Here is a 48,331-nt window from a genome sequence, read left to right on the forward strand (position 1 = left end):
GATATGATAGAAAATTATATGGATTATTATAACAATTCAAGATTACAAAGAAAGTTAGGTGTATTAACACCTTTTGAAAAGCATGAAGAATTTTTAAAAGTAGCATAAAAATATCCAGCAAGGAAAATACCTTGCTGGATGATAAATTTAACTTTTATTTATTTTGACAGTCCACTCTACGGGTAGCAGTTCACGCAGCTTATTTGCGTATGCTTGAAAAGCTACGCTTAAATAGGGCGAAGTTCGAAGCCTGGAGAGATTTAATTATATACTTACTTAGAAAATCTAAAAGGAGATGCCGAAGAAAAAATTTTCGACATCTCCCATTATATATTTATTCATTTCTTAATGCTTTAACCGGATCCTCTTTTGCTGCCTTTCTCGATGGAATAATTCCACCTAAAAGTGTAAGCACAATACTTATCATTATAAGTACTATACCTGCCCAAAGAGGAAGAGCCGCATTCATATTAGTCTTACCAGTAACATTGTGTATCACCTGATTTATCGGCACAATCAAAATCAAGCTCACAACAATACCTATAATTCCCGCAAGTGCCCCAATGATAAACGTTTCGGCATTGAACACCTGAGAGATATTTCTCTTAGAAGCACCTATCGCTCTAAGTACACCAATCTCTTTCTTACGCTCAAGCACACTTATATAAGTGATAACTCCTATCATAATTGACGAAACTACAAGCGAAATTGCTACGAACGCAACTAAAATATAACTTATAGAATTTATAATACTTGTAACAGAAGACATCAAACTTCCAACCATATCAGTATATGAAATTACCTTGTCCTCATCTACTTTTTCCATATCTTCGTTGTAATTATCTAAAATATCCACAACCTTTTCCTTTTCCTCAAAATCCTTAGGATATATAGAAATCATAGAAGGATCGTCCATTTCAGCATAACCTAATTTCTTAATATTATTGTCAAAAGTATCCCGCTCTTGATACATACTAGCAGTCATAATTTCCATCATCTCTTCCTCAGACATATTGACATTCATCGCATCTGCAAACACACTCGCATCAAAACTAAACGCATTTGCCATACTCTGACTAAGTTTTCTCATAGATGCGGTGATTTCTCTTTCAATAGTTGCTGAGATAGAACCTGTTGCAGAGCCCATATATTTCTGAAGAACTGCATATATCTGCTGCTCAAGATTATTTTCCTTTGAAATAGTATCTAAATGACTTCCGATAATATTCTTACAATCAGCAGTATTCAAATACTCAAGGAAATATCTTCCTATTTTCATAACATCTGCCACATTATTGTCAGTTATAAACTTCTTATACTTTTCAATAGCAGCCTGTAAAATCTTGTTCATCTGTTCCTGAGTTAGCTTGATTTCTCCGTTTGTTTTGATAGCTTCCTCAACCATCTCAGTTACCATTTTTTCAAGCTCAGGATCTTTAAAATAAGACTCTATAATTCCCTGATACTTAGTAAAGTCCATATCCTTATTTTCCTTTAGATAAATTAAATATCCATTTCCAACATCTTTTATTAGACTATTTATCTGCTCAGGAGTTATTTTTATGTTAATCTGATTTATAATATCAGAAGGTTTTATACTAGGCATATTAATCTGGCTAAATAAGTTGTTTAAGTTGCTGAAATCTGCATTAATCCGATTTGGGCTTATACTAAATGCAGAGGCGAATTTTGAAGTGTCTACATTAAATAATGACTTCATATCAAATGCAGATTTTGAAGTATCTTCAAATCCCTTGCCTGTAAACACATTTGTATCCTTATCTGCTAGCTGCTTTTTAACAATCTGACTTTCAGATGCCTGTTTGATAATATGGTCCTCAAGCTCAGGAGTGTAGTATATCGCTGGCATAAGCATTCCCATACCAGATGAGCCTTTCTTAGGCTGAACAATACCAGTTATTTTAAGAGTTTCCCCTTCTTTAACTAGCTTTTTCATATACTCGTCGTTGTTTCTCTTGTCTTTCCAAACATTGTAGTTTGAATCATATTCGTAGTAATCTGTTGCATTTACTAGTTTAAACTCTTTTCCAAGAACATCTTTGTAAGAGTATCCGCTCTCACCTTCAGGAACGATTACTTCCTCTTCTTTAGCAAATTTATCCACCATATCATCTAATTCCTCAGGATCTCTCAGATTAAGTGCGTATAAATAATAGTCGCTAATTCCACCATCTGCAGTAAGTACTAGCACACATTCGTTGTATTTTGTAGGCCATTTTCCAGCTTTTACTTCATACTGGTTTCTGTAAAGACTCTTGTTTCTAGGCATTTGATAGAATATGTCAGTACTCATCATACTAGAAACCATACTGTTTGAAGATGCTTCAGATCCAAGCCCCATAGAATTAAATGACTTATCTGGATGCACCTGTCTAACTTTTTCTGTGTTAGTGCTGTAAATCTGAGGCACGACATCATAAGAATACTCTACAGCATTTGTATGTTTTGCTATTTTTGATTTATCTGAGTCTAAGAACTTTTTAAAAGATTTTAAGTCATTTGAGCCTACAGTAGAGAACATTCCACTTACCATATTTTCAACCTTCATATCTTTTTTCTCGTCGCTGCCTTTAGACTCAGAAGAAGCCCCAGACATTCCACTCAACATAGATGTGAAATCATACCCTGCCTTTTGAATTTGCAGTGGGTATTCTGATAAGGTCTTTTCTTCAATATCTGCAATGTAGTTGTTTACACCATTTGATAGAGATAATATCAGTGCAATCCCAATTATACCAATAGATCCAGCAAATGCAGTTAAAAATGTCCTTCCCTTTTTAGTCTTTAAGTTGTTGAAACTAAGTGAAAGAGAAGTAAGGAACGACATAGAAGTTTTTCCCATATTTTCGTGAACTGCTTCATCTAAATTTCCATTATCTTCTATTATAAATGGGTTTGTATCTCCACATATTTTTCCGTCTTTTAATGTAACAATTCTTGTAGAATATTCGTAGGCAAGCTCTGGGTTGTGCGTTACCATTACAACCAATCTGTCTTTTGCAACTTCTTTAAGTAAATCCATAACCTGAACACTTGTATCTGAGTCAAGTGCCCCAGTTGGCTCATCTGCAAGAAGTATGTCAGGGTCATTTACAAGTGCTCTAGCAATTGCAACCCTCTGCATCTGACCACCAGAAAGCTGATTAGGCTTTTTATGAATATGGTCTATAAGCCCAACTTTTTCCAAAGCCCGTATAGATTTTTCACGTCTTTCAGATTTTGTTATCCCAGATATTGTAAGTGCTAATTCGACATTTGATAAAATTGTCTGATGTGGAATTAGATTGTAACTCTGGAATACAAATCCTATCGTGTGGTTTCTGTAGGAATCCCAATCTCTGTCTTTGTACTTCCTCGTCGAAATTCCGTTTATAATTAAATCTCCATCGTCGTATCTATCCAAACCACCTATAATATTTAAAAGTGTCGTTTTTCCAGATCCACTTGGTCCTAAAATAGAAACAAACTCGTTATCTCTAAGATTTAGGCTGACATCGTCGAGTGCCTTCTGAACTAAAGGTCCCGTTCTGTATTCTTTGTGTATGTTTTTAACTTGCAGCAAGGTTAATCACTCTCTTTCCTGTAAATTACTGTGAATTAAAATATTGTATATTTAATCGTTTTAAAAATAATATTCATTTTAATATAACACGATTATTTATAATATTATTATATATCCTAAACTAAAAAAAATATATAAAAAAAGCACTTAATTAACAAAATTAAATGCCTTTTTATTACCAATCTATTTATAAATTTACAAATTTTGTCGCAATCTTCTCAGCAAATGTAGAATCGTGTTCGACAAATATTATCGTCGGCTCGTATCTAAGTAGTAGCTCCTCAATCTGAATTCTAGAATATATGTCTATATAATTCAGTGGCTCATCCCAAACATATAGATGAGCTCTCTCAGATAAGCTCTTTGCTATTAGTACTTTCTTTTTCTGCCCTTCACTAAAACTAGAAATATCATTCTCAAATAAATCTCTCGAAAGATCTAGTTTTCTTAGTAGTGATTTAAACAGCGATTCATCTAATCCATTCTCTCTAGCAAATTCGGATAAGCTTCCTTTTAAGAATGATGTATCCTGTGATACGTAAGAGATTTTAAGTCCACTTCCTATAGATAAAAATCCTTCTATACTATATTTATCTATTTTATTAGAATTTTCTATTCCAGCTTTGTAATCTATTTCACCGATTAAGATTTTTAAAAGAGTAGATTTTCCACATCCATTTTTTCCAGACACGCAAACTCTATCTCCCTTTCTTATATCGAATGTCAAATTCTCAAACACATTTTTATCAGAACCAGCGTATTTAAAAGATAGCTTATCTGCTGTTAATAGAACATTTGTTCTATAATCGTCAAATACGAGCTTAATGTTGTCATATTTTTCTATATTGTGAAGCAGCTTGTTTTTTTCTTCAATTGCTTTAAGCTGTCTATTTTCAATACTTTTAGACCTTTTCATCATCTTTTCAGCCTTGTGACCAACATATCCTCTATCTAATTTTCCATCCATTTTACCAATAACTTTTTTACCTTTTTCAGTTTCTTTAGACCAAACATTTGTTCTATATGCGGATTTTTCGAGCCTTTTTATCTCAGATTTTAGCTTTTCGTTCTGTGCTAACTCGAAATTATCCTGCATAATTTTGTTATTCCACCAAGATGAAAAGTTCCCTGCTTGAATTTCTATGTTCGTTTTGTTTATAGAAATGATATGATCACAGCAATTATCCAAAAGTTCTCTATCGTGTGACACCAAAATAAAGCCTTTTTTGGATTTTAAATACTCAGAAATAATCTTTCTAGCATCTATATCAAGATGATTTGTCGGCTCATCTAATAATAGGAACTTATTTTCAGAGATAAACATTGCTGCCAACAGAACTTTTGTTCGCTCACCGTTCGATAAACTTTCAAAAGGTCTGTACAGAACATCATCATCTATCCTAAGCATAGAAAATTCTCTGTAAATATCCCAAATTTCATCTGTTTTGCATACTTCTTCTACTATTTCTATCGTATCTTTTGAAATATCTTCTACTTGATATGGAAAATATCCAAACTCCATATCACACGAAATACTTCCTTTATACTCTAATTTGTTTAATAAGATATTTAAAAATGTAGTCTTTCCTCTACCATTTCTTCCAACAAATCCCAATTTCCAATCAGAATCTATTGTAAAACTTACATCCTCAAATATATTTTGATAACTTCCTGGATATGAGAAAGTTAAATTATTTACTTTTATCATTGTCATAAAATCGCCTCCTTTATTTTGTTGAGGCAATATAAGGTTTAGAATATAACTGATTTACTTCTAATTAACTCTAATCATTTTTAATAAATCTATTTCTTACTTCATTAAATTGCCTCTGTCTATTTTTAAAGCTTTTCCAATCATTTTACATCTGAACCTCCTTATCATGTACAATATATTTTTTATCTTTTATCCAATTAAAATCATCTTTTAGGATAAAAAATAAAGGTGCTCCAAACTCGAAGCACCTTTATTATATATTAAATATCTTCAAATATCAAATTTATGTACTAAAATATCTCAAACTTTGCCTAAATTAAGCCATTTTCTAAACAATAATGATAAATTCCGTCATCTGCTGAAGTACCACAAATCTCGTCTGCAACTTCTTTAACATGGTCAAGCGCATTTCCCATAGCAACACCTGTTCCAACAGTTTGAAGCATTTCAATGTCATTTCCACCATCTCCAAATGCCATAGACTCAGATCTATCAATACCGTAGTATTCTAAAATAGCTTCTATTCCTTTTCCTTTTCCACCATTTGCAGGAATTATATCTACAGCTCTATCCCACCATGCAGTTATTCTAGCATTTTCTACATCTTTTAAAATATCGTCGTACTCGTCCTTTCTTCCACCCATCATCATCTGATAGATTTCGCCTTTTAAAACCTCATCAAAATCATCACTAACTGGAGTCTCTTGCTTAGCAAAACCAAAATAATCAGATAAATCCTTGTCAGTTCCATTTGCAACAACTCTATCTTTACCAGCAATAGAAACAGGTCTATTAATTCTTGTTGCATTTTCAATCATTTTCTCAACGTCTACCTTAGGAATTGGTGTACTAAGAATAACATCACTGCTATTAAAGCAATATGAACCGTTAAAAGTTAAAAACGCATCAAAATCAACTCCATCAAACTTAGGCACACTACCAGGAGCTCTACCAGTAGCAATACAAATCTTCACTCCATTTTCCTTTAACCTAAGAAGTGTCTCCACAGTCTTATCTGAAATAGCCTTTTTCGTCATATCTATCAAAGTACCATCTATGTCGAAAAATATAATCTTTATCTTATTCATAAAAAATCCCTCAAAACTTTCTCTTATTTTAAAAAATACTTTATTATTTAATATAATTTACAACACTAATTGATAATAACACAAAAAAACAAACATGTCTACTTAGAGAAATCACCCCAGTTAAAAGTTAAATAATAAAAAAAGCTATTGCAAAACACAATAGCCATATATAAGTATTTAACTACAAATATATAATTCATAATTATTTACTTTTCATGTCAACAGATTACAATATTGTCGCAATCTCTATTTCAACAACATAAAATTTTGTAGGTCAACACAAATTAATTTGCATCGACAATTCTGCAAGCGACACGCAACTTATAAATGTGTTACATAAAAGTGCGTGTCGCTGAAGCCTGGAGAGCAAATAATTGTGTTGTATGCAAAATTTGTTGTTGAAAAGAATTGCGACACTCCTCTTCTTTATTATTATAATCTGTATCCTTTTTTGTATACCTCACTCATTGGTGTTTTTTCGTAATCCACCTTGCTTCCGTCAAATATATCAAACTCATGAACTTTGCTCTTTGCAGAAACAACAGTCCATTTTCCATCTTTCTTTTTAAGATTTAAATCTATATCAGAAATTCCACCACCTCTAGCAGATGGCTGGGTAACTAGCACGTCCTTACCCGTTTTCTCATTCTTAAACTTATGCTGCTGAATAGTTATATGCGTATGTCCAGCAACTATTGCATCTATTCCTTCTACAGTTCTTGCAATTTCCTTAACTCTATTTCCTGGATGTCTAGGCTTTTTAGGCTCCTCCCCAGAATGAACTGTAAGTATCACAACATCTGGATTTTCATTTTCTTTTATATACTTTGTCCATTTATTTGCTTCTTTCACTAAATCATCTAATCTATACTGATTGTTGTACTGCTCCAAAGAAGCTAAACTATAATCACCTGTGTAAGTTGGTCTTTCTTTACCTTCTTCCCATTTATACGGCTCAGCAACTTCAGGAAGTGTAAGTCCAAGAACAGCTACTTTTATAGTATTTGGCCCTTCTTTTATTTCCTTAACTATGTATGGTTTTACAACGTTTTTATTTGTTTTATTATTGTATAGATTTGCTGAAAGTACTGAAATATTCGCCTTATTAAGCTCATTTACTAAATAATCAAATTCTTCTTGGCTATTTTCTACAAATTCGTGATTACCTAAAGTAACTGAATCAAACTTCATTCTTTCTAAATCTCTTATTAAAGGAGCTTGACCTTCACGAGGTTCTCCAATCTTTTCAACTATCATATCTGGAGCACCATCTCCATCTATATCGCTGTCTGTTTCATTGAATCCATCCCCATCTAGATCTTTTCCGTAAAATCTTACTCGTCCATTTTCATCAAATGTAGGTCTAGTTCCATCAAACCATTCCTGCATTTCGTAAGTTTCTGATCCCCAGAAATCTCCTGAGTCGACAACTAAATCTGCTCCACCATTTTTTCTTTTATCTTCTACATATTTTATCATTGCCCTTGAAGTAGCACCATGTATGTCTGTAGTTGCAAGGACATTTATCGATGCCTCATGTGTCTTCTTGTAGAATACAGAACCACCAGCACCAGCTAGAAGAGCTGCAACCAATCCTATTGCTACGTATTTTTTGTTCATTATATACCTCTTTCTAATCTTATTCTATAATTTAAATCCACTTTCTCTATTATATATTAAATTTGTTTATAATAGAAGTGATTCAAACCTTTCTTTATTTATTCTTTAGACTTATTTTATCAGTTTTTAAGAATAAATTGTCGATTGTTGTATGAACGGTATTTTTTTGTGTATATAATGCAAAAAACTCATATCATTTTGAGTATAATACCAAAATTTTGGTATTCGTATTTCAAAACAATATGAGTTTTATTATTACAAATATATTAATTATGTAAATTTTATATTCATTTCTTTAATAAACTGTTTTAGCTTTTCATCTTCAAAATCATCTATTTCTATCAAAGATTTTAATAAAGATGGCAACAACCAAAACATATATAATGGTAAATTCAGTACACCTGAATTATAATCAAAACCTCTTAAAAATGATTTTATTCTTAACTCAGGACTATATTTTTTATTATAATAATCTAAACTTTTAGTTTTTACAACGGTTCCAGCTTTTACTTCTATAGGTATAATTTTATTATACTGTTGAATAATAAAGTCTACTTCATAGTTTTTTTCCGTCCAATAGAATGTAGTTCCTAATTCTCTCAACTCTTGCATAATAAATTGTTCAGTTAAAGCACCATTATATTCATTAAACAACTTATCAGAAGATAATATCAATCTAGAATCTATATCACTAAGATACGATAATAATCCTATATCCAAACAATAAAGCTTAAATATATCCATCTCAGCATATGCAGATAAAGGAAGTTTTGCAGTTTGAACGGCATTTACTTTTGTAAGCAATGCAGCATCAACTAACCATTGGATCGCTAATTCATAATCTTTTGCTCTAGATCCCTTTTTTACAAGTCCAAATACAAACTTACTGCTATTTTCCTTTGATAATTGTTCAGGAATACTATTCCAAACTTGCCTTATTTTTAAACAAGTTGCATAATCTGAGTATTTTGAGAAATCATTTAAATAACTTTGTACAATTTTATTGTGTTCTTCTTTAACTTTAGAGAAATCCTTTGTATCTATCCACACTTGAACCGGTTTTGGCATCCCTCCTACGTAAAAATATATTCTCAATAGATATTTTAAGTCATCTATATTGGGAATATTGTTCAATTCATCTATTGATAACCCTTCTAAATAATCTATATATCTCTCAAATTTATTAGCTATTATAAACTCTTTAAAAGACATTGGATGTAAATCTAAAAATTCGACTTTACCAACAGGGAATGATGTTCCCGGTTTTAAATGAATTCCCAATAAAGAACCAGCACAGCATATATGATATTCTGGAGCTTTTTCATTAAAGTATTTTAAAGATGTTAAAGCTCGTGGAACTGATTGAATTTCATCAAATATAATCAAAGTTTTTCCAGGAATAATAGGTTTTGATGAATAAATAGATAAATAGTCAATTATTTTTTTAGGGTCTAATGTTTCATCAAAAATATCATACAAATCTTGAGAATCCTCAAAGTTTATATATACATAGTTTTCAAAGTTTTCTTCACCAAATTTTTGCATAACATAAGTTTTTCCAACCTGTCTAGCTCCTTGTATGATTAAAGGAGATCTATCATTATCTGGTTTATTTTTCCATATATTTAATTTTTTCATAATCTCTCTATACAAATCAATCACCTCCATACCTTTATTATATCATATAGAAATAAGGTATTTATTTGTTTTTCTTTAATATTTCTATATCTTGTTTCAATTCTTTGATTTCTTTTTTAAGGAAGTTGATTTCTGTTTCAGATTTTTCAAGCATTATACGCATACTTCTATTCAAAGAGAATATATTGCTCTTCAATAAGTTAATTGCATTTGTGTATTCTGGATAATAATCATTGCCGTAATCTGCAATAGGTATAATAAATCTATCTGTTTCATCAATATACTTAACTAATTTTTCATAAGGAAATGAGTACAATGTCGAGCTATTGTGAAGTCTATCGCTCAATTTTATCAAAAGAGTCTTGCCATTATTCTTAATTCCGTCAAAATATACTTGTAAATCTTTCTCAGATAATCCAGACTCTTTGGTAAGGATTGTGATTATTTCTAAAACTTCAGGAGATAATCCGTACTCTGTAACAAATTCTTCTCCATTATTTTTTAGTTTATCCTGACAATCTTCCAAAACATCGTGGAGAAGTGCAGCTGCTAAAAGAGTATCGTCCTCCATTCCACAAGCAATTAAAGTATTGCACACTTTTAAAGGGTGAATTATGTACGGATCTCCACCCCTTCTGTACTGACCTTCGTGCAATCTCTTCGCCAAAGATAATGCTACTATAGTTTGCTGAAAATGTTTGGCAACCGCATATCCTTTTATAAGCTTATTAGTTAACATAATAATATTATGTTACTTATTTTAGAGAAATAATAAAAAGTGCCTAAAAATCGACCTTTTAAAATCGTTTTTAAGGCACTTGAAATTTCTTCTTCTTGTGTTTGATTGTCGAAAACTCAAATCATCTTAAAACCTAAAATAACGCCTTATATTAGGAATAAGCAATTTTTTAGTTCACAAGATTGATATTTTTATTATTTAAGTAAGAATTCTCTACTTGCTTTGTCTATTTCCTGCTGACTAACTCTTATATACTTCTGAGTAGTTGCAATACTTGTGTGATTAAGCAGCTCTTTTATAAGCTCTATATTTCCGTTGCTCTTTTCATACTGAAGTGTAGCGTACAATTTTCTAAAACTGTGCGTACTGATATTCTCAAGTCCAAGATAATTTGTAATAATCTTTAACTGCTGCTGAACATTTCTTATACCAATATCAAGCAAATTATCATTTAACCTAAGCCCATTCTCTATAGCGTAATCCTTTACAATATCAACAATCTCAGGATTAATCTCTCTGTACTGAAGCTTACCAGTTTTCTTTTCAGTAATCTCTAGCCTACTTCCCTTGAAATTTTTTATCTTCAATCTCTTTATATCAGAAATTCTAAGCCCTAAATTTGTCTCTAAAAAAAGAGCCATCTTTACCTTTGGATTTGGTCTAAAAGTCCTCTTCCTATTCTCATGATCCCTATACTGAAAACCACTATCTAATAAATCCATAATCTGACTATATTCATAAATCTCTAAAGGTCTCATCTTGTCCTCCTCATCCGAAAGATTAACATAACATTATTATGTTAATTATATAAACTACATCAATAAACACACTTCTATAGATATCAAATTTATAAAAGGTTATGCTAAAAAGTTGCTTTTTGGTATAGTTATATATTAACATAAAATGCGCTTTTTATCAAAATAAACTGCGTGTTATTTTTACTCCTCAAAAACTCTCTTTCTGAAACCCAGTATTTCCAACGGTTACAATATAAACTGCGCATTTTATAGATTATACGCAGTTTTTATACTTTCTCAAATTTCGATTTTAAGGACACAAAAACAATTAAAGGATAGTTTATATTAACACATAAAAATAACCTCTTAGAATTGAATCTAAGAGGTTATAATTTTTCTGCTATTTTTTACATTTTATAGTCACTAATTATTAAATTGTGAGTTGTATAAGTTTGCGTAGAATCCATTTTCTTTCATAAGTTCGTTATGGTTTCCACATTCTATTATATTTCCGTCTTTTAACACAAGAATTTTATCTGCATTTTTAATTGTTGATAATCTATGTGCAATTATGAAGCTTGTTCTACCTTCCATTAGGTAGTCCATAGCATCCTGTATATTTTTTTCGGTTTTTGTATCTATTGAGCTAGTAGCTTCGTCAAGTATAAGAACTTTCGGATCTTTTAATATTGCTCTAGCTATTGTTAGAAGCTGTTTTTCACCTTGAGATATATTATCAGCTTCTTCATCTATTACAGTATCGTATCCTTTTGGAAGTGTAGAGATGAATTCATCTGCATTTGCATATTTACAAGCTTGTTCAATTTCTTCATCGGTTGCATCAGGTTTTGAAAATCTTATGTTTTCTCTTATACTACCTGTGAATAACCAAGTATCCTGAAGAACCATTCCTATGTTATCTCTTAAAGTACGTCTATTGATATCTGTTGAATCAACTCCATCTATTGCAATACTTCCACTATTTGGATCATAGAATCTCATAAATAGGTTGACTATTGTAGTCTTACCAGAACCTGTAGGTCCAACGATTGCAACAGTTTCACCTTTTTTAGCTTCTAAAGATACTCCATGAAGGACTTCTTTTTTACCATATCCAAATCTTATATCTTTGAATTCAACATTTCCGTCAAACACCATTTCTTTTACTTCAACGTCTGTTTCTTCTTCATATTCTATGAACTCGTGAATTCTGTCCATTGCAGATAATGCTGACTGAATCTGAGATGATAGCTGTGATACCTGTGTTAGTGGCTCATTTACCTGCCAGATAAATCTAACAAATGCTTGAAGCTGTCCAACAGTTATTATCCCACCTATTGCGTATATTGTTCCTATTACAGAAACAACACCTATCGCAAGGTAAGTAAGTAAAGATAGAAGTGGCGACATTAAATATGATAAGAACTGTGCTTTATAAGCAGTTTCTCTTATATTTTCGTTGATTTTCTCAAATTTCTTTACAGATTCTTCCTGTTTTCCAAAAATAATTATTTCATTATATCCAGAAAAACTTTCTGTTACATTTGCACTAAGTTCTCCAAGTGCACGCTGATGAACATCGAAACTTTCCTGAGAAACTTTTGCTATCTTTTTAATTATGATATAAGAAATCGGAATTATAACTAATACACATAATGTCATAACTAAATTTACTCTAAACATCATAAATATTGCAAGGCAAACCATTAAAACACCACTGATTACGTTCATAAACGTCTGCTGCATTGCATTAGAAATTGCATCTATATCATTTGTTATTCTACTCAGTATATCTCCCTTTGGATGAGAGTCCAGAGTTTTTACAGGAAGTGCGTTGATTTTTTCTATACATGCATTTCTTAAATCTCTCATTGTGTCCTGAATAGAATTTGTTATACAAATCATACTTATCATCTGAGCTGCTGTTTTAACCGCATATATAAATAGAAGGATTATGATAATTTTTATGACATTTTCCATGTGGAAACGAGCTCCTGGAACGCCTTTAGCTATATCCGTTACATCTTTTAGTATGCTGTTTGTTATCATCCCTTCAACGTTTGGAGATGTTACCATTGCGGCACAAGTTACAACAAGCATAACTATCGAAATTATAAACCCACGTCTGTAAGGTTTTAGATATTTCAATAGAGTATTTATAGACTCGAATCTTTTAAACTTCTTCGCCATAATCTATCGCCTCCTCTCCAATCTGTGATTCAGCAATGTTTTTATAAAGAGGGCAGTTTTTCATAAGATCCTCGTGAGTCCCTACTGCTTCTAATTTACCATGATTTAAAACTAAAATCTTATCGGCATCCATAATAGTAGAAATTCTCTGAGCTACTATAAACATAATTGCATTTTTAGTTACAGGTTTTAATGCCTTTCTTAAAGCTGCATCTGTTTTGAAGTCTAGTGCCGAGAATGCATCATCGAAAATGTATATATCTGGTTTTCTTATAACCGCTCTAGCTATAGAAAGTCTTTGTTTCTGACCTCCAGATAAGTTTGCTGCATTTTCTTCTATTACTGAATCTATGCCATCTTCTTTACTAGCTACAAATTCTGTAGCCTGAGCTAAATCAAGAGCTTCAATTATTTCGTCGTCTGTGGCATCAGATTTACCAAAACATACATTACTTCTTATAGTTCCCTTGAATAAGAATGCCTTCTGAGCAACAAAGCCAATTTTTTCTCTCCATCTTTCAACGTCAAAGTCTTTTATATTTGTGTTGTTGTACATAATTTCTCCACTAGTACAATCAAAAAGACGTGGAATTAGTTTAGAAAGAGTACTCTTTCCAGAACCAGTACTTCCGACGATTGCTATTGTCTGTCCTGTTTTTGCATCAAAAGATATGTTGTCTAATATCTTTTTACCTTCTTTTTCATATCCTATATTATTGAATGAAATAGTATTTACATCTTCGTCAACTATTTCAGCTTTAGGATCGTTTACTAAAGAAAGCTCTTTATTAAGAACAGAATTAATTCTCTTTGCACTTACATTTGCTCTTGGGTACATCATAAATACTGTACAGAAGAACATCATAGACATCATTGCGTGGAATAAATAGTCTAGGAAAGCAACCATTCTACCTACTTCTAGTGCATTCTGACTTACAAGATTTGCTCCAAAGTAGAATATCCGGCACACAGCTATATTCATAACTAAGAAGAATACTGGTTGAGTAAGCTGCATTATCATAAATAGGCTCTTAGAGTTTTTAGTGAAGAATTCATTAGTTTCTAAGAATTTTTCCTGTTCAGTGTGCTGTCTGTTGAAAGCTCTGACAACTCTAACACCTGTAAGACTTTCTCTAGATATTCTGTTCATATCGTCAAGTCCTGCCTGCTGTCTTTCAGATATAGGCCCTGTAACCTTAGCAACAAATATGACACCTAGTATTATAAGTGGGATAGTTGCAAATATTACAGAGAATAGCTGAACACTAGATCTGTAAGTAAGGAAAAGACTTGTAATCAACATAACTGGAGTCATAAGTGCTGTTCTTAAAAGCACATTTACGAATAACTGGATTTGGAATGCATCGTTGTTAACTCTAGTTATAAGGCTTGCTATCTTAAATTTGTTGTATTCTTCGTGTGAGAAGTTTTGAATCTTTTCATACATGTCCTTTCTAATATCGTGTGTGATATTAGTAGAAATCTTAGAACAACAGTATCCTAAAAGGATTGTTCCTGATACTCCAAGTATTGAAATCCCAGCCATTTTAAAACCTTCTTTAAATAAGTAGGCTTTGTTTCCAGTAGATACACCGAAGTCTATCATATCTGCTAAGATTGTTGGAATTCCAAGCTCTGTAAGAACAAAACCGAATACAGAAATTATATTAATGCAAACTAGTAGTTTGTATTTTTTCATATAATGTAAGATAAGTCTCATAGCATCATTCCTTTCTTAAAATATTAAATTGTCTAATTATTATGTTATAGTATAATGTTACTTTATAGTCAATAGTAAATTGTGTCAATTAATAATATATTGTAAATAGATATGTGTGAATTGAAATTTCAACATTTGTAAAAATAAATTTTAAATATTGATTATAATTTTAATATGTAGTAGTATAAAAATAACGATAAAAAAAATAAATTTTCCGTATTATTTTTAATAAATTTCAGAAAATATTTTAAAGTGATTATATTAATTCTATAAATAAAAGGAGTTGATTTTGTGAGTAAGGAAAAATTTCTAACTACAGGAGAGTTTGCAGCTCTATGTGATGTTCCTAAGCACGTATTATTCTACTACGATGAGATAGATCTTTTTAAACCAGCATACTGTGATGATAAGGGATATAGATATTATTCGTATTTCCAATACGAAACATTTATGATGATAAACACGCTTAAAACTCTTAAAATGAGCTTAGATGATATAAAGATATACATGGAAAAGAGAAATCCAGATATATTTATGAATTTATTAAACGATAAAGAAAAAGAAATTGATAAAACTATAAAGCATTTAAAAAAACTAAAAAAACATATAGAAGTTCAAAAAATGGTTACACAAACTGGGATAGATTATTCTGATACAAAATATAAGGAAGGAAATATTTTTATCGAGGAATTGGATGAGGTAAATCTTCTTTTGAGTGGAAATCCAAACGATGCTATTAATACGAGCTTTAGTGAATTTGTAATCGAGTACGCAAAATTTTTAAAGAGCAATAATTTATCTGCACACCAAAAGATAGGCACAATGTTCCAAAGTGATTTATTAAGATTGGCTGATTTAGATGTTAGTTCTGAATTTACTTACCTATATACATATACAAATAAGAAGAAGGGGAAAAATATTTATACTAGAAAAAAAGGAAAGTTTTTAGTGGGGATACATATAGGAACATATGAAACTTTGGACGAAACTTATAACGCACTTTTGGATTATGTAGATAAGAATGATATAAAATTAGGAAAGTTTGTATATGAAGAGTATTTACTTACTGATTTATCTGTTTCATCTCCTGAACAGTATGTCACAAAAATAATATTTGAGATACAGAATGATTAATCTTTTGCTTTCAAAAATTTTTCATAAAAATAGGCTGTTACAAAATTCTATAACAGCCTATTTTCTATTTATTTACTTATTTTTTATAAAAACTGGCGACTCTATATCTAACGAATCAAATTCAGCTTGATATACTACCTTATTTTTTCCTATATCGAATACTTTAAGTGTAGATTTGTTCATTCCATCTATACTCATTCCTATAGCATCAGCCTCTCTAAGAAGATTTGTTCTAACGGAAGAGATATAGTAAATCTTTCCATCTAAAAGCATTAATCTAGAATCATCAGAAGTACCACCTATAAATCTATTATTATATGAGTTTTCATCTATAATATTGTCTATTTTTAAATTAAGCTTTTCTTTCTTTTCAAGCTTCATAGTTTCTAAATCATAAGTGATTTTGTACATATGCTTATCCTTTGCATTTGCAGTATATACTATAAACTTATCATTAGTATTTTCATAAAGGAAGATACTATCTATATCTTCAAATCCATCGTTAATTTCAATACCTTTCAAAGGAAGAGGTTTTAAGAATTTATTAGATTTAAAATCATATCTAAGTATAGAATTAGATACTATATCGCCGTCTTGCATATTTGTGTTTCTCATCAATATGTATATATACTTATCGTTTGAATCCCAACTCTGTACAAATAGATTTGGAGATAAATCTACATTTTCTTTAAATGTGTTTAATATCTTGTAGCTGCCTTTATCTAAATCAAGAGAAACTACAGATACAAACTCTTCACTTGATGAAACTAGTGCGTAGAATTTACCATCTTTTTCAATGAAATTAGTTAAACTAGATATGATCTGTGTATCTTCATCTTTTATTGGGATATTTTTATCTACACTAGATTTAGTCTTTTCATCGTATATCTTCACTGGGAAAGAATATTTTCCATCCTCTACTCTATGTGATAAGAAGTAAACTTTATCTCCTACAGATAAATCATAAGTATCGTATAAATTTTTCTTAGTTAAATCTATATAACTTTTAAGTCCCATATCTGAACTTATAAAGTTTCTAGTTAAGAAAAACTTCCCATATTCTATCTTTTTACCATTTTTGCCAAATATAGCAAATCTTGTTCTTCCTGTTATATTTTTCTGAGAGACTAGTGAAATATCTCCCATCTCTTTAATATCCCCTGTCTGAGATATAGGTTCCATAACCTGGCTTGAGCTAATCTCAAAGCCAGCAGTTATAGCAACCATTGCCACGAGAACAGAAGATAGTATTATTTTCCGTCGTTTTGTAATTTTCATCGTTCTGCCCCCCTAAAACTCTAATCTTCTTAAAATATATTTAGATCCAAAATATCCCACTATTATAGAAATAACAGCTAGATATATAACCTCTGTTTCGTACACTAGTACAAAAGACATAAACAGCATTAGCACGAATATCGCAATACTTGTAACAATAGATATGAATTTTGCAAATCCACTTTTGTACATACAAAATCTGTTTATTAAGAATGCAAGTGCTATTAACGATGTATTTGCTGCAACTATTAGTACATCTGTTACGATAAAATTTCTAAAAGTCATCGGCATGTATATATCATTTGCTAAAGTTGAATTCATCATAGCAGCAAATGGATTCACAAATACTCCACCCTTCATAACAAAAGGAGCTACTAAACAAACTAGTATTGTAATTGCTATGTATAGGATTAAGTTCATATAGAACATAGTTACTGCATTTAAGAATTTTGCTATAAATATGTGATCTCTTTCCTGTGGAAGCATCATTATTGTGTATATGCTCTTATGTCCTGATGTGTACTCTCTTACCCATATAAATGCTGCATATATAACACTTACAGCAAGTATTGTAATTCCAAACTTTTGCATATCTAGTATTGTAACGACTGTTGTACCAGTTCCTAAATCTAATCCTGTAGCTGATGCACCTACATATAGATTATTGTATCTTACAATAGATACTATATAAGATGCCAACCAGATTAAACTTTGTACAACAGCTACGATCATATAATCGTGCTTACTTTTTCTAAGCTCATTCCCGAAAAGATACAGTATATTGTTATTCATTATATCCATCTCCTTTCAGTTTTATCTGTGTATTATTTGTGTAGTTTGGTTCTGTATTAGTCACTCTACCTTCAAATCTCACCTTTCCAGAATTTTTATCTAATATTCTAAAAAGTACTGGAGATGATACACCTGCAGCAACCTGCTCATTTGAATTTGTTGTATATTTTTCTTCAATAATATAAGCTACATTTTCTCCGTCTACGTATATATCTTTAATTGGAAAATCGTAATTAGTTGTTTTACTGTTTGTGTTGTATTCTCCATAGTTTTTTATAACCATAGTTTCTAAATCCACATCAAATGAATTTATTAAATACTTGTCTAGCTTTTTTCCTTCCTTATATGATAAAACATTCCGGAAACTAACTGTCCCATTACTTACAGAATAACCAAAGCTATCACCTAATCTAAAATCAGTTCTTTCAACTGCTGAATATCTTTTACTAGCTATATCGTATTTTACAAATACGACTCTTTCTTCTTTTTCGTTTTCAGGATTGAAGTCCTCAGCAAGATATACTAATTTACCATTATCCATAAATGTATCATAGATAGCTATTCCTTCTGAGCTTTGTCCTTTGTAGTTAAATTTGCTTTCAGTAGTTATATTTAAGTTTTCTGGATTTATTTTTAATACCTCAAACTGTGTACTTCCGTCATCCATTTCATAGCTTATAAATGCAAATATATTTCCGTCTTTTCTAAATGCATAGTTTAAAGAAGGATTAAACTCTGCATCCATATTTGGATCTATATTATTTTCAGCTTTACCAGATTTAACATTTCTTTTTAAATTAATCGTAGTTTTTTCATATTTTGTTGAGTCTATATCAGAGATAGATGTTTCATTCTCGCTCTCTAAAGAATTCAAATTCTTTTCAGGTATGTCTTTTTCATTTTTAGCTTTTAGTATAACTAGCTTATTTCCAACTTTTTCTGGAGATTCAAGATCTCCTGGATAAGTCTGGTAAAGTCCTATATATGCTATCATATCGTGAGAATCTTTACCTACTTTTGTTATTACTGCATCCTGTGTTACAGAAGACTGTTTTAAAAGTTTAGCTTTTGAAACTACTCCATTTTTACCTACAGTATATTTTATTTTTGAATATTTTCCGTTTTCACCTTCTAGTTCGGCGTATATTCCATTCATATCCTTTAAACTACCCTTGATTGCCGAAATATTTAAAGCATTGTGTCCATCCTTTGCAAACATAAGCATAAATGCTGCTATAGATGCAATTATTCCGACGGGTATTATTTTTGATTTTAATTTTAATTTCATAATATCCCTCCTTTACACGCTCATTTTTCTATTAGAAAGAAAATATGAAATCGCTGTGCATATTATCGAAACAATAATAGCTATCATAATGTTTGCAACAACCATATTATCAGTTATTCCCATATTTAATAGTATCTGATAAATTTTAGAACTTGCACTTCCTATATTTACACCAAAGATAGCTGCGATAAATACAAATATTCCTAAAACTATAAATCCTAAAGTTTTATTTTTCATACTTGTAATTATTATCATAAGTGTAGATATTACAGTTATTATTAAAAATACATAAAGTATGTTTTCTATTAAGAAGTCTATTGCATTTGAGCATACAAACAATGTATCAGATGCAAATGATAGATCTGCATTGAATGATGTGTCTATAATATTGCACTTTGATGCAAAAGTCATATTAAATATTGTTTTTGATACAAATAATGCTATTGTTTCACAAATCATAACCATATACACAAAGAATAATGAATTTAGCATTTTTGCTGCATAGATTTTCATATTATTCCCTGGTATCATCATATAAGTGTATATATTCTTATGGCTTCCATTCCAATCTTTTAACCATATTGCGCTTGTGTATAAAATAGCTCCAATAACACCTAAAGATAGTAAAAGATGTATAACCATGTTTCCTTCAAGAATCATAGCTCCATAAAATACTCCGCCAATTTGATTTCTATACATTTCTGTTAAGTCGTATGTAGTAGCTGACATATAAATGTAGTATCCGTTAACAGCTATGATAGATACCAATATTGTGGCACAGTATATATAATAGAACTTTAGATTTTTTCTTAGCTCTATATTTGAAAGTGCCAATATTTTACTCATTTTGGTATACCTCCCTCATCTTTTCAAGAATTGATAGGTTTTCTCTTTCTCTAAGTTCTTCCGCATTTAAGCTCATTACTAATTTTCCTTCATCTATGAATATTACATCGTCTACTATGTTTTCTATATCTGATATTTCGTGAGTAGTTATTACAATAGCTTGATTTTCATTCATATATTCTGGTATTAAGCTTATGAATTCTTCTCTTTTAAAGAAGTCTATTCCTGAGAATGGTTCGTCTAGTAATAGATACTCTGGTTTCTGAGCAAATCCTATTATTAACTTAACTCTAGCTATATTCCCTTTTGATAGGTTGTCTATTATATCGTCTTCATTTAATCCAAATATTTTTAGCATTTCTTCTGCCATTTCAGAATCCCAATTTTTGTAGAATACTTCCATAAATTCGAACATTTCTGATATTTTTGTATTTGCGAAATGTATGTTTATATCTGGAACAAATGCAACTTTGTTGTAGCTATTCTGATTAAATTTTTCTCCATCAATAAGTACTTCTCCTGAGTCTGGTTTGATAAGTCCAGCCATTATTTTCATAACTGTTGTTTTACCAACACCGTTTATCCCAAGTAGAGCTGTGACTTTTCCTTTTTCTATATTAAAACTTACATCATCTAGAGCTTTGAATTTTTTGTATTTTATTCCACTTAGTTTTCTAAATGATCTGCTGACATTTTTAACTTCTAACATTTTGTCCTCCTCTTCTGCCATAATCAATAGCCTTTAAAAATAGATTGGCAAAATTTCTATACCGATTTTAGTTATTTTTAGTCGTAAAATCTTTCTATTAGTTTTATTATTTCTTCTTTTTCAACGTTTATTGATTTCATATCCTTGATAAATTTTTCAAGAGATTCGTTCACCATCTCAGCCTTTAAAGATGCTATCACCTCTGGATTTGATGTTATTCTGCTCTGATGGTTTCCAAATGTTGTTATTAATTCCATATCGCCCATCTCCTTATATGCTTTCTGTACTGTGTTAAGATTTACTTTTAAACTTGATGCCATCTCTCTTCTTGATGGTATCTCATCTCCTGGCATTAATTCCCCTATTATTATTCTTCTTTTGATGTTTTTTATTATCTGTAAATATATAGGAGAGCTTGAGTCTATTTCGAAATACATAAATTCTCCTTTCCGAGGTGTACTATTTGTATGGTACACTTCTTGTAAAAAATTTTTTCTCTTTTGGTTAGCGTATTATCTGTATAGTACAGCTAAGGTAAAAATAATTGATAGAAGTACGGCAGCTCCTATCACGATTGTGTGGTGAGATTTTAATTATTTTTATCTCGATGTACTACACAGACAGTACACTTTTTTGAAAATACTTTTGCTATTAACTGTATTATAATGTTAGTACACCTAATCTGTAAAGTAACAATTTTGTTACTTTTATTGAAAAGCTTAAAATATCATCCATTTTGTTAAAAATATATGTTATAATCACTTTTGGAATCACGTAAAGAAAAGGGTGGTTGATAGTTTAAACCTACTTTCTGATGAAAGGAGGTGATAACTATGAAAGATTTTATTATTATCTTGTTAGAGATTGCGATAATACCCGTATTAGACGGCTTATTAATAAATCTAATTTATGATAAAATAAAAAACCGCCCTTCTACTGGCAATAGAAGAGACGGTAAAAAATAAAGTTTTTTATTAAATTACCTTTTCTATATCGACCACTCTTTTGCGTGGTTCTTTTTCTATATTTATTATAACATATCTTTTTAAATTTTGGCATAAAAAAAGAATATATCTTAATCTATGCTCTAATAAAAAAGAGCACCTGAATTAAATCAGATGCTCAGTTGGCAGATTTAAAAGCAAAACTCTCTGCCCTTTAGTTTTTGCTAGAAAAATCCAGCCATCGCCGTACAATTTCGTGTTTACAATGATTGATTTACTGTTTTTCTTTTTATTATTCGTAATTCGTAATGTGTAAATTAATGAAAATTGTAAAATCGAAATCCGTTTTCTGTATAATAAGCTTTTTTCGTCTTTGCACGGCTACTATATTTCAAAAAGTATTTACCTACAATAAATTTATAAACTTCACATAAATGTGTTACTCTAACATAGTGGGACGCTGAAGCCTGGAGCAGATGAGTAGTTATACTCTTTTCCTTATGCATTTTCTAGCTCTACTGATATTTCTACTTCTGTGTTTAGTTTTTCTATTAGCTGAGATAGTTCATTTAATTTATTTTCTAAATCCAAAGACTCTATTTCCTCAGCAAACATTTCAATGTTTGGGTTTCCGTATTCTATAACTCCAAGATTTGGCTCAAGACTAATTCTCGAATCGTGAATCATTACTTCTAAAAGACTTAAATACTGTCTACCCATTTTCGCCTCTATTAATAAATCATTTAATGTCTTTCCTTCATAAACAACCTTATTGTTACCAGCATGTATAGCTTTTTTAAGATTTACAATATCTTTTAATAATATTTTATATTCCTTAAATCTATCTATATTTTTCTCTACCAATTCCTGACTTACAACAGATTCTCCATCTTTTTTTAAAGGAATATCTCTACAAGAGCCGTAAAACTGCTGTTTTAGTTTGGCTTCCTTCTTTTGTAAGTTTGATAGCATAAATATAGCTTGTTGCATAGTTATCTTCTTTATCATATACAACACCTCCGTTTGAAAGAAATTATATCATAACGGAAAATCTTTTACAATAAATGCTTCATAATGGATTATATTTAAACAATAAAAAACTCCTATACTTTTAGGAGTTGGCATACGATTATAGTATAGGAGTCTTAGTTTATATTTGAAATTTTAATTATTAACCTTTTAAAAAATTATTTTTTTGCTCTTGTCGTGTTGATACTGTCGATTTTTAAATCATCGTTGTATCCTTTGTTGACCAATATATTTTTAACTGCTGAGTATAGTTCACAGCAATCTATGTTTACAACTTCTCCATTTTGAAGAGTTACGCTGCAATCACCACATTCCACGTTATCATTGGCGTTGGCAAATGTGAATTTTTCATTTTCATCTATTATTCCGGCTTCCTGAAGTATTTTAATAAATCTATAAACAGTCGCTAAACCAATAGATCTATCCTTTTTTCTAACGTTATAATACACCTCTTTTATCATAAGAGTTTCATTGCTTAAAATAGTATCCAGGATTAATCTTCTTTGAAAAGTTATTCTATGTCCCTTAGACTTTAGTTCCTCTACAATTTGATTTTTTAGCTCTGTTTTGTTATTAAAATCTATTTTTACATTATTTTTAAGCAATTTATTCACTCCCTTTGTTATAATTTATGTTATTGAAAATTTATATTTATATATATTGATATTCGTTATCATATATAAATTATAATCATTTTTCTCAATCCCGTCAATACTACTTGAAAATATTTTAAATGATAAAATAATTATTCATAAATTCTGCATCAAAAAAGGAGATGATTTAATCACATTCATCTCCTAAGTTATCTTTATTTTAATTTAAATTCTATTGTTGTTGGATTGTGGTCTGAGTATTTAAACTGTAAATCGCTTCCCTTTTTAGCGACAACATTTATATTATCAGATACTATAAATCCGTCTATAATAGCTGTGAAATTTACATCTTTATCATAAGGAATTCCAGCAGTTCTGTTTGTGGGTACGTTTTCATCTACCTCAAATCTATATCCCTTTGGATTAAAATTTTCTGGAATGTAATCATACCAATCAGGTCTTTCCTCAGTTTTTGCAAATTTATTTATATCTGTAGTAGGAATTACATGATTCCAATCTCCACCAGCTATTACATAATTCCCTTTTTTGTACTCATCTTCAAGTATTTCTTCTAACATATTAAGCTGCTTTTGTCTATATTCTCCACCTTTGTCGTATGCAGACATGTGTAGATTTATAAGAACAAGCTCTTTATTATTAGTTGTTTTTACTCTATTTACTATCATGCATCTATCTAGTCCAAATAATCTAGCAAGCCAACTCTGATCTGTAGGAAGAGAAATCCTCTCAGCAGTTTCAAATTTATACTTGCTGTATGTACCCTGTCCAGCAGATACCTTACCATGCATATCGCTAAATGGATATATTATGTACGGAACTTTGTAGTTAAATGCAAAGCAGTTTGTATATTCGTCATCTAATCCATGTGCGACAAGTGCTCTTTGGTCGGTCTTTCTACTTCTTGAACTGTTGATATCTATCTCCTGAACAAATGCAAAGTCCGGATCTATTTTGTTTAATTCATCTACAGCTCCATTGATATTTTTCATGACAGTTTCTCTATCTTTAGCCTTAGATTCTGTTCCACCGTCCATGAAGAAATCAAAGTCTTGGCTATATGCTCCGAAGCCAATGTTATATGTTGTTATAGAGTATTTTTTATCTAACTCAACGTTTTCCTTATCAGTCATATGCGCTATTACTAGGTTTTCTTTGTATAGTGGCTGGTAGTCAGACACCGTAAGCCAACCTAAATAAGCGCATAAAAGTATAACTACTGTACAAAATACAGCAGCTATGACCTTTACTATTTTCTTAAAGCTTTTTCTCAATTTTTACCTCTATTATATTATTCGTTTATTAAATCCATAGCAAAATTAAGTGTAGCATGCCCATCGCAAGCACCAAATTTTACCATGTCTAACATTTCTACTTTTGTTTCGCCTGGAGCAAAGGCTTTTATACGATCAAATTCTCCCATAAGCTGTGGGCTTAAAAGAAGTAAATCTATATCATCATTTGAAAGAACTTCCTCTATTTTGTTTCTGTGAATAGCTTCTATATTGCAAGCTATATCTCTGCTTTCTGCTTCTTTTTTCATTCTGTCTACTAGTATATCTGTAGACATTCCACCAGTACATGCAACTACTATTTTCATAAGTTTATTTGTATCCTTCCGTTTTTAATTCTAGTTTAGAAAAATTTAACGTCATAATTCTAATAATAATTTGAATTTATCTAGTATTTTCCATAAAAAATACACGAACTATTATCAGATTTAATTGTCTTATAATATATATTATAAACTCAATAAATAATCTGTCAATATTATAATCGTTCGTGTATTCATAAATAATTATTCTAATTTATTATAGATTGTTCTTAATCTATATTTTTTTAAAATTTATATACTTCATTGTTAATGATATCCACATCCATACTACCAATTCTTATATGCTCTCCCTTATCTTTTAGAAACATTTCCACTAAAATATTCGGATTTTCAATAATTTTTAATTTTTTAGCCCTTGTCATCTTCTTTATGTAACACTCTAACTTCATTGCAGTGCTTCTACTGCTGCTTTCAAAGTATGCTTCAAGCTTTTTAAATCCGTAGTTTTTAGTGTATTTGCAGTTTGTCCCATCTGTATGTTCAATCATTCTTCTTTTTATGTCAGTTGTATATCCAGTATATAATGTGTCTTTTTTACATCTTATTATATATGTATAAAAAATCTTCAATTATTTTATCTCCTAGTTTTCGTTGTCCTTCCCAACAGCTATAAATATCTGTAATGCTAAAAATGCCTTTACATCCATGTTTGATTTACTTTTCAATATTTCAACAGCCTGCTGTCTGTCTATTAATAAAGTCTGTATTTCTTCTGTTGGCTCAAGATATTCATTAGATGGCTCACCTTTACAAGTGCAGTAAAGTAGTGAGAATGATTCATCTGTCATACCAGGAGATGGGTACAGACCAAATCCGCTATCCATTTTATTTATTTCAACAAGGTCTAGACCTGTTTCTTCCTTTAATTCTCTTCTTGCACAAACTTCTATATCTTCGCCTGGATCTATAAGTCCTGCAGGAAGTGAATATACGTAATCATCTAAAGGAACACGATATTCTCTTATTATCACTAGTTTGTCCTCATCTATATGGTATGGAACCATTACAACAGCGTCATCTCTATCATTTCCATCGCCAAAATACATATTATTAAGTTCTTCTTCTGATTTTCTTGTCGCTAACATCCAACTTTTTTCAGATTTATCTTTAGATTCGTATTTCATTTCGTACATGCTTAAATATTTAGATTTCCGTATAGGAGTTAATTTTTTTACTTTTTTCTGTCTCATGTCAAATCCCCTTCTCATTTGTAATTTTTATTTGAAAAGATAATTATTTTATATTAATTATATAATTCGATTATATCACATATTTGAACTACAATATTGAAAATTTTTGCATATAAAAAGAGATACCCTTTTGGATATCTCTAAAAATTCTTTTTATTAAATTATCTTCTACCAAATCCTATAACAGCAGCACCTAATGCACCTATTATCTGAGTATCTTCAGCTAAGAATATATCTTTTCCTATTATTTCAGAAATCATTCTAACAAGTTCACTACTTTTTGCAAGTCCACCAGTGAATGCTACCTTGTCTACTATTTCTCCTCTTGATAACATAGAAGTAGATTTATTTGCTATTGATTTTAATATACCAGCGGCAACTTCTCCTGTTGGAACGTTCTGAGCTAGTAAACTTACTATTTCTGATTCAGCAAAAACAGTACACATACTAGATATGTTTACTGGATGATTTCCTTTTGCTAGTTCATCTATTTTAGTTATATCGCTTCCTAATATATTAGAAGTAACTTCTAAGAATCTTCCTGTACCTGCAGCACATTTGTCGTTCATTAAGAAGTTGACTACGTTTCCATCTTCATCAAGGTTTATAACTTTACTATCCTGTCCACCTATATCAAGTATTGTTCTTACATCATTATTTATAAAGTGAATTCCTTTACTATGGCAAGTTATTTCAGTTACTTTTTTATCAGCAAAATCCATTACTCCTCTACCATATCCAGTACCTACAACTTTTTTGATTTCTTCTTCTGGTATACCTTCTTTTAATTTTTCATAAACTTCATTAGCAGTAGTCATTGGGCTCCATCCTGTTGGAACTATTATTTTTTTTACTATTTTTTCTCCATCAAATAAAACCCCTTTTGTTGCTACTGATCCTGAATCAACGCCTATACTGTACATTAACTTTACTCCTCCCACTTTTTGTATATATATAATTTGTTTGATTATTATTTTACATTATTAATCTACTTATCTATTTTATCATAGTTTTATCTAATAGTATAATAGAGATTTACTATAACATTATAAATTTAATATTTGAAATTGGCAGTTTTAAATTTCATATAAAAAAATTATTGATTTTTGATTATTTATATTTTTTTACTATAAATTCTAAATATGTTGAAATTCCAATATTTTTAAAATTTATCATATTTTCAGAACAGTTGTATAAATGATGATAAAGTGTTATCCTAAATTTGTGTCTGAGAAAACGTATTTCAAATGACACAGAGAATAGATATTTTTACGGAGGGTAAAAAAATGGATATAAGAGAAAGACTATCTAAATTAAGAGAAATCATGGCAGCAAAAAATATAGATGCTTACATGATACCATCAGCTGACTTCCATCAGAGTGAATATGTTGGAGAATACTTCAAATCAAGAGAATTCATAAGTGGATTCAATGGTTCAGCTGGTACTGTTATAGTAACTAAAGATTTCGCAGGACTTTGGACTGACGGAAGATACTTCATACAGGCTGAAAAACAGTTAGAAGGAACTGGAATAGAATTAATGAAAATGGGTGTAGAAGGATTCCCTACTACAACTGAATTCTTAGTTGCTAACCTTCCAGAAGGATCTGTTCTAGGATTTGATGGTAGAGTTATATCTGCTAACGAAGGAAATGAACTTACTGCTGTTTTAGCTGAAAAAAACATAAAAATAGAATATCAGTATGATTTAATAGATGAAATATGGGCAGAAAGACCAGCTTTATCTGACGCTAAAGCTTTTGCATTAGATGTTAAATTCACTGGTGAAAGTATAGCATCTAAATTAACTAGAATAAGAGAAAAAATGGCAGAAAAAGGTGCTTCTCACCACGTAATAACTACTCTTGATGATATCGCTTGGATATTCAACATGAGAGGTGGAGATGTAGCTCACAGTCCAGTTGTTTTAGCTTACACAGTTATAACTGCTGACAAAGTTTGCTTATTCTTAGATGAAACTAAATTACCAGAAGATTTAAAAGCAATATTTGCAGCTGAAAAAATAGAAATATTACCATACAACGATGTTTACGAATTCGTTAAAGGTATACCAGCAGAAGAAAAAGTTCTTGTTGACGGAACTAAATTAAACTACGCTATATTCAATAATATAGTTGCTGAAAAAATAGTTGACTACAACCCATCTTTATTCTTCAAAGCTTGCAAAAACGAAACAGAACTTGCTTGCACAAGAAATGCTCATATAAAAGATGGTGTTGCTATAACTAAATTCATGTATTGGTTAAAAAATAACGTAGCTAAAGGTGGTATAACAGAACTTACTGCTCAGGCTAAAATAGAAGAATTTAGAGCTCAGCAGAAAGATTTCTTTGATACTTCATTTGGAAGTATATCAGCTTACAAAGAACACGCTGCTATGATGCATTATTCTTCTACTCCAGAAACTGATGTAGAATTAAAACCAGAACACTTATACTTATTAGATTCAGGTGGACAGTACTTAGACGGTACAACTGATATAACAAGAACATTTGTATTAGGAGAATTAAGCGATGAATTAAAACTTCACTTCACTTCAGTTGTTAGAGGTATGATAAACTTATCATTAGCTAAATTCTTATACGGATGCCACGGATACAACCTTGACATACTTTGTAGAGGGGTTATGTGGAAAATGGGAATAGATTATCAGTGCGGTACTGGACATGGTATAGGTCATGTTCTTAACGTTCACGAAGCTCCAAATGGATTCAGATGGAGATTAGTTCCTGAAAGATTTGACTCTGCTGTTCTTGAAGAAGGTATGATAACTACTAATGAACCAGGTATATATATAGAAGGTTCTCATGGTATAAGAATAGAAAACGAAATAGTTTGTAAAAAAGCTGAAAAGAACTTATACGGACAGTTTATGAACTTCGAAGTTATAACATTTGCTCCAATAGATTTAGATGGTATAGATCCAGAGCTTATGACTAAAGAAGAAAAAGATTATCTAAACTGGTACCACGGACAGGTATTCGAAAAAATAGGACCACACTTAACTGAAGAAGAAAGAACTTGGCTTAAAGAGTATACTAGAGCTATATAATTGAATAAAAATATTTTGGGATGTCGCAGCATACTGTGGCATCCCTTCTTTATTTCTTACTTTAAACGTAAATAATATAGGGAAAAGACTAGTTAAATTTTGCTCCAGGCTTCAGCGCCTCGCTCTGATTATGTAACACATTTCAGAGTTGCGAGGCGCTTGCAGAATTGTCGCTTTAATTTAAACTAGTCTTTTCCTTTGCACATTATTAAAATGATTAAAGATAAGGATCTAAAGAAGGGATTGCCACAGTAATTATCTGCGACATTCAAAATATTTTTATTCAAATTATATAGTTCATAGTGTACTTGAAGATGGAGATAGTTGGAGAAGTTTGTTATTTGTGTTGAATTAAGTTGATTTTAATTATATAATTAGTAATAGTGAGCTTTTATGCTTATGTTTTTAAAATTATATTGAAATATATTTTATTTTCAGAAAATACAATTTAATAAGGGGGTTTAGTATGAAAGAGAATTTTTCATGGAAGACTATTTTTAATATAGTAGCGATTCTTATAGGGAATGCTATTTACGCTTTAGCAGTTGTTCTGTTTATAGTGCCAAATAATCTTATTACAGGAGGAACTACAGGGCTTTCATTGTTATTATACAATCAGTTTGGTATTCCAATGTCTGGATTTATTTTTGTTTTTAATGGAGTTATGTTCCTTGTAGGTTTATTTGTTTTAGGTAAGAAGTTCGCACTTTCTACTTTAATTAGTACATTCTTCTACCCTACTGCTTTTGCTTTCTTTGAGAAGACAATCGGTTACGGTGGTATGACAAGCGATAATTTACTTGCTGTTTTATGCGCTGGTATTATGATAGGTGTTGCTATAGGTATAGTTATTAAGTGTGGAGCATCTACTGGAGGTATGGATATACCACCACTAGTTATAAATAAAAAAGTTGGTATTCCAGTATCAGTTAGTATGTATTTCTTCGACTTTTTAATACTTCTTTCTCAGATGTTATTTACAAACAAAGAGATGGTATTATACGGAATACTTCTAGTTATGACTTATACTTTAGTCTTAGATAATGTGCTTGTTATGGGTAAATCTCAAACTCAGGTTAAGATAGTCTCTAAAGAATACGAAAAGATAAACACTATGATATCAACTGAAATAGATAGAGGTACTACTCTACTTCAGGCAGAAACAGGATATATGAAAAATGAGTATCCAGTTGTTCTTACTGTTATTTCTAATAGAGAGCTTCCTGCTTTAAATAGCAAAGTTCTTGAAATAGATCCAAACGCATTTATGATAGTGAGCAAAGTAAATGAAGTTCATGGTAAAGGATTTACATTCAAGAAAGAATATATAGAAAATTAAATAGTATAAAATATAATAAATTTTATATAATGAATTTTTAATGGCATTTTATCCAATGGATTTAATGCCATTTTTTATTTTTGATAGAATAATATTAATTATAAATAGATGATATGCTTATTTATAAATTATTTGCACCTTTCTATATAATTATTTTATAATATAATCTTTTTGTATTATAATTTTTTTTGAATTTATAGAAAATAGTATAATCAAGTGATATAATTTATAATGTAAAGATAAAAAACTAAATATTAAGAGGGAGGGATAAAATTGAAACCTCAACAAAAATTAGCATTGGATTTATTGGAGCCTGGAGAAACCACGCAAACCTATTTAAATTCAAGTAAAACAATTCCTTCTGGCATTACATCTAAGATGCTTTACAAAGATATCGTGACAATAGCATGGCCTTCTCTTTTAGAACTTATGTTAACTCAGTTGGCGTCTATGGTCGATATGATAATGGTCGGTCGACTTGGAGCCTCAGCGCTTACTGCTGTTGGGCTTACCACTCAACCAAAATTCCTAATAATAGCAATTTTGACATCTATAAATGTAGGTACAACTGCTCTAGTTGCTCGTAATAAAGGACGGGGAAAACAAGAGAAAGCAAATCTCGTACTTAGACAGGCAATTTTAGTAAATATATTCATATCAGTATTAATTTCAATAATAATGTTTTTCACAGCAGAACCTATTATCAAGTTTATGGGTGCGACAGATGCTCTTTCTTTAAAGGAAGGAACAGAATACTTAAAAATACAGATGTTTGGTATTTTAGCATTGGGACTTACAGGTACTATCACAGCAGCACTTAGAGGTGCAGGAAATTCTAAAACAGCAATGATATATAATTTAATGGGAAATTTAGTAAATGTTGTATTTAACTATGCTTTAATCTACGGAAACTTTGGTTTCCCAGAACTTGGCGTTGCAGGTGCATCAATAGCAACTGTAATTGGTCAATTTGCATCATTTATTATGGCTTGTGTTGCGGTTACTGGAGATAGAAATTATGTTAGATTTAGACTTAAGGATGGTATGAAGCCAAACTTAAAAATGATGGGAGATATATCTGATATAGGTATTCCAGCACTTATAGAACAGATTGTTATGCGTATTGGTTTAATAGCCTATGCAAAGACAGTTGCATCACTTGGAACACTTGCATTTGCAGTGCACAATGTTTGTATGAATATACAAGCGCTATCATTTATGAATGGACAGGCATTTGCAGTATCAGCGACTTCTCTTGTAGGTCAAAGTTTGGGTAAAAAAAGAGCTGATATGGCTCAATTATACGCCGTAAGATCAAGAAGAACAGGTACACTTGTTTCTGTAGTTTTAATGATTTTATTCTTCGTATTCCCAAGACAGATAATTTCTCTGTACAATTCAGATCCAGAGATAGTCAATCTAGGAGCGAAAATACTTTTAATGGTATCTATTATACAAATTCCTCAGGGCTCACAGTTTATCATAAGTGGTATTCTTAGAGGTGCTGGAGATACAAAAGCAACTGCAATGATTATTACAGTAACTACTCTATTTTTAAGACCAGTTCTTGCAATAATAATGATTAATGTATTCCATATGGGACTTGAAGGTGCTTGGATTGCACTTATTGCAGACCAGCTTTTAAGATCTTTATTGGTATTGCTTAGATTTAGCAGTGGTAAATGGATTACAAAATTAGATAAATAGATTATAATAATAGTATGAAATCATTTTCATAAATAAGTAATTTTAGAAAGGAATTATTTAAAATGTTAATAAGAAATGTAAAAGAATCAGATTATGAAGAAATATACAGATTTGTAAAAACTGCCTTTGAAACAGCAAAAAATTCAACTGGAAATGAACGGGAATTTGTTTATGAAATAAGAAATAGAGATACATACGTTCCAGAATGTGAATTTATAGCTGAAAAAGACGGTAAAATAATAGGACATGTAATACTTTCTAAGCTAGATGTTGAAACTGACGATGGTGGAGTTTTCCATGGCGTTAGAGTTGAACAGATTGTCGTAGCCGAGGATGAGAGAGATAATAGACTTGGTGGAATGCTTATCTGCAATGCTTGTATGATGGCTGCAGAACTTGGTTATCCAGGAGCTTTTGTCGTTGGAGATCCTGAGTATTTTGGTAAATTTGGATTTATTGAAACTGCTGAGTATGATATAGAGAATGTATCTGGAATAGATGACAAACTTGTACTAGCTTGCCCTACTTGTACAGGGGGATTTAGAGGAGTAAAAGGAAAGGTAAATTTACACTAAATATAATATAATGGCTGTTGCAGATTTTGCAGCAGCCTTTTGACTTAATACAAGTATTCGCTCTCCAGGCTTCAGCGCCTCGCATTGTTAGAGTAACACATTTCAGAGTTGCGAGGCGCTTGCAGAATTGTCGATGCGACCTACTTGTATTTAAGTCTTAAAAAGACCTGCTTGCAAAATTCTTGCTAACAGCCATTAATATTATATTAATTTTAAATTTTACTCTTTTGAGAATGGCAGATGAAAATAAAATATTTAAAACAATAATAAATTCTACCATCCTTTTTTTGTTTTAGTTTTTTTCTTTTTTTCTTTTGAGTTGTCCATATTTATGTTTGATTTTGTTGTTATTAGTATAGATAGTAGTATCATTAAGGTGATTGATGTTATGTTTAGTCCTATGTTCCAATTTACACTTATGTCATAATTTCTATATCCTATTAATCCTAATGTTGCAGTTATTGGATATATGTTTGCTAGAGCCATTTTTGATGATGCTAGTAATCCAGAATATCCATATACAAATGCTGCTATTGCACCGATTAAGTATCCTTTTTGCTTTCTCCAAGATAGTACTATTATCGGCATTGTTGCAATATAAAGGAATAAACTGTTTGCAGTTATGCTAAACAACGCTTCTATAGCATATCTCATTGTAAATCCTGGAAAATTCATTATTTTCTCTCCTATTATTGTAAAAACAAAACAGCAGAATCCAAATAGAATTGAAACAACTCCACACACAATCAACTTACAAAATACAAGTTTCTTATATGAAATAGGAACAGTAAGTATATTTTTCATCGTATCATTGTCATATTCTCTATTCATGATATATCCTGAAATTAACGTAATACAAACTGGAAATATCAATGTCATATTATTTTTAATCACTTGCTCGTACAAATATCTAAAATCCCAAAATGATCCATCATTTGCAGTAGAAGTAAATATAGTAAGTACTACAGATAAAAGCATCATAAAAACTCCAGATAATAGTATGTGGTATCTTTTTAATTTTAAAAATTCTGTTTTTATTATAGTAATCATATTATTCACTTCTCTTTCTGTATATGTAATCAATTAAGAATATTGAAATTATACCTATTGCTCCTAATATAGCAATTGTTTCTAAAGTACTTGGTAATAAATTAAGCTTTTGAAACTCTGATAAGTCTAATACCACTCCTCTTTCAAGCAGCTCTTTTGACGACCAGAACATAGAAAGTGGAATTGGTAAAATCCATAATACAAACTTAGGTAAAACATCGTACATCGCTGTTATCAATGTATTCAAGCTAGTCCAAAATACACATAGTAAAATTGAAAATATGTATGTTTTACTAAAATATACGACGACAACTACTAAAGGTAAAATACCTATCCCCATAAGTATGCCCATTTCCGCAGAGATTAATAACTTATATCCAAAATCATTTAATTCAAAAAAGATTAATCCGCAAATTCCTGATGCTATACATGATAGTAAACAGAATATAATCGAACAAATAAGCATTAAAATAATCTTGGAAATTACTAATTGTGTTGATGTTATAGGTATTGCTTTTAGATTTTTAAAAGTGTCGTTATCTCTTTCTTCAAAGAAAATTATAGCTGCAAGTATTCCTAACATACAAGGAAGTAAAAACTGCATTCCGTACACTATAACCATATCAAACAAAGAATCAAATGCGTCCTTTTGGCTCAAATACTCTCCTGAAATAAACTGTCCCTTTACGATAAAAGTGAGTGCTATTGGGAAAAGTAAAGAAAATATTACTCCAATAGGGATAAATTTTTTCCTCTTCAATTTTAAAAATTCACATTTAACTAGTTTAAGCAATTCCAGCACCCCCAGTTATTCTCTTGAAATAATCTTCAAGTGTGTCTTCTTTCATCCGTATTTCTTCTACAGCAATCCCTTCCTTCACAAGCTCTCTAACCAACTCTGGAATAACTAAATCTAAATCATATATTTTTATTCCGTTCTTTTCAACAGAATAATTTTTAATATTAAAACATGCTTCTAAAACTTTAACCGCTTTTGAATCATTAGGTGTAACTAATTTGATGTATTTTTTATTTCTATTTTCTAGTTCTTCTAAGCTTTCCTCTTCCAATAAAACTCCATTATCTATAATTCCAATATCATCCGCAATAAGCTCTATTTCAGATAAAATATGGCTAGAAATTAGAATTGTTTTGCCTTTTTCAGTACATAATTTTCTTATAAAAGTTCTAACTTCTGCTATTCCTATAGGATCAAGTCCGTTTATGGGTTCATCTAATATTAAAATCTCAGGATCATGCATAACAGCAAGCGCTATTGCAAGTCTTTGCTTCATACCCATAGAATATTGCGAGAATAACTTTTTATCATTGTACTTTAGTCCAACTAACTCTAGTGATTCTTTTATAGCATTTCTTTTAGGAATACCTCTAAGCTGAGCAAATATTTTTAAGTTTTCTGTACCAGTTAAGTTCGGATAAAATCCAGGAGATTCTATTAAGCAGCCTATTCTTGGTAGAATTTCCTTGTTGTATTTTTTCATACTTTTTCCAAATATTATTACTTCTCCAGCTGATGAATCTATCAGATTTAAAATCATCTTCATTGTTGTAGTCTTACCTGCTCCATTTCTACCTAAAAGTCCGTATATTCTTCCCTTTTTTATATGTAGGTTTAAATCAGAAACACTTCTTTTTCCATTGTATTCTTTAGTTAACCCTTTTGTTTCTATTACATATTCACTCATATATAATCGCCTCTCTTTCTTTAATTAAATTGTAATACTTAAACCTAACATATACATTGCACCAACCTTGCATAAACCTTATATTTCAAAGGTGATTTCAAATTCTGTTCCTTCTCCAACTTCGCTTTTTACGTTTATACAACCGTTCATTTTTTCTACAAGTTCTTTAGTAATATAAAGCCCTAATCCGCTTCCGACCTTGTTTCTAGCCTTGTCGCATTTGTAAAGTCTATCAAAAATATGCTCCAAGTCATCCGGCTCTATCCCTACTCCAAAATCTTTTATAGTTATAAATATTTTTCTATTACTTTCTTTTATTGAAATTTGAATTTTTTTAGTCTTGCTGTGCTCAACTGCATTTTGGATTATATTATTTATAACCCTTGCATAAGCATTTTGATCTAAGTTGCATATTATCTCTTTTTCTTCTATTTCTATATCAAAATCTATATCCTTTTCTTCAAATATTACAATCCAGCTTTTTATAATATTTCTACTAAGCTCAGTAATTTCAGTATCCTTTAAATCTAAGTAGAATTCATTGGAATTTAATTTAAACCAATCAAATACATTATCCAAATATTCTTTAAGAGAGTAAGATTTTTCTCTTACAATATCTATATAATTCTCTATAATTTTATTATTTTCTAAGGTATTATGATTTTCAATTACACTTTGTAAATCGTATTTGTAGTTTAATCCATACTTTAATAATTCTTTTTTTATTGCATCTGTATATCCAATTATAGATGTTAGAGGAGTTCTTATATCGTGAGAAAGGCTAGTCAATAGCTGATTATTCGCATTTTCCTTTTTTCTAAATTCTGTTAACTTTTCCTCGTATAAATATACAATCTCGTTTATTTTATATATTATTCCAGAAAAATTATCATTGTCTTTTGATAATATCTTCCTATTTCCATTGCCTTTTTTTATATCATCTAATACCTCAATAGATTCAGATATCTTTTTATTTATAGATATTACCTTGCTGCACAAAACTATATTTAAAAGTAAAGAGATTGCCAGTAAGAAATATAAAACTTGCATATTTATACCCCCTTATTAAATCTATATCCTATGCCCTTCACAGTTTGAATGTATTTAGGATTTGAAGAATCTTCTTCTATTTTCTTTCTTATCCTGCTTATTACGGACATTATATTATTGTCGTCAAATGCATAACTTTCATTCCATACAGCTTCATATATCTGTTTTTTAGTGAGTATTCGCCCTTGATTAATTGCACAAAAGTATAAAATATCAAATTCCTTTGGCAACAATTCAATCATCCCTTTATCAGTTTTTACAGAGTATTCATCAGGTAAAATTTCTAATCCTTCAAAATACAAACTTTCTCTATAATTTTCTGTGTTTTTGCTCTGTTTGTTATTCATATTGTATCTTCTAATCAATGAATCAACTCTAGCCAGAAATTCCTCTGTATTAAAAGGTTTTGTTATATAGTCATCTGCTCCAAGTCGAAGTCCTTTGACTTTGCTCGATGTGTCATCCTTTGCAGTTAGCATAAGTACAGGAATATCGCTGCTTTCCCTAACTATTTCAAGTGTTCTAAATCCGTCTAATCCCGGCATCATAACATCTAGAATCAGCATAATATATTCGTCTTTTTCAAGTTCGTTTATCGCTTCTATTCCGCTAAAGCATATTTTAGAATCTATGTTTTCACTTTTTAGTGTTATTTGTATTAGTTTGCATAATTCTTTATCGTCGTCTGCTATTAATATTTTTTTCATAATAATACCACCTTAATTTTTTCTATATTTAATAATATGATAACATAGTAATCTTGCACTAACCTTATAAAATAAAAAAGCTAGTCAACTCTGTACAAAGTTAACTAGCTTCTTCAAATTAATGACCTTTATGTTTTTCTTTCTTTTTCAATATGTGGATTTCTCTTTTTCTTTCTCTTTCAGCTTCTACTCTTTCCTTGCGAGCAATTTTCTTTTCCTTCTTAATCTGTTCATGCTGCAATTTAAGAGCTTGTTGAGCTTTTTTTATCTTAATTTAAGAATATTAAAGCTCCTATCATAATCACTATCAGCACCACACACATGATAGAGAAAATATTTACAACCTTGTATGCCTTATCTCCAAGAACTTTTCTCCGCAGTTTGAAGATCAATATCCCTACAATCCCACCTAAAGTGTTATTTATCAAATCAGTTACATCACATGCACCAACTGCAAAAATATACTGTGTTATTTCATAGAACAAGCTTATTCCAAAAGGTACAGCTGCCATTTTTATAAATTTTAGGTTATCTGCAAGCATTGCTGTAAACACACCAATAGGAATAAATACTATTGCATTATTTATAATTTCACTAAATGAAATCCTTCCATTTACTATCGCTGATTCCTTAAAAGGAATGAAATTTATACTTCTTTCTGCCACTAAGTTGCTCATAGAAAGCTCCATCTTAAACACGATAATCCATGTAAGTAGCAAGAAATATACAATAAATAGAATAGACGTTACTCTTTTATGTCTTAATAATTTTTCGTCCATAATATCAACTCCATTTTTTAATATTCATATTTCAAAGTCTACATTTTAAAAGTGTACTAGCCGTATCATACACCTTTTTATAAGTGTATTATAAAACTAGTACACTTTATGTGTCAATACAAAAATAGTTCGAAGTAGCATCATCACATATCCATATAAAAAATAATTCAAAATAGCATATGAAAAAATCTTATCAAATGCCATTTTGAATTATTAAATAAATAAAAAGCAGTAGTTTCTAACTAAAGATCCTATTATAGCATAAGAAACAATAGATAAAACAGTTAAATCAACAAACTCTGAGCACTGTAAAATACAGACTTGTACTGACTTCCCATTCTAAGTATATTTCTAAAACTATTCTTATCTTCTTTATTCTTAAATATCTTCACAAATAAAAGATAATAAATTCCAAATCCAATCACAGTTCCAAGTGTATTCATCATTAAATCGTCTAAATCAGTTGCTCTAAAGTTAAACATCTGCGTAATTTCTATAAATAATGAGAATAAAAATCCTGCTTCTGCAGTTTTCTTAAAAGATTCAAATTCCTTCCACATAATTGGAAGCATAAAACCAAAAGGTACAAACATTATTATATTCAACACATTTGTACTAACCCCATTAACAGCAAATGGTATAAAGTTGAAGTTTAAATAATTTATTCCAAATCCAAAATCTATTACAGACGGTATCCCAGCAGCTGAAACCATACCAGTTATTAAAAACGTGTACACAACGCAAGCAAGGAAATGGAGATTAGAATCTCCATTCCCTTCATAAACCTTGCCTGTAGAGTACAATTTCATATCATATATCTTCATTTTATATCGAGATAAAACGAATAAAACTATTGGTAATACTGGTATGTAGTGTAGTATCGCTTCTCTAAGCTCTGATAGCATTTATATTAATTCCTCTGCCATGTCTATTAATGTCTGTTCTGGCATTCCTTCATCAGATAATGAAGATATTGAATATCTAACACCGTCTTTTTCCCAAGCTACTGTAACTGACTTTTTATCTTCAATCTTATCGCTTCCGTAAGATATAGTCATCTTACCTTCTTTTTCTAACTGTTTTTCTTCTGCTGTTTTTTCATGGTCTGCTGGAACAAATCTCATATTTAAACTTGAAACGAATAATTTTGTTCTATTAACGTCGACTGTTCTATATCCATCCTGTTCTTCTAAAGCTATTTCTGATGGCATTTTCTTATGAGCATCCACAAATACTTCTGGCTCTCCAGCTTTTTTATAAACTAGGTTCATAGCTTTAGTCTTATCTAATGCATCTCCATTTGATCCAGTTGTATTTAAATCTTCAATAACTGCTCCGTCAAATTTATATCCATTTGCAAATTCATCTACAAAAGCTCTTCTAACTCCTGTTTCTTTTTCCATCTGTTCTATTGTAGGTACTTCTTTGTATTTATACACATTTGATGAGCTTCCAAAATATCCAACTGCCTTTCCACCTGCATATACTCCTACAGTTGTTATCATTAACGCACAGGCTACTGATGCGACTTTTAACATTTTTCTATTTCTCTTCATAGTAACCACCTTTTCCTTTCTACTCTGTTCAAATTCTATCTGTGATTTTATTTTTTCGAACATATCATCTGAAGGCTGAACATCTTCAGACATATCTACCATTGCTTTTCTTATCTTTAAATCTACATTATCCTTTTTCATAGTTCACACCTCCAAAATAATTAAGTGACTCAATCTTCCCCTTTAAAAGCCTTCTAGCTTTGAAAAGTCTCGATTTAACAGTTCCTTCAAAGATATCCAACATATTAGCGATTTCTTTTACGCTAAATCCATTGAAATAATATAGTACAACCACAGCTCTATACTTCTCATCGAGATTATTTACAGCACTTCTGACAATTTCAACAGTTTCTGATTCCAGACACTTTGTAATATTGTCGCTTTCGTGATTTTGTTCCCGTTCTGCCTTTGCAAATATTTCATCAATTGGAACATTCTTTTTATCTAATTTGGAAAGTTTCCATGCCATTCTTGTAAGTATTTTGTAAAACCAAATTTTAAAATAATCCGGATTTTTAAGGCTGCCTATGTTTAGATAACATTGGACAAATGTTTCTTGAACAATGTCCTCACTTGTAGCTTTGTTGCCACATATTAGATAAGCAGTTCTCATTGCGGTACCTTTGTATTTGTTAAAGAGCTCTTCAAATGCTTCAAAATCACCATTGGCAACTTTTTCAACAAGTTCTCTATCTTCCAAGCTTAACACCTCCTTTATCGATGCATCTGTATATAAGAGCATGGTCGTTTATAATTGGTTCACAGATTTTATAAATTTTTTTAAAATTTTTGTGGTTACTACAAATTAGTATATTATCTAATAGTTTTTTTAGCAATAAAAAAGCTGAGAGTTTGTGTAACTTCACTATTTTTTATTATTTTACTGCTATTTTTCTTCAGGATAAGTTTACATTTAACTAAAAGTGAATAATCGAAAATAAAGTTTGCATTTTAACAATCATTTTTTCTAAAAATTTATAAAATAAATATTGAAATATAGCCATTTAATTTGAAGTTAAAATGAATATAAATTATAAAATGAATTTAATATATATAAAAAAGTCAAAATCATTGAATATACTTGTTAAAATGGTAAACTATTAATGTGATAATTAAAAATATATTTGGGAGGAACTATTTATGAGAACTTTAAGACCAGAATTGGTCCACTCGATGAAGGGTTACTCAGCAAAGTCATTTACTAAAGACTTAACCGCTGGGATTATAGTAGCAATCATTGCTCTACCTTTATCGATAGCACTTGCACTTGCGTCGGGTGTAAGACCTGAACAGGGGATTTATACGGCGGTAATAGCGGGATTTTTAATTTCTGCACTAGGTGGTAGTAAAGTCCAGATAGCAGGACCTACTGCAGCATTTGCATCAATAGTAGCAGGGATAGTTGCCACAGACGGAATGGACGGACTAGTAGTAGCGACAATACTTGCAGGGATATTCCTTATACTTATGGGAATATTTAAAATGGGAAATCTTATCAAATTCATACCTTATACAATCACTACAGGATTCACTTCAGGAATAGCTGTAACTATATTTATCGGACAAGTAAAAGACTTTTTAGGTCTTACATTCGAAAATTCACCAATAGAAACAATTGAAAAAGTAGCTGAAATTTTTAGAAGCATATCTACAATAAACACTACTGCTCTTTTAGTAGGGGTTACTTCACTAGCAATACTTATTGTATGGCCTTATATATCTAAAAAAATACCAGGATCACTTATAGCAGTTTTAGTAAGTGCTGCATTAGTAAAAGTAATGGATTTAAATGTTAATACAATCGGTGATTTATACACAATTTCATCATCACTACCTCATTTTACAATGCCTACAGTTACATATGATACAGTTAGAAACGTATTACCAGATGCGTTCACAATAGCAGTACTTGCTGCAATAGAATCACTTTTATCTTGTGTTGTTGCAGACGGTATGATTGGTAGTAGACACAACTCTAATATGGAACTTGTTGCACAGGGAATCGGAAATACAGCATCTGCTTTATTTGGTGGGATACCTGCAACAGGAGCAATAGCAAGAACTGCAGCAAATATCAAAAATGGAGGACGTTCTCCAATAGCTGGTATGGTTCACGCAATTGTACTTCTTATAACTCTACTATTATTAATGCCTTATGCTGCATTAATACCAATGCCTTGTATAGCAGCGATACTATTTATGGTTGCGTACAACATGAGTGAGTGGAGAGAGTTTGTAGATGTAATAAAAGAATCTCCAAAGAGCGATATAATGGTTCTTGTTGCTACATTTACATTAACAGTTGTATTTGACCTAGTTATAGCGATAGGATTTGGTTTAGTGCTTGCTTCTGTACTTTTTATGAGACGTATGGCAGACGTTACAGACGTTTATGGATGGAAATATATTGAAGAAGAGGACGAAAACTACGACGAAGATACAGATGCTGGAAACATATCACTAAGATACGTTCCAAAAGATGTACTAGTATTTGAAATAACAGGCCCTATGTTCTTCGGAGCTGCGGATAAGATAAATAATGTAATATTTGATAAAACTAAGAGGGCGATAATTCTTAGAATGAGAAGTGTTCCTGCGATGGATACGACTTCACTTAATAAATTGAGAGAACTTCATGCAAAATGTAAGAAATACAATGTTGTGCTTATATTCTCTCATGTAAATGAACAGCCACTTCAGTTTATGGAAAAATCAGGATTTATAGATGATATAGGAAGAGAAAATGTATGTCCTTCTATAGATACTGCACTAGAAAGAGCTGAGAGTATATAAATAAGATGTCATATTTTTTCTAAAAAGTAAGTAAAATCAAAAAGAGGGTTAAAATAAGCTCATCTCCAGGATTCGACGCCTTGCACTATTAAAGTAACACATTTCATAGATGCAAGGCGTCTGCAGTATTGTCGGTATTCGCTTTATTTTAACCCTCTTTTTTTAGTTTTTTACTTAGTTTTTAGAAAAAATTATGACACCTTATTTTTAAATTAAAATTTATCAGGATTTAATCCAGACCAACCTGTTTCTTCCATATTAAGTATTTTTTCAAAGTCTTCTTTTTCAAGCTCAAAGTTTATATCCATATTCTGTTTCATTCTTTCAATAGATGAAGATTTTGGTAAAGGAACTACATCCATCTGAAGTGCAAAAGCTAAGCAAATCTGTGCAACAGACTTTCCATATTTTTGAGCAAGTTTGTTTAAAAGTTCATCTTTGAATACTCTTTCTCTTCCAAGTGGACTCCAAGCTTCAACCACAATTCCATGCTCTTTATCAAAATCTACAACATCTTTTTGGATATATCCTGGATGGAACTCAATCTGGTTAACCATTGGCTCAACTTCACAATTACCTAATATATTCTGCATATGGTGATTTAAGAAGTTGCTCACACCGATGGCTTTTGCTTTTCCTTCTTTATATATCTCTTCAAACGCCTTCCATGTTTCAACATCTAGCTTTTTCCAATCTGTTTCTTCATCTGGTCTTGGCCAATGTATAAGTAGCAAGTCAACATAGTCCATATCAAGTTTTTCCAAAGATTCTTCAAAAGACTTCTTTGCTTCTTCATATCCCATTCTAGTTTTCCAAACTTTTGTAGTTACAAAGAATTCCTCTCTAGGTAAGCCTGATTTTTTTAACCCTTTTCCAAGAGCTTCTTCTGTGTTGTAAAATGCAGCTGTATCAAAATGTCTATACCCAGCTTCTATTGCGTCTAATATTATTTGAACATCATCTCCTTCATTGACCTTAAATGTTCCAAATGCTAGGTTTGGCATTTTTACTCCATTTTTTAAAACTGTGTACCCTTTTTTCATAATACCACTCCTCTATTTTTCTTTTATCTTTACAAAGTAATTTCCTCTCATAATTATTCCCTCTGGCTCTGCAACTTCATACAATACGCCGTCTATTTCAACTTCATTGTCTGATATAAATTTGTAAGTCTGGTTATTTTCTACACAGTATTTTTCAACTGCTTTTATTGTTTCAACTAAGTTCCGAGGTTTAGTTGGATCTTCTATGTCTAATATTATACTTTTCTTAAAAATTCCCATAATATTACCTTCTTTCTTATTAATATCTTATTATTAACAATTATTTATTTTCTTATTTTTATTATACTATCTTTTTAAGCCTAATCAATATATTTAAAGTAAGTGGTATTATTTTTACATTTAACTGGTTTGTAAATATTTTTATAATAGCATTTTAAAATCTTTTTATAATAGTATTTCATAAAATATAAAAAAGCATCCAGTTAAACTATATGTTTTCTACATACAAAAAGAACTGTTACAACACTGCAACAGTTCCTAATACTATATATCCTAAATTTTTTATATTAATTCTTCATATTTAAAACATGCACAAACATGTCCTTTTTTAACTTCTCTTAGTTCTGGTTTTTCGTTTTTACATCTCTCATCTGCATAAGGACATCTAGTAGAGAAGCAACATCCTTTTGGAATATTCATTGGTCCTGGCTGCTCCCCTCTCATAATATCTTTATGTTCATGTTCTACATCATCTGCAGTCGGAATTGATGCTATAAGACCCTTAGTGTATGGATGAACAGGATTTCTAAATACATCCTCACTATCTCCTATTTCAACCATATTCCCTAAATACATAACACCTATTCTATCGCTTATATAATAAACCATAGATAAATCGTGTGATGTAAATAAATAAGTAAGCTCAAATTCTTTCTGTAAATCTTTAAGCATATTTATAACCTGAGCCTGAACAGATACATCTAGTGCAGAAACAGGTTCATCACAGAATATAAATTCTGGGTCAGAAATTACAGCTCTAGCTATCCCTATTCTCTGTCTCTGACCGCCACTGAATTCATAAGGGAATTTTTCCATATCCTCTTCATTCATTCTAACTATTGATAAAATGTTTTTTATCTTAGTTTCTATCTCGTCTTTTCCAAGTCCCATAAGCTTTAATGGTTCTTCTATAAGCTGTTTAACAGTCCAGCTTGGGTTTAGAGATGAGTATGGATCCTGGAAAATTATCTGTATTTTATTTCTGTACTTATCCCATTCTTTTTCACTTACAGTAGTTATATCTGTACCATTATATATTATATTACCATCGCTTACATCCTGCATTTTTAACAAGCATCTACCAAGAGTTGACTTACCACAACCAGACTCACCAACAAGTCCAAATGTTTCACCTTTATATATATCAAAAGATACGTTATTTACAGCATTTACAACCCCTATAGTTTTTCCAAAGAAGTTTTTGATATGGAAAGATTTTTTTAGATTCTTTATTTCTAAAAGAACTTCTTTACTATTTTCCATTTTCATCAACTCCTTCCTCAAATTTACCAGCTAAGAAACAAGCTGCTTTTTGTGTTTTTGAGAACTCAGTATGTTTAGGTAGCTCATTTTCACATTTTTCCATTTTGTACTTACATCTATCAGCAAATGGACATCCTTTTGGCATTTTTGATAATGACGGCGGTGTTCCTTCAATAGTTGTAAGTCTTGTATGTCTACTTTTATTTATATCTGGTATTGATTCTAATAATGATTTTGTATATGGATGTTTTGGCGAATTAAAGATTTCCTCCGTTGTTCCTTCTTCAACAATTATACCACCATACATTACAGCGACCTTTGTACATGTAGATGCCATTACACCCATATCGTGACTGATTAAAATTATAGACATATTTCTATCTTTATTTATTTCTTTTAATAATTCAAGTATCTGGGCCTGAATTGTTACATCAAGTGCAGTTGTAGGCTCATCTGCTATTAAAAGAGATGGCTCACAACAAAGAGCCATAGCTATTAAAACCCTCTGTCTCATACCTCCACTGAATTCATGTGGATACCGTTTCATTCTCATTTCAGGATTTGTAATTCCAACTTTTTTTAGCATATCAAGGGCTATATCATAAGCTTCTTCTTTGCTACAATTTCTATGTCTCATAACAACTTCTGTTAAGTGTTTTCCAATTCTTTTAAGAGGATTTAAAGATGTCATTGGATCTTGGAAAATCATCGCCATCTCTTTTCCTCTATATTTTCTAAGTTCATCTTCTGTTTTTAAAAGGATATTCTCACCTTTATAATTTATTTCATCAGCTGTTATTTCGGCAGTTGATGGAAGTATCCTCATTACACTTTTCATACATACACTTTTCCCACTTCCAGACTCTCCAACTATTCCCAAAATTTCTCCCTGTGAAATACTTATATCAATTCCTCTTATAGCCTTTACATCGCCCTTAGGAGTGTGGAAAACTGTTTGTAGATTTTTTACATTTAATACATCGCTCATAAATTATTCCTCCTCCTGAGATATTTTTGGCTCTACATATATTCTTAATAAGTCTCCTAATTTATTGAAAGAACAAATTGTAAGTACTATTAATATACCTGGGATAAAAGCCATATAAGGTGCTTTTGCTAAATTAGTCTGTGCTGTTTGAAGTAAGCTTCCCCAGCTTGCCATAGGTGCCTGAATTCCTATCCCCAAGAAACTCATCGCACTTTCTACCATTATTGCATTTGCTATTGCTGATGTTGCAGATGTTATTATAAGTGGGTATATTGATGGAAGTATGTGTTTAGTCATTATAGTCCATTTTGGTACACCAATTAATTCTGCATACTGGACATATTCTCTATTTTTAGCACTCATAGTTTCTGAGCGTACTAGTCTTGCAATCTCCATCCAGCTGAATAAACCAATTACAATTATTATAGAAAAAAGTCCTTTTTTGAATATTAAACTGACTACTGTAACCATTATTATCCAAGGAACAGAGCAGAATACATCTACTGTTCTCATTATTATACTATCTACTATACCACCAAAATATCCTGAAATTATTCCTAATGTTACACCTATAGCAACAGATGTAGCCATAGCTAAAACACCTACTATTAGAGAAATTTTTGCTCCATTAAGAACCCTTATAAAATAATCTCTTCCTAACTCATCCGTTCCAAAAAGGTGTTCCATAGAAGGTTTCTGTAACATATTCCCTATATCTATAGCATTTGGATCTATTGGAAGTAAAGCGACAACCACACTAGAAACTATTACTAATACTAAAAATAATAGTGAAAGCTGAGTAGCTCTATCAGTACAGAATATTCTTTTTACATTTTCAAATCTTCTGTTGTTCATTTATCTATATAATACGGATTTTTCCGTCTCCTTTCTGAAATACTATTTTTCTATTCTTATTCTTGGATCTATTAACGCACAAAGTACATCTGATAATAAGTTTCCTAATATTACCAATGATCCAGAAAGAACTAAAATGCTCATAACTATTGGATAATCAAGAGAGCTTATTGCTTTTACAAAGTAAACTCCTATTCCTGGCCATGAGAATACTGTTTCTGTTATAACCGCTCCTGTAACAAGCATAGGTAAAGACATACCAAGCTTTGTAACCATCGGAAGTAGTACATTCCACATTACATGCTTAAACAGAATTTCCTTTTTACTAGCTCCAAATGCCTTCTGTACTAACACATAATCCTCTCCAAGCTGTGTTATTGCTGAACTTCTTACATATCTTATTAAATCTGGTAAAAATCCTATAACAAGTACACAGTACGGCATTATAAAGTGAAGCATAAAATCTCCAAATGAGTCATCACCTATTTTATACATTCCCATTATTGGAAGTAAGTCTAATTTACATCCAAAGAGGTAAATAGCAAGCAATGCAAGCCAAAATGTAGGTACTGCAAGTCCTGCCGATGCTGCTGTATTTATCACTCTATCAATCTTTTGATTTTTATGATAGGCTGCAAATAGGCCTATTATTATAGCTAGAATAAAAGCCGTCATATACGATGGCAACACTAGTTTTATAGTATTTGGTATTTTTTCTTTTAAATCATCTTCTATTTTTGTATGCTTTACTAAAGAATATCCTAATTCACCTTTACATATATTTTGCACCCATCTTATATACTGAACAGGTACAGGATCGTTTAATCCATATTCTTCTCTCTTTGACCGTATCTCTTCTCTTGTCATTTTAGGAGTAGTAATTGCATCCACAGCATCGTATGGAGCAAGGTTTATAAGAGTAAAGCATATTGCCGTAATAGCTATTAACAACGGTATAGCTTGGGCTATTCTTTTTATTATATACTTAAACACGTTTTCTCCTTTCAAAAAAAGAGGAGACTTTTCAGCCCAATGTCATTAAGTTAGCATTGTTAATGAGGTTATCTAAAAGAAAAATAGCAGGAAAGATTTTTGCTTTCCTGCTATTTTTATATTTTAAACACACAAATAAGACAGATAA

At 30.8% G+C, this 48,331-nt stretch carries 46 protein-coding genes; 8 read left to right on the forward strand and 38 right to left on the reverse strand.

Annotated elements, in window-relative coordinates:
* Positions 1-3 precede the first annotated feature (3 nt).
* Positions 4-108 carry an IS3 family transposase gene (locus tag ACK2WN_RS05745; protein ID WP_416155082.1) on the forward strand — a complete coding sequence of 35 codons (105 nt, stop codon included), beginning with the start codon at positions 4-6 and terminating at the stop codon, positions 106-108.
* A gap of 226 nt (positions 109-334) precedes the next feature.
* On the opposite strand, the gene ACK2WN_RS05750 is transcribed toward ACK2WN_RS05745, so the two are convergent.
* The 9 genes from ACK2WN_RS05750 to ACK2WN_RS05790 all read right to left on the reverse strand — a co-directional run bounded on the left by ACK2WN_RS05750 (position 335) and on the right by ACK2WN_RS05790 (position 15,029).
* Entirely contained in the window at positions 335-3,583 is a 3,249-nt protein-coding gene (locus ACK2WN_RS05750; RefSeq protein WP_416155052.1) for an ATP-binding cassette domain-containing protein, read from the reverse strand.
* Positions 3,584-3,770: 187 nt separating this feature from the next.
* A complete protein-coding gene (gene abc-f, locus ACK2WN_RS05755) occupies positions 3,771-5,297 on the reverse strand; it encodes a ribosomal protection-like ABC-F family protein (RefSeq protein ID WP_329999436.1) in 1,527 nt (508 codons plus the stop codon).
* A gap of 311 nt (positions 5,298-5,608) precedes the next feature.
* Complete coding sequence (locus ACK2WN_RS05760) at positions 5,609-6,385, reverse strand: HAD family hydrolase (protein ID WP_416155053.1); 777 nt, start codon at positions 6,383-6,385, stop codon at positions 5,609-5,611.
* Between the two features lie 432 nt (positions 6,386-6,817).
* Positions 6,818-8,005 carry a metallophosphoesterase gene (locus ACK2WN_RS05765; RefSeq protein WP_416155054.1) on the reverse strand — a complete coding sequence of 396 codons (1,188 nt, stop codon included), beginning with the start codon at positions 8,003-8,005 and terminating at the stop codon, positions 6,818-6,820.
* 270 nt (positions 8,006-8,275) lie between these two features.
* Entirely contained in the window at positions 8,276-9,658 is a 1,383-nt protein-coding gene (locus tag ACK2WN_RS05770) for an ATP-binding protein (RefSeq protein WP_416155055.1), read from the reverse strand.
* Between the two features lie 46 nt (positions 9,659-9,704).
* Positions 9,705-10,382, reverse strand: a complete 678-nt coding sequence (locus ACK2WN_RS05775; protein WP_300530223.1) for an HD domain-containing protein — start codon at positions 10,380-10,382, stop codon at positions 9,705-9,707.
* Positions 10,383-10,576: 194 nt separating this feature from the next.
* Positions 10,577-11,140 (reverse strand): tyrosine-type recombinase/integrase, encoded by a 564-nt coding sequence (locus ACK2WN_RS05780; protein WP_006439502.1) that lies wholly within the window; start codon positions 11,138-11,140, stop codon positions 10,577-10,579.
* A gap of 402 nt (positions 11,141-11,542) precedes the next feature.
* Entirely contained in the window at positions 11,543-13,309 is a 1,767-nt protein-coding gene (locus ACK2WN_RS05785) for an ABC transporter ATP-binding protein (RefSeq protein ID WP_416155056.1), read from the reverse strand.
* Positions 13,293-15,029, reverse strand: coding sequence for an ABC transporter ATP-binding protein (locus ACK2WN_RS05790; protein WP_416155057.1), 1,737 nt, complete (start codon positions 15,027-15,029; stop codon positions 13,293-13,295). The genes ACK2WN_RS05785 and ACK2WN_RS05790 overlap by 17 nt, the downstream gene beginning before the upstream one ends.
* 291 nt (positions 15,030-15,320) lie before the next feature.
* On the opposite strand from ACK2WN_RS05790, the gene ACK2WN_RS05795 reads away from it, so the two are divergent.
* On the forward strand, positions 15,321-16,163 hold the full coding sequence (locus tag ACK2WN_RS05795; RefSeq protein ID WP_416155058.1) for a MerR family transcriptional regulator: 843 nt from the start codon (positions 15,321-15,323) through the stop codon (positions 16,161-16,163).
* A 72-nt stretch (positions 16,164-16,235) separates the two neighbouring features.
* Here the strand turns inward: ACK2WN_RS05795 and ACK2WN_RS05800 are convergent, their stop codons facing one another.
* The 6 genes from ACK2WN_RS05800 to ACK2WN_RS05825 form a co-directional block, all read right to left on the reverse strand.
* Positions 16,236-17,441, reverse strand: coding sequence for a hypothetical protein (locus tag ACK2WN_RS05800; RefSeq protein WP_416155059.1), 1,206 nt, complete (start codon positions 17,439-17,441; stop codon positions 16,236-16,238).
* Between the two features lie 12 nt (positions 17,442-17,453).
* Positions 17,454-18,233, reverse strand: coding sequence for a hypothetical protein (locus tag ACK2WN_RS05805; RefSeq protein ID WP_416155060.1), 780 nt, complete (start codon positions 18,231-18,233; stop codon positions 17,454-17,456).
* Positions 18,226-19,521, reverse strand: a complete 1,296-nt coding sequence (locus ACK2WN_RS05810; RefSeq protein WP_416155061.1) for a hypothetical protein — start codon at positions 19,519-19,521, stop codon at positions 18,226-18,228. The genes ACK2WN_RS05805 and ACK2WN_RS05810 overlap by 8 nt, the downstream gene beginning before the upstream one ends.
* Positions 19,522-19,533: 12 nt before the next feature.
* Positions 19,534-20,367 carry a hypothetical protein gene (locus ACK2WN_RS05815; RefSeq protein WP_416155062.1) on the reverse strand — a complete coding sequence of 278 codons (834 nt, stop codon included), beginning with the start codon at positions 20,365-20,367 and terminating at the stop codon, positions 19,534-19,536.
* Positions 20,360-21,076, reverse strand: coding sequence for an ABC transporter ATP-binding protein (locus ACK2WN_RS05820; RefSeq protein WP_300530240.1), 717 nt, complete (start codon positions 21,074-21,076; stop codon positions 20,360-20,362). The genes ACK2WN_RS05815 and ACK2WN_RS05820 overlap by 8 nt, the downstream gene beginning before the upstream one ends.
* A gap of 77 nt (positions 21,077-21,153) precedes the next feature.
* Positions 21,154-21,513 (reverse strand): GntR family transcriptional regulator, encoded by a 360-nt coding sequence (locus tag ACK2WN_RS05825; protein WP_300530242.1) that lies wholly within the window; start codon positions 21,511-21,513, stop codon positions 21,154-21,156.
* A 396-nt stretch (positions 21,514-21,909) separates the two neighbouring features.
* On the opposite strand from ACK2WN_RS05825, the gene ACK2WN_RS05830 reads away from it, so the two are divergent.
* Positions 21,910-22,041, forward strand: a complete 132-nt coding sequence (locus ACK2WN_RS05830; protein ID WP_286164250.1) for a hypothetical protein — start codon at positions 21,910-21,912, stop codon at positions 22,039-22,041.
* Positions 22,042-22,518: 477 nt separating this feature from the next.
* Here the strand turns inward: ACK2WN_RS05830 and ACK2WN_RS05835 are convergent, their stop codons facing one another.
* The 7 genes from ACK2WN_RS05835 to ACK2WN_RS05865 form a co-directional block, all read right to left on the reverse strand.
* Positions 22,519-23,028, reverse strand: coding sequence for a hypothetical protein (locus ACK2WN_RS05835; protein ID WP_300531285.1), 510 nt, complete (start codon positions 23,026-23,028; stop codon positions 22,519-22,521).
* 179 nt (positions 23,029-23,207) lie between these two features.
* Positions 23,208-23,654: a Fur family transcriptional regulator gene (locus tag ACK2WN_RS05840; protein ID WP_300531288.1), complete on the reverse strand. Its 447-nt coding sequence runs from the start codon at positions 23,652-23,654 to the stop codon at positions 23,208-23,210.
* Between the two features lie 203 nt (positions 23,655-23,857).
* Positions 23,858-24,934, reverse strand: coding sequence for an endonuclease/exonuclease/phosphatase family protein (locus ACK2WN_RS05845; RefSeq protein WP_416155063.1), 1,077 nt, complete (start codon positions 24,932-24,934; stop codon positions 23,858-23,860).
* A 17-nt stretch (positions 24,935-24,951) separates the two neighbouring features.
* Positions 24,952-25,260, reverse strand: a complete 309-nt coding sequence (locus tag ACK2WN_RS05850; RefSeq protein ID WP_300531293.1) for a PTS sugar transporter subunit IIB — start codon at positions 25,258-25,260, stop codon at positions 24,952-24,954.
* Positions 25,261-25,499: 239 nt separating this feature from the next.
* Positions 25,500-25,844 (reverse strand): GIY-YIG nuclease family protein, encoded by a 345-nt coding sequence (locus ACK2WN_RS05855; protein ID WP_416155064.1) that lies wholly within the window; start codon positions 25,842-25,844, stop codon positions 25,500-25,502.
* 12 nt (positions 25,845-25,856) lie between these two features.
* Positions 25,857-26,465, reverse strand: coding sequence for an NUDIX hydrolase (locus ACK2WN_RS05860; RefSeq protein ID WP_416155065.1), 609 nt, complete (start codon positions 26,463-26,465; stop codon positions 25,857-25,859).
* A gap of 161 nt (positions 26,466-26,626) precedes the next feature.
* Entirely contained in the window at positions 26,627-27,388 is a 762-nt protein-coding gene (locus ACK2WN_RS05865) for an acyl-CoA dehydratase activase (protein WP_416155066.1), read from the reverse strand.
* A gap of 363 nt (positions 27,389-27,751) precedes the next feature.
* On the opposite strand from ACK2WN_RS05865, the gene ACK2WN_RS05870 reads away from it, so the two are divergent.
* The 4 genes from ACK2WN_RS05870 to ACK2WN_RS05885 all read left to right on the forward strand — a co-directional run bounded on the left by ACK2WN_RS05870 (position 27,752) and on the right by ACK2WN_RS05885 (position 33,160).
* Positions 27,752-29,539 carry an aminopeptidase P family protein gene (locus tag ACK2WN_RS05870; RefSeq protein WP_329999664.1) on the forward strand — a complete coding sequence of 596 codons (1,788 nt, stop codon included), beginning with the start codon at positions 27,752-27,754 and terminating at the stop codon, positions 29,537-29,539.
* A 466-nt stretch (positions 29,540-30,005) separates the two neighbouring features.
* The gene (locus ACK2WN_RS05875; protein ID WP_300530449.1) at positions 30,006-30,878 is read left to right on the forward strand and encodes a YitT family protein; all 873 of its coding nucleotides are present in this window, start codon (positions 30,006-30,008) and stop codon (positions 30,876-30,878) included.
* 273 nt (positions 30,879-31,151) lie between these two features.
* Positions 31,152-32,585, forward strand: coding sequence for an MATE family efflux transporter (locus tag ACK2WN_RS05880; RefSeq protein WP_300530452.1), 1,434 nt, complete (start codon positions 31,152-31,154; stop codon positions 32,583-32,585).
* A 62-nt stretch (positions 32,586-32,647) separates the two neighbouring features.
* Positions 32,648-33,160 (forward strand): GNAT family N-acetyltransferase, encoded by a 513-nt coding sequence (locus ACK2WN_RS05885; RefSeq protein ID WP_416155067.1) that lies wholly within the window; start codon positions 32,648-32,650, stop codon positions 33,158-33,160.
* Positions 33,161-33,433: 273 nt separating this feature from the next.
* Here the strand turns inward: ACK2WN_RS05885 and ACK2WN_RS05890 are convergent, their stop codons facing one another.
* The 10 genes from ACK2WN_RS05890 to ACK2WN_RS05935 all read right to left on the reverse strand — a co-directional run bounded on the left by ACK2WN_RS05890 (position 33,434) and on the right by ACK2WN_RS05935 (position 40,717).
* A complete protein-coding gene (locus tag ACK2WN_RS05890) occupies positions 33,434-34,210 on the reverse strand; it encodes an ABC transporter permease (RefSeq protein WP_416155068.1) in 777 nt (258 codons plus the stop codon).
* A gap of 1 nt (position 34,211) precedes the next feature.
* Complete coding sequence (locus ACK2WN_RS05895; RefSeq protein ID WP_416155069.1) at positions 34,212-35,012, reverse strand: ABC transporter permease; 801 nt, start codon at positions 35,010-35,012, stop codon at positions 34,212-34,214.
* Complete coding sequence (locus tag ACK2WN_RS05900; protein ID WP_416155070.1) at positions 34,996-35,916, reverse strand: ABC transporter ATP-binding protein; 921 nt, start codon at positions 35,914-35,916, stop codon at positions 34,996-34,998. The genes ACK2WN_RS05895 and ACK2WN_RS05900 overlap by 17 nt, the downstream gene beginning before the upstream one ends.
* A 78-nt stretch (positions 35,917-35,994) precedes the next feature.
* Positions 35,995-36,966, reverse strand: a complete 972-nt coding sequence (locus ACK2WN_RS05905; RefSeq protein WP_416155071.1) for a sensor histidine kinase — start codon at positions 36,964-36,966, stop codon at positions 35,995-35,997.
* A 2-nt stretch (positions 36,967-36,968) separates the two neighbouring features.
* Positions 36,969-37,673 (reverse strand): response regulator transcription factor, encoded by a 705-nt coding sequence (locus ACK2WN_RS05910; RefSeq protein ID WP_416155072.1) that lies wholly within the window; start codon positions 37,671-37,673, stop codon positions 36,969-36,971.
* Positions 37,674-37,791: 118 nt separating this feature from the next.
* On the reverse strand, positions 37,792-37,947 hold the full coding sequence (locus ACK2WN_RS05915) for a DUF2992 family protein (protein ID WP_416155083.1): 156 nt from the start codon (positions 37,945-37,947) through the stop codon (positions 37,792-37,794).
* A complete protein-coding gene (locus ACK2WN_RS05920; RefSeq protein ID WP_416155073.1) occupies positions 37,943-38,452 on the reverse strand; it encodes a VanZ family protein in 510 nt (169 codons plus the stop codon). Before ACK2WN_RS05920 ends, ACK2WN_RS05915 begins: the two co-directional genes overlap by 5 nt.
* A 284-nt stretch (positions 38,453-38,736) precedes the next feature.
* A complete protein-coding gene (locus ACK2WN_RS05925; RefSeq protein WP_416155074.1) occupies positions 38,737-39,357 on the reverse strand; it encodes a VanZ family protein in 621 nt (206 codons plus the stop codon).
* Positions 39,358-40,149, reverse strand: a complete 792-nt coding sequence (locus tag ACK2WN_RS05930) for a hypothetical protein (RefSeq protein ID WP_416155075.1) — start codon at positions 40,147-40,149, stop codon at positions 39,358-39,360. It lies immediately after the preceding gene.
* The gene (locus ACK2WN_RS05935) at positions 40,136-40,717 is read right to left on the reverse strand and encodes an RNA polymerase sigma factor (protein WP_416155076.1); all 582 of its coding nucleotides are present in this window, start codon (positions 40,715-40,717) and stop codon (positions 40,136-40,138) included. The genes ACK2WN_RS05930 and ACK2WN_RS05935 overlap by 14 nt, the downstream gene beginning before the upstream one ends.
* Before the next feature lie 431 nt (positions 40,718-41,148).
* Here ACK2WN_RS05935 and ACK2WN_RS05940 point away from each other — a divergent pair, with 431 nt between their 5' ends.
* Positions 41,149-42,801 (forward strand): SulP family inorganic anion transporter, encoded by a 1,653-nt coding sequence (locus ACK2WN_RS05940; RefSeq protein ID WP_416155077.1) that lies wholly within the window; start codon positions 41,149-41,151, stop codon positions 42,799-42,801.
* 212 nt (positions 42,802-43,013) lie between these two features.
* Here ACK2WN_RS05940 and ACK2WN_RS05945 read toward each other — a convergent pair whose 3' ends face one another.
* The 6 genes from ACK2WN_RS05945 to ACK2WN_RS05970 form a co-directional block, all read right to left on the reverse strand.
* On the reverse strand, positions 43,014-43,844 hold the full coding sequence (locus tag ACK2WN_RS05945) for an aldo/keto reductase (RefSeq protein WP_416155078.1): 831 nt from the start codon (positions 43,842-43,844) through the stop codon (positions 43,014-43,016).
* A 12-nt stretch (positions 43,845-43,856) separates the two neighbouring features.
* Entirely contained in the window at positions 43,857-44,084 is a 228-nt protein-coding gene (locus ACK2WN_RS05950; RefSeq protein WP_416155079.1) for a DUF4318 domain-containing protein, read from the reverse strand.
* Positions 44,085-44,366: 282 nt separating this feature from the next.
* Positions 44,367-45,347: an ABC transporter ATP-binding protein gene (locus ACK2WN_RS05955; RefSeq protein WP_416155080.1), complete on the reverse strand. Its 981-nt coding sequence runs from the start codon at positions 45,345-45,347 to the stop codon at positions 44,367-44,369.
* Positions 45,337-46,335, reverse strand: coding sequence for an ABC transporter ATP-binding protein (locus tag ACK2WN_RS05960; RefSeq protein ID WP_300531210.1), 999 nt, complete (start codon positions 46,333-46,335; stop codon positions 45,337-45,339). Before ACK2WN_RS05960 ends, ACK2WN_RS05955 begins: the two co-directional genes overlap by 11 nt.
* A 3-nt stretch (positions 46,336-46,338) precedes the next feature.
* The gene (locus ACK2WN_RS05965; RefSeq protein WP_270839530.1) at positions 46,339-47,190 is read right to left on the reverse strand and encodes an ABC transporter permease; all 852 of its coding nucleotides are present in this window, start codon (positions 47,188-47,190) and stop codon (positions 46,339-46,341) included.
* Between the two features lie 42 nt (positions 47,191-47,232).
* Positions 47,233-48,183 (reverse strand): ABC transporter permease, encoded by a 951-nt coding sequence (locus ACK2WN_RS05970; RefSeq protein ID WP_416155081.1) that lies wholly within the window; start codon positions 48,181-48,183, stop codon positions 47,233-47,235.
* Positions 48,184-48,331 lie beyond the last annotated feature (148 nt).

It is taken from the genome of Peptacetobacter sp. AB800, assembly GCF_047807365.1.
Taxonomy (GTDB): Bacteria; Bacillota; Clostridia; order Peptostreptococcales; family Peptostreptococcaceae; genus Peptacetobacter.

Bases quoted from the DNA above. Each gene is read 5' to 3' on its own strand.
- ACK2WN_RS05745 (WP_416155082.1), top strand. From the start codon at position 4: ATGATAGAAAATTATATGGATTATTATAACAATTCAAGATTACAAAGA.
- abc-f (WP_329999436.1), bottom strand. From the start codon at position 5,297: ATGACAATGATAAAAGTAAATAATTTAACTTTCTCATATCCAGGAAGT.
- ACK2WN_RS05760 (WP_416155053.1), bottom strand. From the start codon at position 6,385: ATGAATAAGATAAAGATTATATTTTTCGACATAGATGGTACTTTGATA.
- ACK2WN_RS05765 (WP_416155054.1), bottom strand. From the start codon at position 8,005: ATGAACAAAAAATACGTAGCAATAGGATTGGTTGCAGCTCTTCTAGCT.
- ACK2WN_RS05775 (WP_300530223.1), bottom strand. From the start codon at position 10,382: ATGTTAACTAATAAGCTTATAAAAGGATATGCGGTTGCCAAACATTTT.
- ACK2WN_RS05780 (WP_006439502.1), bottom strand. From the start codon at position 11,140: ATGAGACCTTTAGAGATTTATGAATATAGTCAGATTATGGATTTATTA.
- ACK2WN_RS05785 (WP_416155056.1), bottom strand. From the start codon at position 13,309: ATGGCGAAGAAGTTTAAAAGATTCGAGTCTATAAATACTCTATTGAAA.
- ACK2WN_RS05790 (WP_416155057.1), bottom strand. From the start codon at position 15,029: ATGAGACTTATCTTACATTATATGAAAAAATACAAACTACTAGTTTGC.
- ACK2WN_RS05800 (WP_416155059.1), bottom strand. From the start codon at position 17,441: ATGAAAATTACAAAACGACGGAAAATAATACTATCTTCTGTTCTCGTG.
- ACK2WN_RS05805 (WP_416155060.1), bottom strand. From the start codon at position 18,233: ATGAATAACAATATACTGTATCTTTTCGGGAATGAGCTTAGAAAAAGT.
- ACK2WN_RS05810 (WP_416155061.1), bottom strand. From the start codon at position 19,521: ATGAAATTAAAATTAAAATCAAAAATAATACCCGTCGGAATAATTGCA.
- ACK2WN_RS05815 (WP_416155062.1), bottom strand. From the start codon at position 20,367: ATGAGTAAAATATTGGCACTTTCAAATATAGAGCTAAGAAAAAATCTA.
- ACK2WN_RS05820 (WP_300530240.1), bottom strand. From the start codon at position 21,076: ATGTTAGAAGTTAAAAATGTCAGCAGATCATTTAGAAAACTAAGTGGA.
- ACK2WN_RS05825 (WP_300530242.1), bottom strand. From the start codon at position 21,513: ATGTATTTCGAAATAGACTCAAGCTCTCCTATATATTTACAGATAATA.
- ACK2WN_RS05830 (WP_286164250.1), top strand. From the start codon at position 21,910: ATGAAAGATTTTATTATTATCTTGTTAGAGATTGCGATAATACCCGTA.
- ACK2WN_RS05835 (WP_300531285.1), bottom strand. From the start codon at position 23,028: ATGATAAAGAAGATAACTATGCAACAAGCTATATTTATGCTATCAAAC.
- ACK2WN_RS05850 (WP_300531293.1), bottom strand. From the start codon at position 25,260: ATGAAAATAGTAGTTGCATGTACTGGTGGAATGTCTACAGATATACTA.
- ACK2WN_RS05860 (WP_416155065.1), bottom strand. From the start codon at position 26,465: ATGAGACAGAAAAAAGTAAAAAAATTAACTCCTATACGGAAATCTAAA.
- ACK2WN_RS05865 (WP_416155066.1), bottom strand. From the start codon at position 27,388: ATGTACAGTATAGGCGTTGATTCAGGATCAGTAGCAACAAAAGGGGTT.
- ACK2WN_RS05870 (WP_329999664.1), top strand. From the start codon at position 27,752: ATGGATATAAGAGAAAGACTATCTAAATTAAGAGAAATCATGGCAGCA.
- ACK2WN_RS05875 (WP_300530449.1), top strand. From the start codon at position 30,006: ATGAAAGAGAATTTTTCATGGAAGACTATTTTTAATATAGTAGCGATT.
- ACK2WN_RS05885 (WP_416155067.1), top strand. From the start codon at position 32,648: ATGTTAATAAGAAATGTAAAAGAATCAGATTATGAAGAAATATACAGA.
- ACK2WN_RS05890 (WP_416155068.1), bottom strand. From the start codon at position 34,210: ATGATTACTATAATAAAAACAGAATTTTTAAAATTAAAAAGATACCAC.
- ACK2WN_RS05900 (WP_416155070.1), bottom strand. From the start codon at position 35,916: ATGAGTGAATATGTAATAGAAACAAAAGGGTTAACTAAAGAATACAAT.
- ACK2WN_RS05905 (WP_416155071.1), bottom strand. From the start codon at position 36,966: ATGCAAGTTTTATATTTCTTACTGGCAATCTCTTTACTTTTAAATATA.
- ACK2WN_RS05910 (WP_416155072.1), bottom strand. From the start codon at position 37,673: ATGAAAAAAATATTAATAGCAGACGACGATAAAGAATTATGCAAACTA.
- ACK2WN_RS05920 (WP_416155073.1), bottom strand. From the start codon at position 38,452: ATGGACGAAAAATTATTAAGACATAAAAGAGTAACGTCTATTCTATTT.
- ACK2WN_RS05925 (WP_416155074.1), bottom strand. From the start codon at position 39,357: ATGCTATCAGAGCTTAGAGAAGCGATACTACACTACATACCAGTATTA.
- ACK2WN_RS05930 (WP_416155075.1), bottom strand. From the start codon at position 40,149: ATGAAAAAGGATAATGTAGATTTAAAGATAAGAAAAGCAATGGTAGAT.
- ACK2WN_RS05940 (WP_416155077.1), top strand. From the start codon at position 41,149: ATGAGAACTTTAAGACCAGAATTGGTCCACTCGATGAAGGGTTACTCA.
- ACK2WN_RS05945 (WP_416155078.1), bottom strand. From the start codon at position 43,844: ATGAAAAAAGGGTACACAGTTTTAAAAAATGGAGTAAAAATGCCAAAC.
- ACK2WN_RS05950 (WP_416155079.1), bottom strand. From the start codon at position 44,084: ATGGGAATTTTTAAGAAAAGTATAATATTAGACATAGAAGATCCAACT.
- ACK2WN_RS05955 (WP_416155080.1), bottom strand. From the start codon at position 45,347: ATGGAAAATAGTAAAGAAGTTCTTTTAGAAATAAAGAATCTAAAAAAA.
- ACK2WN_RS05960 (WP_300531210.1), bottom strand. From the start codon at position 46,335: ATGAGCGATGTATTAAATGTAAAAAATCTACAAACAGTTTTCCACACT.
- ACK2WN_RS05965 (WP_270839530.1), bottom strand. From the start codon at position 47,190: ATGAACAACAGAAGATTTGAAAATGTAAAAAGAATATTCTGTACTGAT.